Genomic DNA, 57,671 nt, shown 5'->3' with positions numbered 1-57,671 from the left:
TAATTGGTTTCTTGTCTTCTTTTTCTGCAGGTCTTCTTATGATGGCTATTCAAGGAATGATGGGGTGGACAATTATTGTTGCTGGAGTCGTTCCTCATTTCTTTGTCGGAGGTGCCTCGGGTGTATATGGTAATGCGACAGGTGGTTTACGAGGTGCAATCTTAGGTGCGTTCACGCAGGGGATCTGTATTTCAATATTACCGATGCTGCTACTGCCAGTGCTTGGTGGTCTAGGGCTTGAAGCAACAACATTCTCTGATTTTGACTTTGGTGTAGTTGGACTAGTATTAGGGTGGGCTGTCTCATGAGTTTATATGATTTAATTGGTCCTGAAGGTATTGTTATTACCTCTGAATCAAATCTTTCAGTTGATTCTGCCATTGATTTAACATGTTCAACATTGATAAGTAACGATAAAGTTGAACCTCGCTATGTAGAAGCGATAAAACAACAACATAAAGCAATCGGTCCATATTACGTATTAGCTCCTAAAATCGCTATGCCTCATGCCAGACCTGAAGATGGAGTTAATGAGTCTGCTCTTCAGCTAACTGTATTCCAGAGTGGTGTTAACTTTGAATCAGAGGATAATGGCGATGTGTACCTTTCAATTACCTTAGCGGCAAAAGATTCTAATAGCCACATTAATACAATTATGGCCTTGTCTGAATTATTCCAGAATGAAGATGACATCAATGCTCTTATTAATGCCCATGAGAAAACTGATATTATTGAAGTTTTGAAACGTTATTAATTACTTAATATACTAAGAGTTAAATTCTTAATTGAAAAAATTTAGAGAGTATTTTTAGAGTGAGTTCTTATATCTATTTATGGATTAAATTACTCACTCTTTTTATATATAAATAATTTTTCGTTATACATATTTGTGTATGAAACCTCTAAAATATAAAATTCTAGTTTAAGATAACTATTAATTAACTGCTTAAATCATTGATTAAATTGTTATACCTACTTTACTACTAGATCTATTTCTCTACGTGATTCTTCTGTGAATTTTGAGAATGAATCTAATATCTTATCTCGAAAAAATTTAGCTATAAAATCCATCCTAATAAATAGATTTCCATTCGGTTTAGCTTTACAGAAGAGTGAATGTGATAAGAGTCACATAAAGTTTTTTAATGCTAATAAATAATACAAAAAAAATATTTAATATGTAATGATAATCATTCTTATTACCATTGGTGAGATTGTTAAGTGAAAAAGTTTGTTTACCTATTTTGTTTTTTTTCGTTATGTGTTGAAGCGAGGGAGTGTAATTCATTAGATCTCGATGAATCAAAAAGTATTAATGGCCGTTATAAGTACTGTTTTAAATCTGAAAATAACTTAAATAAGTTAGTAAATTTAAGTTCTGATGATATAAGTATTTTCTTTTTCGATGGTACATCTAGTGTTATTTACCCGTATGAGTTTATAAATGTCCCAAAAGAATTTTCATTTCAAGTTCAAAATAAAGTTCAAAAGTTTATAAATAAGTTTGAAGAAAATATATTTGTTTTTAGAGATCCTAAGCCAAAAAGAGTTAAAAGAGGTGCTCCTGCTAGTATATTACTGAGGTTGGGAGCTTCCGGTGCCACGGTTGGTGCTATTGGTGCAGTAGCAACTTCACCAAATAAATCACCAACAGCAAAGCAATTAACTTCTGGAGTTGTGGGGGGATTCGTTGGTGGAGTTGCAACACCAGCTTTGGGGAATGTTGCTGGGCCAAGTTTGGGTGTTGCGGCTGCCGGTGCTTGTATGGAGGCGTGTCACTTATAATATGGATTATTTGTTAGGGTTAATAACTTTACTACTTTATATTTTAACATTAAGAAGGCTTGGAGCTAATAATAAAGAAACTATTTTTTTTATCATTATCTATTCCTTACAATGGCTCTATGTGATAAATAATAGTGAAGCGATAAATATATCAATTCATCTTCTTTCGTTACCATTATTATATGTTATATTAAAAGATATAAAAGAGTATAGTCCGCAAAAAGCAGTTATAGGAGCATTTTCTGTAATTACATTTCTTTTATATTTAAAAGTTATTTAAAACTCCATTAAATGGATTTTACTGAAAAATTATGGGTCCTAGATTATATTACATGCAGTAACTCTTAAGTATTAAGTGACCGCCGGGTAGTCGGTCGCTTACTATTAAATTTATTAATACACAATTGAAAATCAGCAAATTATTAGACTGAAACTGTTTAAATTTTTTTCTCTATTATAGTGAGTAACACTGGAAAAAGGTGGGTAACAGTCTGCTTATTTCGTTACTACTATCCATGATCTTTATTTCTTATTAGAAAAGGAGCTCAATGATAAAACCTTCATCACAGCGGTTCATGCTGTTACTAGTGTCATTTTAGGTATACCCTAACGAAACCGATCTCCACAGCCTCTCAACCCTTACCGCTTCATTTGCGAAACCATCTATACTAAACTGATTTTAGAAACTAACTTAAATTAAACCAGTTTAGGGGAAACCATGCTGATCCGTGCTTACCTTCGTGCCTCAACCACCGAGCAAGATGCCCAACGGGCAAAAGAAGAACTGAGAGCTTTTGGCGCCAAGTTTGATAGTCGTATCGCTGGCTATTACATCGAAAACCAATCCGGCACCAAGTTAGAAAGACCGGAACTTAACAAGCTGATAGACGATAGTGAAGCTGGTGATGTGTTGCTGATTGAAAAGATGGATCGCCTTACTCGTTTACCTTGGCTTGAATGGAAAACCTTAAAAGCCCGCATTATGGAAAAAGGGTTGGTGATAGTGGTGGCTGATCAGCCTATGACGCATGCGGTGTTCAGCGCGGGTGAGCAAAACAGCATTACCTTGGCTTTAACCGAATTCATGTTGGATTTAGGCGCAGCGATGGCCCGTGATGATTACGAAACTCGCCATAAACGCCAAGCGCAAGGTATTGCGAAAGCAAAAGCGGAAGGAAAGTATCGCGGTCGCCGTGTGAATGAATCCCTGCATCAAGATATACGAGATCAGTTAAAACTTGGGCGCAGTTATTCAGAAATACAGCAGAAGTTAGGATGTAGCAGAGCGACAATAGCGAGGGTGGTGAAAGTGAGTTAGTTTCTGTGTGTTGGTAGTAATATTAGGGATTAATTGTTTGTAATTTAATTCTGTGGTGCAGAAAAATTCCGATTACGTTAAAAGACCGCCTTCTCAGGCATTTTTTATGTATTTGGTTATGGGTGAGATTAGATTTTTTAGGTTAAAAATCTATTGATTGTTATGTTATTAGTGTTTTTTATGTGTAAAAGGTACACATAAATTGGTGACCAAAATGCGACCATAAGTGGTCTAACAACTTAAAATTAGAGTAAACATCATACAATTATTTTTTTCATAAGGTACTGAAACTAATAATATATATTTTTAATTTTCTATTCTATGTAATTAAATTACGGGTGGGTTTAAGTCTTCCAAGCTGATGATTTGCGGGTTCGATTCCCGCTGCCTGCTCCAAACAATTCCTCCTTAGTTCAGTCGGTAGAACGGCGGACTGTTAATCCGTATGTCGCTGGTTCAAGTCCAGGAGGAGGAGCCAAATAAAAAAGCCCGCAAGCAATTGCGGGCTTTTTTACGTCTGTAAAAAATCACTTAAAAAATGCTCGGTGATCAAAACAGTGGGTATCACCTTCCTTCCAAAGTTTAATGTTCTCACAACTTTGAATGAGCCTATCGAACATTAAACACTTCGTTATATTTTTGATGCAGCCAGTAACAAGCAGAGAATTTGTAAAGTCACTTATACTTGTGATCTATGTAACATTGATGCGCTAAGAGTATAAGTGATGAAATAAATTTGAGTGGTGAGACTTTTAAACCGGACATTTGTCCTGAAATTCTGCTGTTCGTTCTCTTTATGATGAGCCTGTCAAAAACAAGAGGAAACCATTATGACAGCTCATATCGCAGGTACTGCAAAAGACTTTGCTTCAACTGTAATCATGCCTGGTGATCCATTACGTGCAAAATATATTGCTGAAACATATTTAGAAGATGCAAAGCTTGTTACCGATATTCGAAATATGTTGGGGTATACCGGTTATTACAAAGGTCAGCGTATTTCTGTAATGGGACATGGGATGGGTATTCCATCAATGGTTCTCTATGGTCATGAATTAATTAATGATTTTGGAGTAAAGCGTATTATTCGTATTGGCAGTATTGGCGCGACTCAAAAAGATGTACATATGCGTGATGTTATCTTAGCTCAAGCTGCGGGTACAGATTCACCGACTAATGCCAAACGCAGCAGCGGTTATCAGATGGCAACGTCAGCGACTTTTGAGCTGTTGCATAATGCTTATATGTCAGCGAAAGAAAAAGGAATTGATGTCAAAGTAGGGAATATCTTTACTGGAGATTTATATTACGATCCAGATGAGGACTTAATCTCAGCGTTAGAGCGCTTTGGTGTTTTAGGTGTGGATATGGAAGTTGCAGGCTTATATGGTTTAGCTCATCAATTTGGTATTGAATCATTAGCCATTCTGACGGTATCGGATCATTGTATTACGGGTGAGGAAACTACTGCAGAGGAGCGTCAACTTTCATTCAATAATATGATTGAAATTGCTTTAGAAACAGCCATTAAAGCTTAACGTTTCCGCGATTACTTATTGTGAGGGCTGAGTTTCAGCTCTCTATCTTTAAGAACATCCCTCTATACCCTCTTGGAGTGAATGATGAAAAATAAAATAACACTCACCGCGATAAGCTTTTTAGCCAATTTTATTATGGCTGGCTTTGCAACCCAGTTTGGTATGTTAGTCGAGCCAATAGCAAATACCTTTAATGCAAATGTAAACGAAGTTGCATCTATTTTTTCATTACTGAATGGCGGTGCGCTTGCAGGTACTATAGCGGCATTTTTCTTAATTGAAAAAGTCGGCATAAAGCGTATGACGATACTTTGCTACGGGGTCATTTCAGCTGCTGCATTAAGCTTATATATTGTGCCATCATTGTTTATTGTAATGGTATGCATGACGGTTATTGGCTTCTGTGGTGGTGTAGGGTTATGTATTGCTGGCACCATTGTTGTATCTGTCTGGAAAGATAAAATTCAGAGCACTATGCTGGTTGTTCAAGACGCTACATTTAATATTGCAGGGGTCGTGTTCCCACTTATTACGACTTATGCGCTTACTCATGCAATGAATTGGAGCATCAGTTATTTAAGTGTTGGTGTCGTTGCATTGGCGACTATGTTTGTTGCTTTGTTAACGAATTTTAAACCGTGCCATTGTGAAACGGAGTCAGAGCAAGACGTTAAGTCAGAATGGAACTTTGGCATTATTAGTGGTGGCATTGGTTTATTTCTAGGTATGTTAGCGTTATATACCTTCCTTACTTGGGCACCGATGTTTGTGAAGGAAAAGTTTGATATACCATTCGAGCAGGCTGGGCACATTATTACACAGTATTGGTCTGCAGCACTTGTTGGTGCATTAGTATCAACAGTTATTGTGTCTCGAATGAAAATTCAAACATTCTTACTCACAATTATCACTGCAGCCATGGTGATCACGAGCGTTATTGTAACGACAGACAATTTATCATGGTTGTCATACCTAACTTACGGTTACGGTTTTGTTTGTGCCGCGCTTTATAATTCATTTATTGCTTATGGTGTATCATTTGTTCGCAATGCAAGCAGCAAAAACGTGTCATATATCTTGATCAGCGGTAGTGCAGGTGCCATGTTTAGTCCTGCAATAAGTTCACTATTCCAAAGTGTTATTGGAACTCAATCGGTGATGTACGCGATTCCATTTATTTACGCTATCGTTGTGGTTATGCTGATAGTACTAAGAAAATTTAATGCTGTTGAACATTGTCGCGCATAATCTTTGGGATAAGAAAAAGGTCTGTTAACACAGACCTTTTTTGATTTGAACAGAATGTAAAAGATACTATTCTTCTATAAATACTTTTAGCCCTTCTAAATTCAGAATACGTAGGCCATTTTTTTCTTTAGCAATAAGTCCTTTACTCTCTAACTCTTTTATTGCTCGTCGATACACACGATCTGAAGTAGCAAAACGCTCGGCTTCTAAATAGTTCTTCTGAAAACCATCAACAGGGAGATCATTGAGGTATTGGTGATAGATATCGTATGCAACATTATAGGTAATAGGGTAGAGCAAGCGACGAGAGAGAATTTCAATTGTATCTTGGTAGTCAATAGCTATAGCACTGGCAAAATAAAGAGAAAGGCGGGGCTGCTCTAATAAGCATCTTTGCAGCTTTTGAGTATCAATGATTGCAACTTCAATGGGTTCTACCGCAATAATATTCATTTGGCAGCGATAGCCTGTGAAAAACTCCATTTCTCCGAAAATTTGCTGCTCACACTCTAAGGTACCAAGCAAGAACGTTTTGCCATTTCGGGCTGTAACGCCCATAGATACTCGACCAGAGTCTACTAAATAGAGATTTTCAACTATTTCGCCTTGAGTTAGAAGTTTTTCATTCTCATCAAAAATACGGCGGGCAGAGATACAATTAAGAATGGTTTGTTCGATTAATTGCTTATCTTGACTCCATTTTTCTTCAAAGCGTCCTTTTCCTAGAGTTTGAAGCTGCATTGATTTACCTTGAATCAGGGGCTAAACATGTTTTTATATTTAGCATTACTTGTCGTCACAAATAATATAGCTTAATTGATAATGAGTATAGGAGGTTATCTTGTCGGTGTAAGTTGTATATCCATAACAGTTTTAATGTTCCCTTTTAAAGATAATCTAGCATGGCTAATCCTTAAACTTTTGCCACGATAATAGAAGGGCAATAACCTGTAATCATGTTGCCATCCTTGAACACTGAATAAGCTATCAAGGATGGCATATAATAGTCGCTGATTTAAACTTTATTAAAAGTAAGTATTAGCAAATTAAACAATCGTCGATTGATTACGACCATTATGCTTTGATTGATATAACGCATCATCACTAACTTTATATGCTTCATTAAATGATAATGTGTCTGACACAGTACCACCAATTGAAATAGTGACAGCAATGTTATGGATAGGGGATACCTGCACAACATGTCGAATTTTTTCAGCTTTTAACTTTAATTGTTCTTTCGTCATTGACGTAAAGCTTAGGATAAATTCTTCTCCACCCCAACGGATAGCAATATCACTTTGACGTATGCATCGCCCCAATCTTTCTGCTAACTTACGTATCACTTCATCGCCTACTTCATGACCATAGGTATCATTAATTGACTTAAAGTGATCAATATCAATAATCAGTAAGCAGAAACCTTTTTGAGCATGTAGTTTTTTCTCATAGTAATCACGTCGATAGAAGTTTGTCATGAGATCTCGTTGTAATGAGAACCTTCTCGTTTTTATTTTTGCGGTTAACCAGTAAATAAAAAAAGTTAATGATAATGCAGGTATTAGTGAGTACTTTAAAATATGAAATAAGTTAACTCCGACATAAAAAGGGTCTTGGCTTGAGCAAGGTAAGAGTTTTTTAATGGAAAAGTCATACTTAGATGGATTCGAATAAAGTACAGTTTTATACTTATTATTATAAATTTTAAGTGCATCATTGAGTATATTGTTTTTAATATCAATAGCTAGTAACGCATCTAATTTACGATTGTTATAAATTGGATAGTATAATGTTCTGATTGCTTGGTTTGATCCATCTTCTACATATTTTTCTGTCATTTTCATATTACAACCATAAAAATAGCTATATGTTTCACCTAGGCCTTCTTTATCTATAATCCTTTTGATGACAGAATTTTTCTCATAGTTTTTATAAGATTCTAAATATTGTGTACGTGCGGGGTCAAAATACGCATGAGTTGCTGGATTATCAAAAACAGCGATTGTCCAAATATTATTATCTGTTAGTTGATCCAGTTGATCACGAAGAAGGTTTATCCCTTTAGATAAGTTTTTCACTTCAGATGTATGGTTTATAACTACGGAAACACCATTGAAATACTGTTGGCCTTTTGAGATAAGTCTAATATCTGTATTGTTGTAAAATGAACTAAAACGACGACTTACAGAATATACTGAATTTATTGTTTTGAAGTATTGCTTATAAAATTTCTCTAAATGATAGGCATTATAAGCAAAATATCCACTTGATATTATCGTGAAAAATAGCACGAATGGCTTAATAAAAGGAATTAACGTTTTGTTTTTATGTGTTATTTTATCGAACATTGCAATGTAAATACGGGGATGTGAAGGTTATATTTTCACATTCTAAATATATAAAGTAAATTTTATTTCTCATATCATTTAATGAATATATTTCATGAAAACGACAAATTAATTTTTCGTCGTCGTTGGTAAATATTAACAAGAGGTATTAAATGAGATTAATGTTTGTTGTCTGAAAGAGGATAAATATAAAAGGACTTGGTGCAAAAAATCAATATGAAATTAGAATTATAGTTCTCTATATTTAATTAAGCTATTCAATGACCTATTTTAAATTCAAATAGAAACACTTTATTCCTGAATAAGCAGCGACAGCGACTAGTGAAGTATCTCAACAATAGGATAGAGTCCGATCATTTACCTATTAAGATTATTTGCAACAACCTCTGGTGACTCAAAACATTCTTTACCTTGTGTACGGTGCTGTTGCGAACCTTACAAAAATGTAAAGTTCATGACAGATTGATGTATAGAACCTTATGTATTCTTTCAGCATCAAAACAAACATAAGGTTTTCAACATGTCTATTAAACGTATTTCTTTATTCCTTCTACCAGCAGCATTGTTATCAACATCAGCTTTAGCTGAAATGCCAACTCAAGGCTTTACACCGTCAATGGCAGTACAAACTCAACAACAAGGATTTACTGGACCAAGTTACGGCTTAAACACAGTGAAGGCTGTGCTTGATGCAGGTATGTTCAGTGATGATACGCCTGTGGCACTGACAGGAAATATTACCCGCTCTTTAGGTGGTGAGCATTACACATTTACTGATGGTACTGGCTCTGTCACGATTGAGATTGATCATGACAAATGGTTCGGCATCCAAGTTACACCGGAAACGAAAATAACGATCTCAGGCGAAATTGATAAAGAATTTAATCATACTGCTATTGATGTAGATTATATTCGACTTGCGAGTTAATGCGCTCTAAATATCACGATAATTTCACAGTTGTTGAAATAGTATAATCTCCTCATTGGTTACAGATAGATAAAATGAAAAAGTCAGTATTGCTTTCGTTAGCCTTCCTTAGTGGTAGTGCAGTGGCTACGCCTTATATGGGCTTGGAATATGGTGTAGCATCGGTAAAGCACGATTACCAAACACATTTTCTCGCTGATAATAAAACGGTTGTAGCAAGTGATTCTAGCTCTGTGTTCGGTGGTTTTATTGGTTATAAAACAGAAAACAATTATGGCCTTGAGCTTAGCTATAAACAGTTTGATTTAGACGGTGATAGTAATCAGTTACTTCTGTCTGATAAACCTGGATTTATTTTAGAGCGCGAGTGGGAGTCGGATTTATCGGTTAAACAAATTAGCCTAAAGCCTGTGATGTTTTACTCATTATCTGAAAACATACAGTTTAAAGGTGGTCTTGGTTTAACATATAGCCATTATAAATATACCTCATCATCTCATGATGAATACGAGCACGTATTAAATGATGACATTGAAATAAATCTACCTCGCTCTGGTGGCGAGAGTAAAAAAGACAGTGCGTTAGGTATTGTTGCAAGTGTTGGCGTTGATTATAACCTTTACCGAAATATTCACATTGGTGCGGTAATGGAATACTATGTAGATAACATCGCTAATGGTGGCAATATTACGGTAAATACATCGTATTTTTTCTGAGTATAAGCCTACCTCTAAATTGATTGCAGTGAGCGATGTTGTTAAAGCGCTCACCGTTTTTCTGCATTTATCTCTTTCATTTATTTTTATTGGTCAGCACTTTTATTTTAGTGAATCTGATTATATTACCGAGCGATTATTATGCGTATTTTGCTTGTTGAAGATGATATCAGTTTAAGCCGTTATGTTGAGAAAGGCCTCCAAGAAGCCGGACATAATATTTTATGTGTTGATGATGGGAAACATGCATTATCGATATGCCTCACTGAACAATTTGATATCGCGATTGTAGATCGGATGCTACCTAGCTTAGACGGACTTGCGCTTGTTAAGGCATTACGTGCGTCAAAAATAACTATGCCCGTATTATTTTTAACCTCGCTAGGGGGGATAGATGATCGCGTTGATGGATTAGAGGCAGGAGGCGATGATTATTTATCTAAGCCATTTGCCTTTTCTGAGTTATTGGCACGCTTGTCTGCGTTATCTCGTCGTTCACATCAGTTGTTAGAAAAAGCCACTAACGAACTGCACTATGCTGATGTTTCACTGAATTTATTTGATCATACCGCATATCGGCAAGGGCAAAACTTACAGTTACAGCAGAAAGAGTTTCGTATTCTGGAGCTTTTTCTTCGTCATCCGGGTCGCGTGATCACACGGACTATGTTGCTTGAACATGTATGGGGACTGTATTTTGAGCCTCAGACTAGTGTGGTAGAAACGCATATCAGTCGCTTGCGTAATAAATTAGAAAAACCGTTTGGCGATCAGTTGATCCATACCGTACGTGGAGCGGGATACAAATTAGAGTGCAAAAAATGAGAAGCGCAATGCTGCCGTTAATGATCGAACGCATAAAGACATTTTGCGCTTCGCATCCTTGGTTACGTCACTCTGCGATTCAACAAGGGGTGATGTTTGTTACCGTCTCTATAGTGAGCTTGCTACTGATATCAAGTATCACGATTTCGTATGTTGATTATCATTTAGATGAATTAAATGACGAGATCGAGCAGAACATTGAAGCCTTTATGTATGGCATGACAACCGAAATAGATAAAGAGCCCATTGATGAAGATGACGTTATCGATGTATTAGTCACAGGCTTCACCCTATCTGGGGTACTCGTTGTGCTTCTGAGTGGTGCAATCGTTGCTTACATGAGTAAACGTAACCAAGAAAAAATTGACCGTATAGAACAAGTGTTAAATATGGCATCAGAAGGCAATTTATCGGTAAGAACCTCGGTTTCTCGGCAAGATAATGACCTTGATCGTATCGGCTATTCGGTGGACGAAATGCTCTCTCACTTACAAAGTGTTGTGGTGGCAATGAGCGATATTTCTGCCAATATTGCTCATGAATTGAAAACACCCATCACACGTTTGCAGTATCATTTACTGACTCTTGATGAAATGCTGGTTCAACAAAATACGGTTGATAGTGATCATTTATCTGAACAGCTAGCATTAGCTGTCAAAGAATCCACTCGTTTGGCTGATATTTTTGATGCGCTATTGCGGATTTCACAAATAGAGTCTGGTCAGCGGCGTCAACGATTTGAAGCTGTAGATATTGCTGATGTAGTCAATACTATCGCGGATATCTATGTCGATGTCGCTGAAGACGCAGGCATGGTCTTACATGTTAATACACCAAAGTTACCGCTTGTTATTCAAGGCGATCGTGAATTGTTAATCCAGCAATTAGCTAATTTGGTGGAAAACGCATTGCGTTATTGCCCTAAAGGAAGTGAGCTTTCTCTGATTTGCCGGCAAGATAATGAAGGTGTGATGATCGCGATGAAAGATAATGGACCGGGTATTCCTGAGCTGGAAAAAGAGCGAGTGTTTGAACGATTATATCGTATCAATAAAGCACGTAATGATGGTGGTTTAGGCATAGGGTTATCTTTAGTTAAAGCGGTCGCTGAATTACATAAAGGTGACGTAAAACTTTATGACTGTCATCCCGGGCTTGGTGTTGATATTCATTACCCTAAAGAGTAGTTGTTTCTATTCTCTGTATGAAATTCATGAAAAGGCTGATAAATATCGGTCTTTTCTTTTTAATTATTTTATCGAGTAATAAAATTATATGCTAAATAAAAATAAGTTCAGATTCTTATTTTTCCGAATAATAACGCTAATGTGCCAGTTTAACTTTAAGTATCAGATGGTTGTAGCTGGCTGTCTTAGCTCTTAGTTAGAAGCATGATTAAAATCAATCATAAAGGGAAATGTATTTCATTAAGTGTTAAAACGTCCTTTCTTTATAATGTCTCTTTCCTCATTATTAATTAAACTCTTATGAAAATATCATCGTTGATATTAGTAATGACAGAAGCTCGCCAAAGAAAATTTCAATAAAAGCGTATTGCAATGAAAAAAGACACTACCAAGTGCGGTGATTATTTCATTAGAACAATATGAATCTGCTGGATTAACTCAATCTTTAACTCAACTTATTAATAACAGCAGCAACCAAATTTTGATTGATAAGTGTAAATTATTACTTAACTACATAGCCTCTGGTGCAACAATTCGAATGAATTACTATAGCAAATAAAAAGACCGCCTAGATGGGCAATCTTTTAATATCAAGTAAATAAACGGCTTATGGATAATATAGTAATCCACTAACGTTTTTGCACATATTGTTTATCACTAAGTATAAACAGCCGTATTTTATGTATCATAGTAATAAATTTAAACCTGTTTAAATTTGTATTTACCATTATTCAGTTATTGATGATCTGCATCACCAGGTACGTTAGGCTCTTGATAGTCTCCCCTAATATCGGCAGACACTATTTTAGCGCTCCACTTATTGTCAATCTTCTTTGCTATAATAGCGAATTGAGCATGTGTGGTACCGAATGAATTGTACTCTAGGGGGATATCCATACCGTCTATATGAAGTGTTCCTCTGATATACCTTAGCAGGCAATCTCCTCTGTCATAAGGGTACTCCTCCTGCTTTAGCGACTGAGGACCTAGATTATCAATATAATTAGGCCTACATACAACTTGATAAAAAGTAAGTTCATCAATAGTACCCCGTGTACTGTTTAAAACTATATATTCTGGATAGGCGAAGGATGGAGCTGAAAATAGTAAAAAAGGAAGTATAGCTAAAAGAAGTTTTTTCATCACGTAGTATCCTTAACATCGATTATAGAATAAGTGACACGCGCTATGTATTTGTAAAAAGTATATCTTTCAAGTGATCTGGTAGCTTATAAGTACATATATAAAGCCGCCAAAGAGCGGCTTTTGATTTTCTATTTGTTGTTATTTAGTTATTGAGGATTACCCTTACACCGAGGGAGTATCATCATATTGAGGGTTATCATCATATTGAGGGTTATCATCATATTGAGGATTACCATCATATTGAGGGGTATCATCACTATTGCTATAGTTACCCAAAATATCGGCGGATACTATTTTTGCTGTTACCTTATTATCAACACGCTTCGATACAATAACGAATTGGCCATATGACGTACCTGATGAATGATATTCCAATGGTATATCTTCGCCATCAATATGAAGTGTTCCTTGGATACTCTTAAGCAGGCAAGCTCCCCTGCCATCAGAATCAGGCGTTATTGACCAGGGGGTTAGATTATTAATATAGTGCTCACTACAAAAAAGTTCGCTCATTTGTTTAAAGATAAGGTAGTCAACAGTACCTGAAGTACTGTTTAAAACCGTATATTTTGTATAGGCGAAAGATGGAGCTGAAAATAGTAAAAAAGGAAGTATAGCTAAAAGGAGTTTTTTCATCACGTAGTATCCTTAATATCAATTCTAGAATAAGTGACACGCGCCATGTATGCGCAAAAGATATATTATGTGATCGGTAAATAAGTGACCGCTCAAAATGACTCATTGTTGCGAATGTGAGACAGCCAATATTAGGTTTTTGAACCAATCTATGCTTTTTGTTGGTATTTTTTAATTCCAACAATGCCCGCATTGAACACGCACAATACCTTATAAATACTGTGTTTAAGCAAGGTTGCACATTATGAGAAACTTGTACTACAAAGGGGATGGAGGATGTCACGTATCATTAATAAATTTGTTAGCTTATATATTCCTGTTTTCGCAATTCAATTAAACGCTTATAGAAATAAAATACGGAGTTTAAGTCTTTTATCGCAGCTTCAGCGTTGATGTCTGTATAATTTTTAACAATTTCTAACCAAGCTATTCCATTGGTAAATCCAGCATGCTTTTGATTACTCTATTCCATTGAAAAAATTGAGTTATCTCGTGATTTTTACGCCCAAATAGTCGTTATATCTTTATGGTGTATGCCTTGATATATAACGTGTGCCTTGCATCATCTACTTCGCTTTCTGCCATTTTCTCTTCTTTGTTTGCTTTTAGCTTATGCCTACTAGTTTAACCACACCTTACCTTTGCTGAAAAGCAACTGTCTGCTACTGTCTGCTGCTGATAAATAAGCCGCAGATACCGGCAACCAACATCTCATTTAAATTATTACTTTTTCGTAATAGTGGTTAACTTTTCATTTTATTGTTTATTTTCGGTAAGTGAGCTGTTGTTAGCATCAGCATCAGCATCAACAACAACACCAACCATAAAGATTCGATGTCGATAACACTCACTTCGCTCTTCACACTGTAAAAATTCCGGCTTATGGCGCAAAACGCCCTAAACGATGCGTGTTCTTTAACTAACCCACGCAAAGCGAGCCTAGAAGAGATCGTAGAGATCTTCAAAGCACGCAAGTAATTAACAATGCTTATAAAAAAGGCCACTGTTTATTCAGTGGCCTTTTTTTATTCGGGGTGAGCAGTCGCTGCGTCAGTCTTGTTAGCTGAAAGCGTCACATAGCGTTGTTGCAACTCTGCCAATAACTCCAGAGTGTCAAACTCATCTAAAGAAGGGCGATCACCAGCAAAGAACATGATGCTTTTATTAAACATCTTTGATAATTCTAAAAGTGTATCTAAGCGTGGTTGAGTTCGACCATTCTCTAAGTCTAAGTAGGTTTGTCTTGCTATTTTGAGGTGTTTTGCGGCATCGACTTGTGTCATGCCATGCTCTTCACGGGCTTGCTTAAGCCGGTGGTAAAAGGCTTGGGGGTTATTCATTATTTTATTCTTTGATTCTTCTACATGTCGGACGGCAAGATTGTATAGATAAACGACAAGTTGAAAAATAGGAGAAAGTAATTTTTATGTCAGTAAAAGTGAATGGGGAAGGGGGCAATAATCAGACAATAAAAGCTTCGTGTTTAATCGACTGATCATGCTTTTTCGTTGTAATTATTTATAGTTATTTGATTTTGACTCGTTTTTGAGGAGTCGTGTAGCCTAGCCTAGCGTTAACTCAATACTTTCGTGAAGACGATTTAAGAAAACGTAACGATTTGTATTAGCGTTAGTGGTTTTCTGTAATTTAACGCTTTATTCTTTATCTTTATTCCTTTCTTCAAAAAATGTTCTAAAGTCGAATTTAGTACAATTTCCATTATCATTACTCATTAGTGCAGGGTTACTAACGAGAACACAATGCTTTTCATTGCTTACTGAGTCTTTTTCACTATGGCTACTACAACCCACTAATACGAATATTAATGCGGTTAGCGTTATTACTTTTTTCAATTAAGACTCCTTACTTAATATTGCTTATTATAATAGAAATACGATTAACTTTATGATTATATAGAACTTAAATTCAAAATAATACCTGTAAAGAATATTTTGTTTGTAATGTAACATGGTATTTATAAATAATGACATATAAAGGCTATTTCCAATTTATAAAGCGTTTTAAACATCTATCACTATTTAATTTTCTATCATGTATCGCCGCTCTATTGATTCATTTATTAACTTTTAATTAAGGCGTTATCTAGACAAGTTAGCGCTCTCGTCTAGATAATCTCTCTGATCCTTTATTCTGCTTGAATCCTACCTGCTATACCTTTTTTTGAATGCATTTTTTTTGCAATATCTCCGACATGTTTTTTTTATAAAAGCGACACAAAAAATTGCCACGCTATGAGCATTATTTAACTAGGGCTCAATAGCATGGATAACATTATTGAAGTCAAAGCTCTGACAAAAACGTTTGGAAATAAAAAAGCTTTAGATGCGATCGGTTTCAGTATTCAGCATCAAGAAATGACGGCGCTCCTAGGCCCTTCGGGATCAGGTAAATCGACATTAATGCGCCATTTAAGTGGCTTAGTTTATGGCGATAAAGATCACAATAGTGAGATCCGTGTTTTAGGTGAAGTGGTCCAAGCGAATGGTCGTGCAACAGTAGATATTCGACAAAGACGCGCCCAAGCGGGGTATATTTTTCAACAATTCAATCTTGTTAATCGTCTCACTGTTCTAACTAATGTATTAATTGGTGCCATGAGTCATACACCGTTGTGGCGTACTTTAAGTGGTCGATTCAGTGTTGAGCAAAAACAGCAAGCGTTAGCTGCTTTAGAGCGAGTTGGGATGAGTGATTTTGCTCATCAACGTGTTTCGACTCTTTCTGGTGGTCAGCAACAACGTGTAGCAATCGCTCGTGCCTTGATGCAAAAAGCGAAGATCATTTTCGCAGATGAGCCCATCGCTTCATTAGATCCAGAGTCTTCTCGTATTGTGATGGAATTACTGACAGACATTAACCAGCGGGAAGGTATTCCTGTGGTTGTTACTTTGCACCAAGTCGAACATGCCCTTAAATATTGTAAACATGTCATCGCATTAAAAGAAGGCAAAGTCTTTTATCAAGGTGAAAGCGCAAGCATCAGCCAACAAGAGCTTGAACAGCTCTATAGCTATCAACCCAAAGTCAATATTGATGAGAGTGAACCTCTACCACTAGCGTCAATAGAAAACCATTCCACCCCTTTACTACGTTAACACACAAAGGATATTGAAGATGTTACGAGCACTAAAGACGATGGTTTGTAGTCTTGGACTACTTACAGCTGCAACAGCAATCCCCGTTTCTGCTGAAGAGAAACTGGAATCGCTTAATTTCGGTATTATTTCGACTGAATCACAGCAAAATCTCAAAACAGTGTGGGACCCGTTCCTAAAAGATATGAGTGATAAGCTGGGCATGGAAGTGAAAGCCTATTTTGCGCCAGATTATGCGGGCATTATTCAAGGTATGCGTTTCGATAAAGTTGATGTCGCTTGGTTTGGTAATAAATCAGCGATGGAAGCGGTTGACCGAGCAGGGGGAGAGGTTTTCGCGCAAACGGTAGACTCCGAAGGTAATCCTGGTTACTGGAGTTTATTGATCACCCATAAAGACAGCCTAATTAACAGTGTTGAAGATATGATTTCCCAGCGTTCGAAGCTCGCGTTTGGTAATGGCGATCCAAATTCAACATCAGGTTTTCTTGTACCGTCATACTATGTCTTTGCAAAGAATAACATTCAACCGTCAGAGTTTAAGCGCACGTTGAATTCTAGTCATGAAGTGAATCTCTTTGCTGTTGCAAATCAGCAAGTGGATGTTGCGACAAATAATACGGAAAGTATGCGCCGTTTCGAGCTTACCAATCCAGAAAAGTTTGCCAATATTAAAGTGATTTGGCAGTCACCACTGATTCCATCCGATCCTATTGTGTGGCGTAAAAACCTCCCTGATTCAGCAAAAAATGAAATTTACAGTTTTTTCATGGAGTACGGTACCTCTGGTGATGAGAAAGAGCTAGCCGTTCTAAAAGAACTCGGTTGGGCTCCTTTTAAACCATCGAGTGATTTACAGCTGCTACCAATTCGCCAGCTAGCGCTCTTTAAACAGCTTAATAGCTTAAATAAACAAACAAATTTAACCAAAGAACAAGCGTCAAAATTAGAATCAGCAAAGAGTAAGCTTGCTGTTCTAAACCGCCAAATGAGTGCTCTTGAAGCAATGGAATAGCGTCGCATGGGCTGGAGGCGCGATTTTCCAGCCCTTTGCTGCCACACAATATTTAATGGATAGATGCAATGAGCAGTTCAACTCAAAATATCTCAATGGGTCCCACTTCTCAATGGAAGCGCTTTGCAATCATGTTACTGGTTGCGTTTGTTCTTGCTTGGTCTTGGCAAGGTGCAGAAATGAATCCAGTTCAATTAATAAAAGATTCTGGAAACATGATTGAGCTGGGGGCTGACTTTTTCCCACCAGACTTTACTTACTGGAAACTTTACCTCGAAGAGACCTTGATAACGATACAAATTGCATTGTGGGGGACGATATTAGCCGTCGTTATTTCTATCCCATTTGGATTGATGTGTTCAGAAAATATAGCCCCTTGGTGGATATATCAGCCAATGCGTCGCTTGATGGATTCTGCTCGAGCAATCAATGAAATGGTATTTGCAATGCTATTTGTCGTTGCTGTTGGGTTAGGACCTTTTGCTGGCGTACTTGCATTGTTTGTACATACCACAGGGGTACTTGCAAAACTCTTTTCTGAGGCTGTCGAAGCGATTGATATTGGCCCAGTAGAAGGCGTTCGTGCGACAGGAGCCAATAAAATTGAAGAGATTTTATATGGCGTTCTTCCTCAAGTATTACCGCTTTGGATCTCTTTTACTTTATATCGGCTTGAGTCGAACGTTCGTTCGGCCACTGTGGTTGGCATGGTGGGGGCTGGTGGTATTGGGGTTCTGTTATGGGAAGCGATAAGAGGTTTTCAGTTCCAACAGACCGCTTGCATTATGTTGATCGTCATTGTCACTGTGAGTTTGATTGATTTTGCCTCACAACATATTCGTAAAATGTTTATTTAATATTTTTCATAACTTGTCTAGATAAGTCATTCGTGATGCTGAGAGATAGACGATGAGAGTGTATTTGAATATTGCGAAACACTTAGAAGAGGATGTTCGCCGCTACTTTCAAGCTGGTGACTATTTACCATCGGAATCAGTACTTGCGAAACGGTTTAATGTAAATCGTCATACCGTGCGTCGAGCGATAGATGAGCTGGTGTTTAATGGGATTATCGAACGTCAACAAGGGCGAGGCAATATGGTTGTTAGCCAACCATTCGAGTACCCATTACATGCTGGGGCGCATTTTACTGATAATTTGTTGGAGCAGGGCAGTTTACCCACGAGTCGAGTGATCGAACGAGGTTTAACTCGCGCAAACGACAAGGTGGCTGCTCTCTTTGGTGTATTACCTGAATCACCGATTATTAAACTCACCACATTAAGAAAAATTGATGGTGTACCTGCAAGTGTGATTGACCACTACCTCTCAGATGTGAACTGGTGGCCTGCTGTAAAACATTTTGAAGTGGGATCGCTTCATCACTATTTGAGAGACAAACTAGATGTTCAACTGACGAGACGTTCGACGCGGTTGAGAGCTGTTATGCCCACCAAAACGGATTGTCGTCTACTACAACTTCCTAGCAAAACGCCAGTTATGGCATTTAAAACCACCAATGTCTTAAAGGGCACTGATCGGATCGTGGAGTTTTCATCTTCACATACCCGATCGGATTTGGTTGAAATTGTTTTGGAGCACTAAATGGAAACGGAACAAAGAACGCAACGACAAAAGTGGATGGCTGTGTTAGCTCGATGCGATCATCGTGCCTTAGCTAACGGTTGGCAACAACTTGGCTTAGAGCCGAGTTATCACTTTGTTCGAGAACCTGAGATTGGTCTTGCCCAAGTTCGCGCAAGAATGGGTTCAACAGGGAGCCAGTTTAATATCGGTGACGTTACGATGACGCGAACAGTGATCCAACTTGATAGTGGAGAGCTAGGGTATAGCTACATTACAGGTCGTGATAAATATCACTCAGAGATAGCCGCTGTGATTGATGCCCTAATGCAAACATCGATGCAAAGCGATCTACATCATCGGCTCATTAACCCGTTAAATGCCGACATTGCGAAGCAAGAACAGTCTCGGGCTAAACAGGTTTCCGCAAGCAAGGTGGACTTTTTCACCATGGTTAGAGGAGAAGATGAATGAGCCAGCTAGTAAAAGGATTTGATTGTCCAGTTCATGACGCTCAGCAAACCTTTCGTTTATTAATGGACGCAATGGCTAAACCTGGTCTCGTGGTTGAATTACCAAGTGATGTTCGCTTTGGTGGTGTTAGTAAAGCCGCAACACAGTTAATGCTTACTCTGGTGGATAACTCGACGCAAGTATTTATGTCTTCGCACTATTTAAATGATCCGTCTTTCATTGAGAATGTCCGTTTTCATTGTGCTGCTTCTTTAACACAAATAAGAGAGCACGCCGATTTCGGGTTGTTAGCAGGTAACGAAATAACAACGTTAAACGGTTTTTCTAAAGGCGAAGAGAATTATCCAGACAGAAGTGCCTCCCTCATTATAGAAGTGGACTCGTTACAATCAGGTGTTGAGCTGTCACTGACAGGCCCCGGCATTCAAGAAAAGACCACAGCTTATATCAATGGATTATCAAGCGAATTACTTGTAGCGGTATTGAATGGGCGAGGAGTATTTCCGCATGGCGTGGATCTTTTTTTCACAAGTGGTCGCCAAGTTATGGCGCTACCTAGAACAACGCAAGTTCGATTAAATAATAAAGAGGATGCGCTATGTACGTTGCTGTAAAAGGTGGAGAAAAAGCCATTGCCGCCGCGCATCGGCTTCAAGATCAAAAACGTCGCGGTCCAACCTCTCAACAATCTCTTGAGGTTACTCAGATAGCTGAACAGCTAGCTGGCGCAACAGACAGGGTGATGACAGAAGGCAGTGTTTACGATAAGGAGTTGGCAGCCCTTGCCATTAAACAGGCCGGAGGTGATTTAATTGAGGCGATATTTTTACTTCGATCTTATCGAACAACACTACCAAGATTTGCTGTTACTGAGCCGTTACAAACGGAAAGTATGCGTATTGAGCGTCGAATTTCAGCGGCTTATAAAGATCTTCCAGGGGGGCAGATACTGGGGCCTACTTACGATTATACCCACCGTTTACTTGATTTCACGCTACTGGCAGAAGGTGGTGAACAGGCTCATATATGTAGCGAAAGTGATGATAGAGAACAACTACTGAATAACACTGAAACACCAGAGTTAAGCCCACAAGTCCTGCAGATTTTAGAGAAACTAGAGCTGGCAGTACAAGAGTCAGATAACGGGGAATTACCTGAAGATATAACCGTAACCCCACCTGCTTATCCTGCTAATCGAAGTGCAAGATTACAACAATTATCACGATGCGATGAAGGGTTCTTACTTGCGCTGGGGTATTCGACCCAACGCGGTTATGGACGCAATCATCCTTTCGCAGGTGAGATCCGTTCAGGCCAAGTGACATTAGAAATTATTCCTGAAGAATTAGGCTTTACTATCGAAATTGGCGATATCGAATTGACAGAATGTCAAATGATAAACGCATTTACAGGGAGTAAGACTGACAAAGCCAAATTTACCCGAGGGTATGGAATTAGCTTTGGCTTTTCAGAACGCAAAGCGATGTCGATGGCACTGGTTGATCGTTCACTACAACATAAAGAGTACGATGAAGAGCCACAAGGTCCTGCTCAGGACGAAGAATTTGTTCTGTCACATGGCGATAATGTTGAAGCCTCCGGTTTTGTTAGCCATTTGAAACTTCCTCACTATGTTGATTTTCAATCTGAGCTTGAATTGATTCGAAAGTTACAAAAAGAGTATGACGAACAACATAGTGAAATCATCAAAGAGGGCCTTCATGATGTTTGATTCAAGCCAAACCGGTGGCTACAACTATGGCTACTTAGATGAGCAGACGAAAAGGATGATACGTCGAGCACTGCTAAAAGCGATTGCGATCCCGGGTTATCAAGTGCCGTTTGGTGGCCGAGAAATGCCGATGCCTTATGGATGGGGTACGGGAGGTATTCAAATCACAGCGGCGATAATCGGACAGCAAGATGTGCTTAAAGTGATTGATCAGGGCGCTGACGATACGACCAATGCTGTTTCTATTCGCCAGTTTTTTAAAAAGGTGGCAGCGGTTAAAACGACCGAAAAAACCAGTGATGCGAGCTTAATTCAAACACGTCATCGCATTCCTGAGAAACCGTTGAATGAAGGGCAGATATTGATATATCAAGTTCCGATTCCTGAGCCATTACGTTTTATCGAGCCACGTGAAACAGAAACACGGAAAATGCATGAACTGGAAGAATATGGTGTGATGCATGTAAAACTGTATGAAGACATTGCACGATATGGCCATATTTCAACGTCTTACGCTTACCCTGTTGAAGTGAATGGTCGATATATTACTGATCCTTCTCCTATCCCCAAATTCGATAACCCTAAAATGCATCAAATGCCAGCTCTACAACTGTTTGGGGCTGGCCGAGAAAAACGGATTTATGCCATTCCGCCTTATACCGATGTGAATAGCCTCGATTTTGATGATTACCCTTTTGAAATTCAGCAGTGGGATGAACCATGCAGTATTTGTGGCTCGACGGATAGCTTCTTAGACGAAGTCGTAACCGACGATCAAGGAGGGAGAATGTTTGTCTGTTCTGATACGGATTATTGCCGTGAACAACAAGAGCTGCAAAAGAGTAAGGAGACGACATTGTGTCTTTAATGGATGTTGAAAATAGTCGGAATGAGGCGGTTGTTAATCAAACCTGTGAGGAATTACAACCTCTGCTTAAAGTGACGCAGCTGACGAAATTGTATCAAGCTGAGAAAGGCTGCCAAGAGATCGATTTTGAACTTTGGCCAGGTGAAGTACTGGGGATCGTTGGGGAATCTGGCTCGGGGAAAAGTACCTTACTCCGCGTTTTATCCGGTCGTGAAGTACCTGATAGTGGCGATGTTCAGTATCAAATTGACACCAATCATAGTGTTAGCTTGTTTGGTTTGTCTGAAAGTGAACGTCGTCGTTTGTTGCGCACAGAGTGGGGAGTGGTACATCAGCATCCTATGGACGGTCTTCGTTCTAGAGTGTCTGCTGGTGGCAATATTGGCGAACGTTTAATGGCTGTTGGTAACAGACATTACGGGGATATTAGAGCACAAGCGATTGATTGGCTTGGGCAAGTTGAAATCCCCTTAGACCGAATTGATGATATGCCTATTACGTTCTCTGGCGGTATGCAACAACGGTTACAAATAGCACGAAATTTAGTGACTCATCCAAAGTTGGTATTTATGGATGAACCAACAGGTGGACTAGATGTATCGGTACAAGCTCGACTCCTTGATTTAATTAGAAATTTAGTTGTTGACTTAGGGTTGTCTGTCGTCATTGTAACGCATGATCTTGCCGTTGCTCGTTTGCTTGCTCATCGATTAATCGTGATGAAAGAAAGCCGCATTGTTGAAACTGGATTAACAGATCAAGTATTAGATGATCCACAGCATCCTTACACGCAATTACTCGTTTCATCGGTATTACAAGGATAAGAAGTATGATGAATACTCACAATGACAAAGTAATGCTTCGAGTTGAAAACATCAGCAAAACGTTCGTATTACACAATCAAAGTAGCTCGCGAATATCTGTTCTTGATAACAGCAGTTTTCAGGTGGAAAGCGGTGAATGTGTGGTGTTACTTGGGCATTCAGGCTCGGGTAAAAGTACGCTTCTTAAAGCGCTCTACGCCAATTATTTAGTCGATGATGGGCACATTCTTGTTCGTAAAAATCGAAATAATAATGACTGGGTAGATCTCGCCAATACGACACCTAAATCGATTCTTGAGGTAAGAAAGCATACCGTAGGTTGGGTGAGTCAATTTTTACGGGTTATTCCTCGCATCAGTGCATTAGATGTGGTCAGCCAGCCTTTGATTGATTTAGGTGTCGATAAAGATGAGGCGCGTGAAAAAGCACAAGTCCTTCTTCGTCGGTTAAATGTACCTGAAGCACTTTGGCACCTTGCCCCAGCGACGTTTTCTGGTGGAGAGCAGCAACGCGTTAATATCGCTCGAGGGTTTATTGTTGAATCGCCTATTCTATTACTTGATGAACCTACCGCGTCATTGGACGAGAAAAACTGCCAAGTTGTCGTCGATCTCATTTCAGAAGCTAAGCATCGAGGTGCCGCGATTGTTGGTATTTTTCACGATGACTCAGTTCGTAAACGCGTAGCGGATAAGATTTATGATATGTCCACGACACAATTGAGTGAAATTGATCATTAGAAAGGAAGTCATGATGATTATTACCAATGTACAACTGGTATTAGAAAATGAAGTTATTAATGGTTCGATTGAAATCAAGGATGGTTTGATTCGATCAATGTCGGACTCAAGTAGCCAGCGACCAGAAGCAATTAATGCAAATCAAAGTTTCTTAATGCCGGGCCTTATTGAGCTTCATACCGATAATTTAGAAAAATACTTTACCCCAAGACCGAAAGTAAATTGGCCTGCATTGTCAGCAATGGCAGCGCATGATGCTCAGCTAATTGGCTCTGGTATTACGACTGTTTTAGATGCAATTGCGGTTGGTGATGTACGTGATGGAGGACACCGACAGGAAAATCTCGACAAAATGATTGATACCATTATTGAAAGTGGAAAGTTGGGGTTAAATAGGGCCGAGCATTTTGTGCATATACGATGTGAGTTACCGCACTCAGCGACAGTGGAATTGGCAGAAAAATATCTCGACTTAGAGCAGATCCACATGGTGTCGTTGATGGATCATTCTCCCGGCCAACGTCAGTTTGTCAATATCAACAAATACAATGAATACTACCAAGGTAAATACAACCTAAGTGATCAACAAATGGCAGAGTTTGAGCAATACCAGCGAGCTCAGTCTTTACAGTGGTCAGGTGCTAATCGAAAAGCGATAGCCAAATTGTGTCGTGAAAAACACATACCTTTAGCGAGTCATGATGATGCAACGTCAGTACACGTTGAAGAATCACATTCACTAGGAATGGTATTAGCTGAGTTTCCTACGACGGTTGAAGCCGCTCAACGATCTCATGAGCTTGGATTAAAAGTGATGATGGGAGCACCAAACGTTGTACGTGGTGGCTCGCATTCAGGAAATATTGCTGCACATGAATTAGCAACGCTGGGTGTATTGGATGTGCTGTCGTCTGATTATTTTCCTAGCAGTTTGCTTGATGCTGTTTTTAAGTTAACAAGCGATGAACGTAACACGCTTGATTTAGCATCAGCGACGCGCCTAGCAACGGCTCATCCAGCGGCTGCACTCAACTTGACGGATAGAGGGTCTGTAAAAGAAGGGTTGAGAGCTGACTTAATGCTTGTGGGTCGTAAAGCCAATCAAGCCGTGATTCAACAAGTATGGCGACAAGGCAATCGCGTTTTCTAAAGGAGAAACAGTGTTGGCTAGGTTATTCTATGTCTTAGGTGCATCGGGGGCGGGCAAAGATTCTCTTATCAATGCGGTTCGAGAAAGTTTAAGTGAGCGATTGATGATCGCACATCGATATATTACTCGACCTGCATTTATGGGGAACGAAAATCATATCGCGCTATTAGACACCGAATTTGATTTACGCATTCATCGTGGGTTATTTGTCATGCACTGGCAGGCGAACGGCTGTCGATATGGCGTTGGCAATGAAGTGGATGATTGGCTCAATAAGGGATTGGATGTCATGGTTAATGGCTCCAGAGCTTATTTAGAAACCGCCAAGGCGCGCTTTGGTGAACAACTTCAAGTGGTGTGGATTTCAGTCAGCCCTGAAGTCCTAGAGCAACGGTTACAGCTTCGAGGGCGAGAAAGTGAAGAAGAGATAACGCAACGTTTGGAGCGCGCAGTGGCTTATGACGCTGTAAGACCACCATGTGCAATTGTCGTTGATAATAGTGGCTCTCTAAAAAGCAGTATAGAGCAGTTTCTTGCTCAGATGAAATATGCCGTGTACGAGTCTCAATCAAAAAACGTAGTGGGTTAATTATGTTATCACTGACATTACTCGGTACAGGTGCCGCTGGTGGTGTTCCCCTATATGGTTGTCATTGTTCTGCATGTGAGGCTGCAACCTATGATCATCATCTCGAAAGAAAACCCTGTTCGGCGATGATAGAGTGGGGAGATGAGCAGAATAAAAAGCGTTTGCTCATTGATGCAGGTATCATGGATCTTCATAAGCGTTTTTCAGTTGGCTCATATATTGGCTTTTTGCTTACTCATTTTCATGTAGATCATGTGCAAGGCTTGTTCCATTTACGTTGGAGTAATGGCGCATTAATTCCTGTCTGGTGCCCTAATGATCCTTTAGGTTGCGCTGATCTACTGAAACATTCTGGCTGTTTAGATTTTCGTTCGTATCTTCATCATGGAGTACCTTTTAATGTCGAAGGATTGAAAATCACACCACTCTCGATGCAACACTCCAAACCTACGTTTGGGTATTTGTTTGAGTTTGATGGAAATACCGTCGCTTACTTAACAGATACCGACGGTTTACCTCTTGAGACTGAGCAGTATTTATTGTCAGTAAATAAACTTGATGCATTAGTGCTAGATTGCTCTTTTCCACCGGCATTAGAACGAGGTAATCATAGCGATATTGATACAGCCTTTGATGTTTATGAACGCCTACTACCAAAGCAATTTATCATTACCCATATAGGACATGAATTAGATTGTTGGCTGCAAGATAACCAAGTCCCTAGCTCGTTAGTTATTGGTTGTGATGGGTACAAAGTGGATTTTATTTAAGTTATTGATTAATTTAATATAGCATGGCTTTTATTATTGATTTTTGTTTCATGATTATCTAGTCAGACTATTGCTCAATATAGTGAAGAGTTCGAACAATATATTAAGATGGAAGAGAAATAAGGGGAGACTCTTTTGACCGTGAATGTCATGCATACAGAATTTGCGAAAAAGAGATAAGCGACTCAAGAGCTACAAAATGATGATTAAGCCTGCTTTTGCTGGATGTTTATCTCACTATGACATTGTTGCTGTTAGGAAAAAGTGGCCCCTTAAGAGCCACTTCAATTTTTATCTTATTTTTGTAGCGCTGCGATTGCTGCGTCGTAGTTAGGCTCATCAGTAATCTCTGCTACAAGTTCAGAATGGATCACAAGACCTTCCTCGTTTAGTACAACAACGGCACGAGTAGCTAAATCACGAAGTGCGCCTTCAGCTAGTTTAACGCCGTATGCTTCTGCAAATTCTGGGCTACGGAATAGAGAAGCAGTTTGAACGTTCTCAATACCTTCTGCTTCACAGAAACGACCTGTAGCGAAAGGCAAGTCAGCAGAGATACATAGTACAACTGTATTTTCTGTGTTTGCTGCTTTTTGATTAAATGCTTTCACACCAAGTGCACAAACCGGTGTATCGATGCTTGGGAAGATATTTAAAACAACTTTTTTACCTTTTACTGAATCAAGTGTGATGTCAGACAGATCAGCGCCGCAAAGCGTAAATGCTGGTGCTTGAGTACCTACAGCAGGGAATGTACCTGCAACTTGAACAGGTGAGCCTTGGAATGTTACTTGAGTCATTTTTTACTTTCCTTTTATATAGCACGTAAATGACGTGCAACTTTTTATTCACACACTATATACACAAAGGAATAAATTAATAGTGATTAATAGCATATTTAACTAAGGTCATACCACTGGCTTATTTATTTTTCTTTTCAGATACTTTTACATTATGGGTAAGAACGATTATTTAATCGCCTAACTCAAAAATAAAACGTGATGGTAACTTAATTGCTTTGTTGTAAGTACATAAGAAGTCGCTCTTTGTTGAAATTGTGATAACAGCATAAGTTTGAGCGAGTTTGTTAAAGTTGTTGCGACTTTTACAGATAACGTAACTGAATGGTTATATCTTGTATTGCGAGATGACATATTCAGTTCGAGCTATCAATGATGAGATTTACAAATTTTGTTGATAGAGATTCACAACTTGCGTTGAGACAATAATAATGAAAAAAATAATCCTATTAGCCGTTTGTGCCATGTTTGGCATTGCCGTTATGGCGAGTATGGCGTCGACCTACTTTATATCTAGCCAAAAGATAGACAATATCATCCTCGATAAATCTCAAGTACAGGCGGAATTCTTAGCCAAAAATGCAGGGTATATTCTAAAAAACTCCGCCACCCCTAAAAAAGATCTTCAAGCATTAGTTGATGATTTGAAACAGCGATCTGATGTTAGCTATGCGATTGTTATTGATAGTAATGTTACAGCCGTTGCACATAGCGATAAGCAAAAGCTAAACAAAAAGTATGATGATGCGTATACCGTAGACGGCGCGACAAAAGGTGTAGAACAATATTCAAAATGGTATGCCGACGTACAAAAGGTATGGGTGTTCGACATTATGGCGCCAATCTATGTGAATGGTCAGCTTTACGGCACATTTGATATTGGCATTCCCATTACCGAAGTAAGCCAAGCAACCAATGGCATTATCACTTACCAGCTAGGTTCGATGATTGTGATCTTCGTACTTTGTTTAATTGTGCTATCTCTACTGCTCAATAAATTAATGCGCCCACTATCGGTACTTAAAGATGCATTGCATGATATCTCGCAAGGTGATGGTGATTTAACGGTGCGCTTACCAATAAAAGGTAATGACGAAGTTGCCCAGATCTCGTCAGCATTTAATGTATTTGTTGAAAAAGTACATGGCATTATTTCCCAAGTGGTGAATTCTGGCGAGGAATTAAATGGTTCTGCCATTGCACTACGTGAACAGTCACAGCAAGCACTCGCGAGAGGACAAGAGCAAAATGAACAAACCTTGCTCGTTGTGACATCAATGAATGAAATGATTGCCACGGTTAATGAAATTGCGTCCAACGCCGCTAACGCCGCAGATGCAGCAAGTATGGCAACAAATGAAACCCAAGAAGGATATAAAACGCTACAACGAACAACAACGGCCATCTCTAACCTAGAAAATGAGATGAACAGTACTTCAAATATTATTGTTAGCTTGGCGGATAATACGCAATCTATAGGTACGATTCTTGAAGTAATACGTGGGATTTCAGAGCAAACCAATTTACTGGCATTGAATGCCGCGATTGAAGCAGCAAGAGCAGGTGATGCTGGTCGAGGGTTTGCTGTTGTTGCTGATGAAGTACGTAATCTTGCAACGAAAACAGCCCAATCAACAGATGAAATCGATGCCATGATCCACCAGTTACAAACAGAAGCCCAGAGCGCGGTAGGTTCAATGAGTAACAGTAAGGCACTGATTAACGAAGGGGCAACCGAAACAGAGCATGCGCGACAAGCACTTGAATCTATTTCACAGCAAGTAACCACTATTTTAGATATGAATACTCAAGTGGCGACAGCAACTGAGCAGCAATCAACAGTGGCGAATGAGATAAACTTGAATATGGATACGGTGAGTCACTTAGTTAAACTTGGTTTGACCGCCAGTGAACAATTAGAGGCATCCAGCCAGCAGCTTGCTGACTTATCGCAAACGCTTGATAAGCATGTAGGGACATTCAAAATATAATAATGATATTCGGAAAAAGGCGACGTTAAGTCGCCTTTTTTATATTTATTAATTAGTAGATTAATACCTTAAAGATATTTTCTATTTGAATGATTAATAGCTTTAAAAAAAGGTCATTGTGACCATTTACTTATTAAAACATATCTATATATTCAGAATTTTTTTAACTAATTGAATCTAAATAAAAAAATAATGAGATGACTGGCTAATGTTACATTAATGTAAAGCTTTTATTACATATGTTAAGAGTTTAATTTTGCTTGCATGCTTGTAAGGTATTTGAATTACAGACACTCTTGATGTGCAAATTATTGCTTTTGAATATCTATATTTAGGCTTCCTATAAAGTCGTTGGGAAGTAATAATTTAATTAACATCAGGAACCAAACATGAACTTACAACGTCAGACAAGCTGCAAAATAGCAGCGCTTCTTGGTACATCTGTTGGTTTTTCGGTACATGCCGCAGAAATGGTAAAGATTAATGATAATAAAGTGCTTTCTCAGAGTCTAAAAGTACAATCTACGAGTATTACTCCGTTAGAAACGGGCTTTGCTGAAATAAATAAAGTTGTTTTACCAAATGGGAAAACTAAAGTCCGGTATCAACAGACCTACTTAGGTGTGCCTGTCTTTAATACTTCTGTTGTGGCCACTCTTTCTAACAATAAACCATCGGGTGTTTACGGTTTGATGGCGAAAGGGATCAACCGTGATTTACCAAGTATTACGCCTAGATTAAATGAAGAAGAAGCAATTTTAGCTGCTATTACTTCGCATCAGTCCGTTGCTAATAACAATCATAATATTGAAAACAAAAACGCAAAGTTAATGGTAAAACTTGATGATAACCAAACGGCAAAGATTGTTTATCTCGTTGATTTCTTTATCGCCTCCGAACATCCTGAGCGTCCGTTTTATATTGTTGATGCAATAAATGGGGGGATTTTAGAGCACTGGGATGGATTGAATCACACTAAAGCCTCAGGAATGGGCCCTGGCGGTAATATAAAAACTTCTGAATACATTTATGGTCTTGATTTTGACGGTCTCCCTATCAACAAAGAAGGAACAATATGTACGTTAGAAAATGCTGCAGTTAAAACCGTTAATTTAAATAATGCGACAGAAGGCAATATCGCTTATCAATACAATTGTATTGATAATGATAACTTCAATGATTTTAGATACGTAAACGGTGCTTTTTCACCGCTTAACGATGCACATTATTTTGGTAATGTCGTTTTTAATATGTATCAAGATTGGATGAATACATCACCATTAAATTTCCAATTAACAATGCGTGTTCATTATGGCTCCGAGTATGAGAATGCATTTTGGAATGGATCTTCAATGACATTTGGAGATGGTAAAGATCGCTTTTATCCACTTGTTGATATTAACGTAAGTGCCCATGAAGTTAGTCATGGTTTTACAGAGCAAAACTCAGGGCTTGTTTACAAAGATATGTCTGGTGGCATCAACGAGGCTTTTTCTGATATTGCTGGTGAAGCCGCTGAATATTATCTTCGCGGAAAAGTAGATTGGATTGTAGGTAGTGATATCTTCAAGTCGGAAGGAGGGTTACGGTATTTTGATCAACCATCGAAAGATGGTCGCTCTATCGATCATGCATCTCAATACTATGATGGTATGAATGTACATTTCTCAAGTGGTGTGTTTAACCGTGCCTTTTATTTACTTGCCAACAAACCTAATTGGGGGGTTCGTAAAGGGTTTGAAATATTTACATTAGCAAACCAACTGTATTGGACGGCAAACAGTACCTTTGAGGAAGGTGCATGTGGTGTTGTCAAAGCAGCTGAAGATTTTGGTTATACCGTTAAAGATGTTGTGAACGCATTTAATTCGGTGGGAGTCGATGCTAGCTGCGGTTCACCTATTCCAAATGGCAATGTTCTTATTAAGTGGAAGCCAATTAAAGATTTAAGTGGAAGCGAAAACTCTAAAACCTATTATGTCTTTAATGTTGATAAAGCTTCGACTGTTATGGTTTCGTTGGCTGGTGGAAAGGGAGATGCCGATCTATATGTAAGGGCTAATAGAAAGCCGACAACCTCAACCTTTGACTGTCGCTCTAACCGATCAGGGAATGAAGAGATTTGCCACTTGTATGCCCAACCGGGTGTAACATATTACGTCTTGCTTCATGGTTACACTCGCTATACCAAACTGACGCTTCGTTTAGATTAATAAGATCAACCTCATTTTAACATGTAAGAAAGTCACAATGAGCCAGCTTATCTGCTGGCTTATTTTCCTATCTAGTATCCGTTAATAAATAACAGATAATGGCATAAGTGAGTTTTTAATTATGACAAGAATGATAATGATAGCCAGCTTGATGGCAGTAACCCCAGCGTTTGCAGATAATATTCCAGTTACACCTGAAATGATGAGCGTCAGCTATATTGCGAATGTTCAAAATAGACAAACTTATACTTATGTAAAATGCTGGTATCGGCCAGCACAAAATCATGATGATCCCGCAACAGCATGGGAGTGGGCGCGTGATGAGAAAGGTGGTTACTTTACTATTGATGGTTATTGGTGGTCTGCGGGAAGGTTGAAAAATATGTTTTACACCAATATATCTCAGTCAGAAATTAAACATAGATGCAAAGAAACATTAGGCGTAAATCATGATACTGCTGATTTTCTTTTTTATGCTTCTGATAATCGGTATTCGTATAACCATGATATTTGGACAAATGATGACGTTAATAAACATGTAATTAATCGTATTATTGCTTTTGGTGATAGCCTATCTGACACGGGAAATATTTATAATGCTTCTCAATGGGTATTTCCAAATCGAAATTCTTGGTTCTTAGGACATTTTTCTAATGGTTATGTGTGGACAGAGTACCTAGCTAATGGAAAAGACATCTCTCTTTATAATTGGGCGGTGGGTGGCGCAGCTGGAACTAACCAGTATTTGCTCCTAACTGGTATTTATGCTCAGGTCACGTCTTACTTAACCTATATGAAAATGGCAAAAAACTATTATCCTGAAAATAGTTTGATCACACTTGAATTTGGTCTTAATGATTTTATGAATTATGGTCGTGAGGTGGCAGATGTAAAAGCAGACTTGAGTAGTGCACTGATTCGTTTGACCGAATCGGGCGTTAAAAACATTTTATTATTTACTTTGCCTGATGCGACAAAGGCACCGCAATTTAAATATGCATCCCCAAATGAAATTAATACTGTTAGAGCTAAAATCTTAGCCTTTAATATATTTATTACAGAGCAATCTCGTATTTACAAAGAAAAAGGGCTAAATGTTGTTCTTTTTGATGCATATAATACTTTTGAGAAGCTCATCGCCCAACCTCAATTGTATGGTTTTGAAAATGCCAACGATGCTTGTTTAAATATTAGTCGCAGTTCAGCGAAAGATTATCTTTATCGTCATAATTTAACCAATGATTGTGCTTATCATGGCTCTGATAAATATGTCTTTTGGGGAGTCACTCATCCAACAACTGCAATTCATAAATATATTGCCAATCAGATTCTTGAAACGAAGCTAGAGAGCTTTAATTTTCCAAACGACTAAAATCAAAATCTGATTATTTTACGCGTGAAGTATTGCTAAGTAAGACACTGGCAACTTAAGCTGCATAATGATAATTATTGCAGCTTAATCCAAAAGGTTCATAATTAGAAATTATTTCTTTTGTCTATTTTTTTATGCGTTTTTATTCCATAAAAGCATTCCCTTGTCACATTTATTGGGCTTCATTGTTGCGTGTTAGTTAATTTACGTTAAGTATGCTTGCAAGTAAAAATTGGCTTTAATATAAAGGTTATGATGAAAATAAATAAAAAAAAGAAATATTTTAAGATCTGGATTGGTTTTTTTACGGCGACAATCAGTTTTAGCAGCTTTGCTGATAATACTTATATTGATGACTATTATATTGAAGCGAAAGGGATGGAAGGAAAAGCACTTAAAAATATGCTTTCGATTATCGCTTCACGAGGTCAAAAACAGTTAACTTACAATGAAGTTTGGTCTGCGCTTAAAGACACTAATGAAGATCCAAATAATCCGGATAATGTGATTCTTTTTTATAGTGGTCGTTCACAATCAAAAGACTTTACTGCGTCAGGAAACAATAACAAAGACGCATGGAATCGCGAGCATTTGTGGCCTAAATCATTAGGCTTTAAGCGAAAGAATCAGTGGGGATATACCGACATCCATCACTTACAACCTACCGATGTGCAGATTAATTCTATCCGCTCCAATAAAGCTTTTGATTTTGGTGGTAAACCATTAACAAAATCGCCATTTAATAAAACAGATAATGACAGCTTTGAACCTCGTGATGCGGTGAAAGGTGACGTTGCTCGGGCTATTTTCTACATGGCAGTGCGTTATGAAGGACTGGATGCGAATATGCCTGATCTTTTTATTGCGGACGATACCTCTACTCAATCTGGTGAGCCAAAGGTTGGTCAATTATGTTCATTACTGCAATGGCATAATGCAGATCCTGTTGATGAATGGGAAAGGCTTCGTCATGAAAAAGCAGTAATCTGGCAGGGTAATCGAAACCCTTTTATCGATAACCCTCAATGGGTTAACGCCATTTACGCCAGTCGATGTTCATTTTAATCATCATTTTTCAAAGAGTATAAATCGCACTCATTTGTAGAGTGAGCTGTAATGAGTAATAGTTCACTAGTGAGTGCTTTTGCCCTTTTCGTTACCTCTCATCTAAGAAGTCGCTTACTTCTATTATAAAAATAACTATGAAAATATTATCAGTAATAGTTTTACTTTGCTTAGCTACTTGCGCTCAGGCATCACTCTATTTTGGCCCACCTGATGGTGAAAATATAATTGATGTTGCTGATCAAGGAGGCTATTTATTTAAAGTTGAAAAAGGAATTTATATTCAAACAGACTCGGAAGAATTTCTTCTCGGTATTTCGACGCTATTTGAAAATTTAAAGCATACCCGAACAGGGAAAGCGATCATCAAACAAGTTTCGCATTATCAACCACTTTCCTTACCTCAAGGAGATCGAGCATTAGCATTTAAATCACTTGGACAAAATGCAGCGACAATGGAGAAGATACATGTAGTAATTAGGCCATCTCAGAGCGGAAAGCAGTTTGTTACTGAACCATTGATCACGTCATCGCGTTTTATGGGGCATCAATCAAATGGTCTTGGGGTTCCTGCTGCAATTTACTTTGACATTGAAAACACAGTAATGCTCCCAGGCCTTGATGTTGCGATTGATCCTACTATTGCACTTGGTCATGAACTGATCCATGCCCGTGATTATTTAACCGGTGGTTTGCCTGTTGGAACACAACCGGTTCGTCATCGCGCTCCCATTGCTGGTATGAATCACCAAGGTGAGGCGTTCACAGAAGGGGAGGTGATTGAGTTTAACTTAATGCGACGTGAAATCGAGGCAACAGGGCTTGCATATCAAAAAGGGAATTTGAGTTTAAAAACACTTACGACAACACGAGAAGCTGCCATTGATAGAAGGCAAAGCATCATGAGTGTGTGGGAACAAGCGATTAAAAACCATCGTGTCTCTAAAGCTGAATACGGCCGTGTTAAAACTAATATTCAACTCTTAAAATCAGAGATGCCAGTCTCTGAATACCATTTATCAATGGAGTTAGGTGCTCATGCTCGTGATATGTATTGGCCCGGTTCAATGATCAATTACACTTCAACACCTACAAATATTACGCTGAAACAAGCAAGGCAAAGTTCAGCGGCATTGAGTCGTTCAGGATTGAATACCGTAATCATTAGTGATGTGCTCAGTCGCTCTCCTCAATCACCGATGGTGATAAGCACGAGCCTTATAGAAATAAAAAACGGTTTTCCAAAATTAGATAAGGTGTTGCGAAGCGCTTTAGAGTTGGCAGCTAAATCAGAGCAACATGTTGTCTTACTGAAGGGGGATGAATTTTCTTCCTTATCAGAATTTGAGCAGCGGTTAACCATAACAACTTTAGAAAAAGCGCTAGTGAGTATAAGAAAAAATCAATATGCGTTAACTGTTATTGAAATGAATGTTACTGGGCTCATTGGTACAGGACAAGAAATAGTGGCCAAGGCTAATCAAATTATTCTTCTTTCTACGCACCATGATCTTTCTTCGTTGGCGTTATCTGAATACATATCTGCTAGAGGAAAAAGGCTGGTCGTTAACCGTATTTCTCGCTCAATACTTCCCTCTGAAAGTTTGCTTTATCCAAATCGCTTACGTTGGTCGGCGCTTGCAGAACAAGACAATGTGACACTTGTGGCTAACTCCGCATTACCTAAATCAAAAAAATGTTGGAGCCTGTAATGAAGATGAAATGCCTAACAATATTTTGGTGTCTCTGTATTTGCTTTAATGTACAGGCATCAAATATGTGCAAGTTAGGGGAAAATACCCTAGAAGAAGAGCATGATTGGCTTTCAAGATTAGATAGAGAGTTTAAAAGTGAACTTAATGATGTTAAAGAAATTGCGGCATTAAATAAAATACCAAGTTTAATTCTTCCTATCAGAGAGCAAACATTTGTACCTGAGCATTGGGAAGGGCTTTGGGAGGCTGTGAATAATAAAGAAGATCTGCCTTTAAGTGCCAAAAGAATGTCTCAATTAGAGAATGTCTTTGAGCGTCAAGCATTATGGCAGGCCGCAAAAAATGGGGGACGTGCATTATCTGCGGTGTTTGATATTGTCTTATTTGCGCCTTGGATTGAGAAATTAACCCGTACTATGTGGGATGATTCTGCCAGCGATCTACATCGACTGAGTGTAACCGCAGAGCCTATCCCATTTATTGGTTTTGCTATTGGTTATTATGATTACCTTTCAACGTTAGATAGTCCTGAAAAGCGCTTTAATCAATGGCTAGAGAATGGTCGCTATAGCTATGGTCAAGATTCTATTTTATTAAGGATAAACACGGCTTCAGCGCAAGCTATTGAGCAACAACATCAGCAATTAAAGCTGCATGTTAATGAGTTAGTGGAGAGGCTCGCTTCGATACAATTACTTCATTACGATGCAACCTACAGTGCCAAAGTATTAGAATTGCAGACAGTACTGAACAGAACAATGTCTGCTATTGATATAGACCACGTAAACATCATGTTTGAGCAATACAATCGCCCTTCTCACGTGGTTAACAAGTTTGGTGATCTCGCTTGTATTAATGAAAAGCAGTCGTTGAAATCTGAAGTAGAACGCTTGGGGATCTCGTCTGTCGAAACTCGCCATGCGCTAAGGAAATGTAGCTACCAAATGTTAATGGGCAATGTTGGAAGCCTATATGGTATTGGTAAATATCGACACATAGAACAAATTCGTGAAACGATTTTTGATCACAAGCAGAAAATTGTCGACAATGCGCTGGCACATATAGTTCAGTGGCGTAGCAAACTGCTTGAACTCAAAAATAGCAGTATTGAGAAGCTCATTGATGATAGTTTGAATAATGAAAATATTGGCCTCTATCGGCAATATCTTTACCAGCATGCGCGCCGTATTGCGATTAATAATTTTGCGTTATCAATCTTACAAAGAGAAGCCACTGAAGAAGAGCAGCAAACAGGACGTTTTCTTGTTGGTGCAGGTGATCTTATCTGCGGGCTTTACACTTGCCAGTATTATGACGGTAAAGAAGTCTTCTTTGACGAGTCTTCCGATCCTTTACTAAAACAGCTATCTGAGCCATTGTTCACTAAGGATATGCATCATTATATCTCGGAGCGAATCAGTCATGGTTGGACAAATGATGAACTTGATGAGCCTTACCTTAATCTCTGGATACAGTGGCAAAAAAGGCAAGATATAGGGTTTTCAGCACTGCCATACAAAGGTAATCCCTCATTGGTTGTGATTAGACGTGATATGCCTGACTTGGTTGAGATTTTAGAGCAGATCCCTGTGCATTTATCGGCACAGCAGGCGAAGCCTCATTTATTTAGACTTATTCAATCGCGCATGTTTAAAGAGGATATCCAAGTTGCTTGGGCGAAACTAGGCGATTTTATTTTTCGATTTCAATATGAGCAGCGTCAGCATCAATCGATTAACTTTTTACCTTTACAGTGGCAACAGGCTGTGTGGCCTTCTCAACCTCATGGCGTCTTATTTAACGCGTTTTTGGATAAATCCTACTTATATTATTCTAACCAATTATGGGCTCAAGCTTTGCCATATTGGCATAAGCGACATACTTCGTTTAACTGGACGCTTTACCAAGGAGAGACACATAGCTACTACTTAACTCAGTCAGTACCTGAAGAGGTCTACTTAGGGGATCAATACTGGATAGAAATCAATGAATCTCTTAGCCATGTTTTATCATCGCCAGAGATCCGTTGGCGACCATTTGAACATATGTTGTTGTTAGATATATGGTCTCAAATCACTGAAATTGAATCATTAATAGCGACTTCAAATGGATGATTTACATATTCTTGATAAGCTGATTGAAATATTCTAAACAAAGAAGTGATATAAAAAGGAAGTCTAGTGTTATTCGATGAAGAGAGAATAGCACTACTTCTTCTGCAATCTAGATACCGGATAAAGGTTGCCTTTAGAATAATGCCTAAACATTATTAAAACCTTAGCAAAATTAGAATATTACTGAAATTTCAATCGTGAATATCAATAACTTACAGTATGATTAATTCACCTTGTTTTCAGAGCTATCATCATGTCTAAAACCATTGATTTTTATCACCAAAATGCACAAAGCCTGAGTGAACAATATCAGTCGTTAACCTTTGAGCAAGTACATAAAAATTGGCAAGCGCATTGGCCTACCAGTTCATCGAAAGATGCCTTAAAAGTGCATGATATTGGTGCTGGGGCTGGGCGTGATGACGATAAATTAGGTCGAAATAGCGTGCAATGGCAAACCGTGGTGATATAGTTGCCTGATGATGGTACGGGTGATCTGATCAAGATTAGGCAAATCATTGTTAATGATGCTAAGTCTGCCTACGTACAAGCTTGCGTTACTTTGTACTCTTTTACATATTGCTGACGCACACCCCGGTGCAGTTCTCAGCCGTGAAGATAATAAAGTTCGATTGCCATTGGGCTTAGTGGCACTTTATTGGATACGACAATTTAAACGCTTAATCAATATTGATAGCTTTGGTATTCAACAAAGTAGTGATAGTAAAAAAGTTTAGGCTTTGTAAAAGAGCAAGGCTGGAAAAAACTGACACACCTTAGTGCAGATGATTTATCTATTGGAGCGATGTTTACGGGTGATGAAGCTAAAGCACTCCAAACAGCGATCCGAGATAGTTTGAAAACAATTCAAGATGGCCCTGTAACCTTTATTTATCAGGGTGATAAAAAAAAGACGTTATTCCAGATGGAACGTGAAAAAGTACGTACAGCAGATTGCTTTGTACTTGAACTAGAAGCGTTAGCTGAATTTGGCTATTTCGTGTTAGATGAAAGTTTGTGGGAATGTCTGCGGTTATACAGTAGCTGGATAGAGCCATTAGTCGTGAATCAATGGATAGCGGAAATGTATTGTTATAAATTAAATAAAGTGGCTCAATGCTCAAGGTATACGAATTGGATTATCATAGTTAAACATCAAAGTAAATGAAGCTTTGTGGCTTGGCAAAGAAATTAAATATCTTTAAAAGTAAAGAAACGAAGTTTTATATAAAAAGGTCGCTAATTTAAGCAACCTTTTTTTATTGTGTTTTAATTCATGTATTACTTTTTAGTGATTAAGTAGCGGGGTGAAGTTCCTCCATCATGTCCTTAAATTCAGCATAAGTAGTGGTTGCTTTTGCTGCCCATAACTTTTGTGAAACCGTTTTTAAAGCAGGCTCAACGCGATCTTGAATATCGCTTGGTTCGTAATAGGTTCCTGCAGCAAAGGCATCGTTCCAAACACTGATCATACCGCCTTTGATATGAGGGTTATTGACATCAAAGTGCGCGACATCTTTTCCAGTGAAGACATTCGGTGTCCAATGGTTATAGAGCCATCGGGTATTGAGATAATCTTGATAATATCCAGCAAAAGGAACCATATATAGTATATCGTCTTGGCTGTTAATAATGTCGTAACCATCATCAATGGCTTGTTTAGGATCGTAGTAACCTGGGTACCATAAATCGACTAATAGATCTCTTTTAACTCCTTTTGCCCCACCATAGCTCGCTTGGCTACCCCACATTCGTACTTCTTTTTTTCCAAGTTTATGAAGGAACTTATCAAAGTGATTTACAAAACTTTTTATATCTTCTGGATTTCCATGTCGGTATTCATCTGTACCGATGTGCACATCGGTAAAGATCGGTGCATATTCTTGCCAAAGGTCTTCCAGTAACTGGATACTTTCTGGGTTGGCGAGATCTAAATGATCAGGGCTGACACCTTCACCTTTTAACCTAAGAGATGGATATGCTTGCGTGAATGCCAAAGAGTGAGCAGGGGCATCAATTTCACTAATAATTTTCACACCATAAGACTGAGCAAATTGGATCAGTTCTATATATTCTTTTTTTGTATAGTGTTGTTGTGAGGTAATGTCAGGATGGGAAGTGCTTTCTAATCGAAATCCTGACTCTGCATTTAACCAGTTATCTTCATCAATTTTAATAACGTTATCATTTAAATGAAGTTGTAATTCATTCATCTTAAAATATGAAAGCTGTTTGATTATATTTTTTAAGAAATCGGTGGGAAGGTACATTCTACCAACATCCAGTAATAAACCGCGATGCTCCCATTTAGGATTATCTGTAACAGATGCATGTTGAATATGACTATGGGCGGGATCTAATTGAAGTAATTGAAGTAATGAGCGTGTGCCCCATAAAACACCATTATCATGTAAAGCCTTAATAGTTAGGTGATCAGCAATATCGAGTTGATATCCTTCATTGCTGAGTGATGTTTCTTGTTTTGAAATGGTTAAAAAGATATCACCTTTGTTTGGTTTTTCAGAAATAACAACATTTAGTGATTTGCTAAACAAGTCAAGTATATCTTTTTGTAAAACCTCACTTGTTGATAATAATTTTTTTGCGTATTTAACATCAACAACAATATTAGACTTATGGGTTAACTTAAATACGCCTTTATGACATTGCCATGTTGAGAAACTAGGTATAACTTTTGGTGACTCTATCTTATTACATTTATTATTGGTTAATGATGAGCTAGATATATCTGCTGCAAGTAGTGGATTAGTATATATTCCTAATGACATAAAAAGTGAAAGTGAAAGTATCTTTTTTCTAAGATGCATTATTATTAGTCCTTTTGTGATTTTCTTATTAAAGACTAATGGATAAAGAATATATTAATTTGAATAAGGATCACAATGACATATATCATAAGATTAATTGTGATAATTTTGAACCAATATCAAACTCAGTTTAATATCATAAATAAAAATTATATTTAATGTTTTTTATTGGATTAGATAACTGTGGTGGAATGGGAGTCACTCTTTTTTTATATGTTTTTTGATTTAAAACAATAAAATTATTTATAATTTTTATCTGTTAATACTCGTTAATATTAATAATGTAATAATACATAAAATACAGATAAGAAAGTTATCCAAAGTAGATGGCTGTATTTTAGGTGTATGTTTAATATAGGCGAAAAGTATGTCAATTTATATCGTTTGTAGCAAAGAAATACTTTTAGTTTTAGCTTGTCCATAATGAGCGATAGCAGACTGTGTATATATTAAACCGTGGGAAAATAAAACTATAAGTTATCGGTTGTTGCTTGGTATGAAATCTATTACTAACTTAAGACGTAGAAAAATTTTAGAATATATTCAGAGTAATCAAAGAGGAGAAGTCAGCTACTTTGCACAACAGTACAAGGTATCTGAAGTGACGATTCGTAATGACCTTAATAGATTAGAAAGAAAAGGTTGTTTGACACGTTGCTATGGTGGGGCAAGATTAAATCGTCAATTTGTTTTTGAGCGCCCGTTTGGTGAAAAAAAACAAATGCAATGTAAAATCAAAGCTAAGCTAGGTGAATATGCGGCTTCACTTATCAATAACGGTGATAAAATTATTCTTGATTCCGGCTCTACGCTTGAGCAAGTTGCTCTAAATTTAGATGATAAAAACGATTTAGTCGTTATGACGAACGGTATAAATATCGCCTATCACCTTGCAAATAAAAACAATTTATCCGTGATGCTTACCGGTGGATTTATGCGATCTAACTCTTATTCCATTTGTGGTTCGATGGGAGAAGAGTTATTGTCTGAATATCACTTTAATACATTCTTCCTAGGGGTCGATGGCTTTGATAAATCTCTTGGTATAACAACACCTCATCAAGCTGAAGCTAATATAAACCGAAAAATGCTTGAAGCTGCTCAAAATGTTATTGCTGTAACTGATTCGTCGAAGTTTAACCGACAGAGCTTTTGTATGATAGCACATCCAAAGCAATTGAATATGCTAATTACAGATAGTGGAATCCCGCAGGATTATTATAACGAGCTTACTACCCAAGGTATTGATGTTCGGATTGTTGATTAACTCATATTAGTCATTATAGGGAGCTCATATTGCTCCCTTATTTTAATAACAAAAATTAAAAATGTGATGTTAAACCGTGCGTAAATCGAAAGTATAACGAGTATTTATTTTTAAAGAACTTTCATTTCTTTAAAATACTTACTGATTTCAGTGCATTTTTATAATGTAGATCTATGAAGAAGGCTTTCACTTTTGATTGAATAGATACTTTTTATTGATAAATTTAAAAGCTTACAATTGTGATCTTAATTTCATTTTTATTTTAAACTAATTGATTAAATAGATGTATGTACAAATACATAATTTATCTATTTTATTAATTGTGGCTGTGTTTAATTGAAACTAATCATCTTAAAAATACATATGGTTTTATAAAAATATAATTAGGGTAATATAATGAATAATAGAAAATTTATTTTATCTACTATAACAATGGCATTATTATTAAGTAGTCAAATGAGTTATGCCGAAGACTTCACGCTTCATAGTGATAATTTAAATGTTGTAGTATCTGGAGACAAGGCGAATTTTACGGATGTAAAAATAGAAAACTTACAAACAAAAGATACGATTACTACTGACAACCTATTTTATCTTCAAATTAGTGACAATAATATATTAAATTCAAGCGATTTTACTGTTGATCAAATCACTCAAAAGAGTGATCAGATTACTATATCAATGTCGAGTAAGAACTTTGAAGTCACGAATATACTCGCTCTTCACGAAGGTAAATATTTAACATATGACTTTAGTATAAAAGCTAAGTCTACACCTCAAAAAATTGATTCTATTACGCTGTTGCCTTTTCACACTCAAGCGCCATTTGTTGATGGTGCTATTGAGAGTTCACCAATAATCAGTGATCATTTCGTTATTACGCCTCAGAATCCATTAGTGACAACAAGAGCTTATGAAGGGGGGGTGACGCAAAATCTCGTTACTAAACTACCAATTAGGACGGATGTTTCATTACAAAGCCGAACTTATATCAGTACTTTTGAACAAGGACAATTGAGAAGAAACTTTAACGAGTTTCTTAATTTAACGCGAAAGCGTCCATATGCTCAGTATCTGCATTATAACTCATGGTTAGATATAGGCTTTTTCACGCATTATAATGAAGCTGACGCTCTTGATCGTATTGAAAAATTTGGTCATGAACTAATTGAAAAGCGCCATGTCGCTATGAGTGGTTTTTTGTTGGATGACGGCTGGGATGATCGCTCAGGATTATGGAACTTTAGTCAAAACTTTCCTCATGGCTTTACAAAAATTAAAGATAAGGCACATAAGTATAATGCTGAATTAGGTGTTTGGTTATCACCATGGGGAGGATATAACACCCCACTTCAAGAGCGTGTTTCTCATGCAAAAGAAAATAAGCTAGAAACCATTAATGGTAAGTTTGCTTTATCTGGCCCTAATTATTACGAGAACTTCCACAATAAAATTATTGATTTAATTTCCAAACAAAATGTCAGTATGTTTAAGTTAGATGGCACTGGAAATGCGAGTAATGTTATAGAAGGGAGTAAGTTTACTAGTGATTTTGATGCTGCCATTCATTTAATAAATGATATGTCGGAAGCCAATAAAGACTTATTCATTAATTTAACCACAGGTACCAATGCTTCCCCATCGTGGTTGTTCTATGCTGATTCTATCTGGCGCCAAGGTGATGATATTAACTTTTATGGGGAGGGAAGCGATGTTCAAAAATGGATTACCTATCGTGATGCCGAAACTTACCGCTCTATTGTTAAGAAAGGTCCATTATTTCCACTTAATTCGTTGATGCTACATGGTATTGTGTATGCGAAAAATGCCAAACATCTTGATAAGCAATCAGCACAAGACTTTAATGATCAAGTTTGGAGTTACTTTGCGACAGGGACGCAGCTTCAAGAGTTATATATAACCCCAGACTTATTGACGAAAAATAACTGGGATGTATTAGCAACAGCTGCTAATTGGGCAAAAAACAATACAGATGTCTTATTTGACAGCCACTGGGTTGGCAACGATCCAACAAGCCTTGATGTTTATGGCTGGGCGGCTTGGTCAAAAGATAAGTCGATAGTGACGTTGAGAAACCCATCTAATCATAGTCAATCTTATTACTTAGATCTTAAGCATGACCTAGAGTTACCTAATGGTGTAAGTGATCAATTTAAGTTAACAACAGCTTATGGTGAAAATAAGTCAATTCCGTTAACTTACTCTCATCCTGTTGTTGTGACACTAAAACCGTTACAGACAATTGTATTAGAAGCGACGCCAAGTTAAATGTTAAGTCTATAAAAAGTCTAAGGGTCATTCATTGTGAATGGCCTTTTTATTTTTAAAGATAGATAACTCGATGAGTATGAGAAGCGGGTTATAGTTAATCTATAATGTTAGAATCGAACTTTTACTTTTGTTTGTAGCACGATATTTATGTGTTGTGATTTTTACCGCAATATTAATCGTGCCATTCCATCTTATTTATGATTTTTTTGCTTTTAAGTTTTCTTATTAGCATCAAAATCACAAATACACTTATTTGATTGATATATTTTCTGTGAATGTGTTTTTATATTCCGCAATGGCATTGCTTGGTGTGGTAAAGAGAATGTTGCCACAATAGTACTGTGATTTAAGTATGAATAGGTGCTTTCAGAGAATATTATTCTGGTGCCTAGATTTATTAATTTTTAATAATGTGCACTTGTATGTGATGCTTATATTAGTAGGGAAACTAAATGAAAAACACCGAGATCGATATGATCGGTATATACATGAAGGAAATATCTAGTAAACCACTTCTCACTAAAATGGATGAAATTCATTACAGTCGAAAATACTTGCGTGGCGATAATCAAGCCAAAGAAAAGTTAATCGAATCGAATTTAAGATTAGTAGTGAGTATTGCCAAAAAGTATCGTGCAGCACACTTATTATTAGGCGATATGATTGATGAAGGTAACTTGGGATTAATCACTGCAGTAGAAAAGTTCGATCCAGAAAAAGGATTTCGCTTTTCAACTTATGCTACATGGTGGATTAAACAAAACATTGAACGTGCTATTCATAATCAAAATAGAACCATTCGCTTACCCGTACATGTGTCTAAAGAAATTAATGGGTTGCTTCGTACACACCGAGATTTAATGAAAAAACAAAACCATGAACCAACGCATGAAGATATAGCTCAACAACTCAACAAAGAAACTCATGACATCTCAACATTGTTTTCTTATGAACAAAAGATCGTTTCATTAGATCAAACCATTGGGGATGATGAAAGTACAGGTACCATCGCGAGCCTCGTGGTTGATGAACAAATACCGTCACCTTCTCATATTGTAGAAGAAAACAGTATGGTCAATTTAGCCGAGGACATATTAAACAAAATAAAGCCAAGAGAGCGAGAGATTCTGTGTCGTCGGTTTGGAGTGATGGGGTATGAACCTCAAACATTACAAGAAGTTGCACTTGCGCTTGGAATAACCCGAGAGCGAGTAAGACAGTTACAGGCGAAATCTTTGGAACGGTTAAAAATGAACTTGACGTATGATAACTACGATTTCGATATGTTATTTTCCGCTACCGCATAGAATGAATATTGCGATGTTCTCTCTATATACTGACGCGCTTTATTCATCTAGTCGTGGCAGTAAATATACGTTGGCAGTTATGTAATATTTTCGTTATACCTTGTGCTGAAGTAAACAACGGACATGTATTTGTACAGTTACAATAAAAGGAAAACCATCCGTATCCGTTGCAAAGTTGTAATTATTTACCATACCGATAAGGGTATATTGGTTATTTAGCGGCGGGGAGTAAGCATGGATGACCAATGGTTACCTGATGGTTGCCGTTGGTTAATCTCAATGATTGGTATTGTCGATATTATTGTTCTTTACTGTTTTTCTCGGCTGTTTCCATTAATTTCATCGAGTCTTTGTAATCGCTAAATTTTGTTGGCTCTGTTAATTTCAAATCTTTTTTCATTGATGTACTGAAAGCACCGTCTTTTAGGATAACGGATAGTATGCTGTAGGCGGGAATAGTGACTTTGTTCGTACCATCAAGATCTTGAAGAAAAGCACCAGATTTCGTGTAAGCGATAAATTGTTGGGGATAGTCTTCAGTGCTGCCATGCGGTAGGCGAAGGTTAATAGTAATCATGGGTTGTCCTTAAATTTTATACGTTATTTGGGATATGAATAAACGTAGAGGTTGGCTGATTGAGCAAGGTAATGTTTAAGAGATAAATTTCGCACTAGCTGTTGAAATGTCTTTCATCTGGCGACATACCAAGATTTAATGTCTGGTAGCATTTGTGTAGATTTAAAAACATACCTTCCTGTTCTATCTCTTTTGTCATTAGCTCTCGTAAGCTTTCTAACGTGTGGTTATCTTGTACTTCTATCGTGTAAACATCTTTTTCACCCATGCGCTGTTTGGCCTTTTTTGAAGGTTCATTAGCTATTTCTACTTTGTGAATTTTGACACCAAGCTTTGACAAAAAGGCTGGGATAGTCGCAGTACCGCAAATACATTCAGATCGAAAAGTCATTAGTTTCATGGTGTCGGCACTCAAAAGTAAAAGTCAGTCTAATGTTGAAACGCTGTAAGAGAGTGGATAGGAAGCTTACTGCTTTGAAAGGTAGTAACAATAAAGGATAGTTAATTTTTATTATGATCCTGATTTTATACAGCGTTCTGCGCTTGCAAAAAGGTTATTACATATCGTCTGTTGTTTATTATGTTCAGTTGTTCCTACTATTAAGGAATCCAGCACTTCTTTGGCTTTATGGTAGTCTTCAACGATAAGAGCAAATCGATCTTCAAAAGCATTTTTTCTTATTTTTTTTCCAGGTTTCTTTCCAGATTTACGCATCATAATCTCGCTATATTAGAGGTGTAGTGCAAAGACAATCATCTAACTCAGTAATGAAGAAAAGATATTGCAGAATAGATGTGATGAATTAAATGGAAGAGAAACAGAGAAGCTTTTTAATAGAATATTTAATTAATCGTTGTTTTGCATCGGCTATTGTACAGGTTATTTAAATAATAGATATAAAAATAAATTTAATTAATAAATGTCATTAAAATCATTGGGTTGAGTTTTATTTTTGGTTTTTGATAAAATAAACGTATACAGCCTATCGATTTAGTGTTCTACTGTAATGGCTCTGTTGTTCAGAGTTATTAATGAAACATCAAGTAAAAGTAAAACCCTCAGAATATCTTCGTTATTGTTGCCATCCTCTGTGTTTCCCTTAGCTTCTTCGTCACATCGATAATTCAGACTCTTAGTACTTCGCATTTGCGATATTTTATGAATTTATTTAAGGGACACATTATGTCTAATAAGAATACTGGTTTAGTTAAATGGTTTAACGAAGATAAAGGTTTTGGTTTTATTACCCAAGACAATGGCGGTGCAGATGTATTTGTACATTTTCAAGCTATCGTTTCTGAAGGCTTTAAGACATTGATGGATGGTCAAAAGGTTTCTTTTGATGTCGAACAAGGTCAAGAGGGTCTTCAAGCTTCAAATGTCGTTGCTTTATAAGGCTTTCTAAAGGGTAGCATTTTATTGCCGCCCATTATCGAACACTAAAAATATTGCTTTTATCATTATTCTATTTGTTTCTATTATTTCTCTATGAAGTTTAGATAATACTTAAATAATAATTATAGTAATAACTTAAAATAAATAGGAAATATAAATGTCAGTATATAATATTATGTACATTAATGATTTAGATAAAATAATCAAATCTGAAACTGTTTTTATGAAATGTTTAAGAGGTGCGAAAGTATCATCATCTTCTTTTGCTCCATTTTTTACTGTCAAAATTGAATTGAGAGATATTGTCGGTAAATTATTAGCGACTAAAGAAAATAATGCTTGGGTTAATAATGATAAATAGACAAAAAACAACTAAAAAAGAGCTGAAAAAAGCACATCATTTAGGTGTGGTTAGAAGAAGAATTGAAGATATACATGATCGCATGGTTTGGAGCAAATTGTGGGATAGCCCTTAAAGGCCGCTAGAAATAGTGGTCTTTTTATTTATCAGTTATATTCTTAAATTCTCTGTTGATCCTCATCCTTTTACTTCACTTCACTTCACTTCACTTCGCATAGCCTCAAATTCATACTAAGAAAGCACGAGATACGTGATCTTCTAAACATCAGTTTAGTAGTACTGTGGCTATTATCGGTACTTCGACGTGCCAGTTAATAGTTGGGAAATTTTCTTCTACTCATTAGTCATCACTTCAGCAGAAATAACAATATTCAATTAATTGGTAAACGTTATTGCCTTTTACTATCGCACTGAGAATCATTTTTAAAATATAACTAGGTGTGCTTTATAGTGATACCGTATCTACCAGAAATAATGGTATTATTTTTGCTAAATTTAATTGAATGGTGATTTCTTATCAAAATAAGTCGCATTTTGATAATTTAAAAACCATTTTCAAATTAAATAAACAATGTGTTTTAATATGTTTTATTTCGTCTTTCTTTATTTTTTGAAAGTGTCTCATAAATAAGAAAATATGAAATTTAACTCAATTTCTTGTCTATCTTAAATAAGATATATTATTATTTTATCTTAAAAGGCTTTAAATTTTTTTACTCAGTTGTTGGATGATAAATAAGTTGGTCTTTATAGTGATCAAATTAAAAAATTATTCGTACTTCACTTAATAGAGTGTATTAGTGTTTGAAATTTTTATTTCAAATATCCCTAAACCGATAAACACTTTTATCAAAATTTAAGGAAATGGTTATGCTAAATCCTAGTGACTTTGTAGGAGTCAGCTTTTGGCTGATGTCAGCAGCCATGATGGCTGCCACGTTCTTTTTTTGGGTTGAGCGAGATAGGGTTGTTGGTAAGTGGAAAACATCCCTCTCGGTCGCGGCAATGGTAACGGGTATTGCTTGCCTTCACTACTTCTATATGCGAGGAGTGTGGGTTGAAACAGGGCAAAGCCCAACCGTATTTAGATATGTAGATTGGCTCCTCACTGTACCGCTTCAAATCATCGAATTCTTCCTCATTCTTGTCGTCATTGCCGTTGTTCCTACCTCTTTATTCTGGCGTTTACTCATTGCAAGTATTGTTATGCTTGTCGGTGGTTATCTTGGCGAGGTGGGTACCTTAAGCCCAATGGTTGGCTTTGTTATAGGTATGATTGGTTGGCTCTACATTATCTATGAAATTTTCATTGGCGAGGCGAGTACTATCAATGCAAATAGTGGGAATGAAGCCAGTCAAAGCGCTTTCAAAGCATTACGGCTTATCGTCACTATTGGTTGGTCAATTTATCCTATTGGTTATCTCGTTGGTTACTTTGGAGATGGCGGAAACGTTGCAATGCTCAATCTCATTTACAACCTTGCTGACTTTGTTAACAAGATTGCATTTGGTGTTGTTATTTGGGCGGCAGCAACAAGAGATGCAGACAACGCAAGAGCTTAATTCATCTTCATTTTAGTAAGAGGGCATTTGTCCTCTTACTATGGAGGATACTATGTATAAGATCTCGAAAACTGATGAAGACTTAAAAGTCGTTATACCTGATAATTTCTCACAACAAATCAATCAGTTGATGTTTGAATTATGCAAGCATTCTGGCCCAGTAACACTTTCATACTTACGTTATCATCAGCAATCTGATGGAAGCCAGCGTCGCGCGAAAATTTGTTATATTACTGCGGTTTCTTTAGGTTTAAATGCGAATACGGCAAAACTTTTAGCGGTTACCGTTGAGCTATTACACAATGCTTCTTTAATCCATGATGATGTACAAGACAAAGACCAACAAAGGCGAGGTCAAGATGCGTTGTGGGTTAAAGCTTCTGTGGAAGAAGCAATCTGTTTAGGTGATACCCTCATTGTTGCGGCCTATCATGCGCTGTCTAAAATAAACACACCTGCAAACAGTCATCTTCAAGCGACGGTGTGTCGTCGTGTCATGGAAACCATTAGAGGGCAGATGGAGGATCTATCACCTCAACTGCCATTAACCGAACAATCATATACGCTTATTGCGACCAATAAAGCAGCGCCATTGCTCAGTCTATCTGTTGAATTACCGGCTCTATTAGCTGGAGAACCGTCTTTGGCCAAAGCCTTATCTAATGCTGCAAGTTCCTTCGCACTTGCCTATCAATTCTATGATGATCTTTGTGATCAATCACAAGATGCTACAAATCAAGAACCCAATATCGTCAACATACGCATTCACGAATTAGCTGGAAGTCTTAACGCAAGCGATGAAGATATTGGAACCGCTAAGGATGATATTAAAAGAAAAATATTAATACTCTTAGATCAAGCTACCTCTTCATTGGCTCCATTACCTATAGAAGCCACCGTTATCTTGCAGCAAACGATCAAGGAATTAAAAACACGTATAGAGGGATAACTTATGAAAGTTGTCGTAATGGGAGCGGGATTTGGAGGCATCGCCTCTGCGTTAAGGGCAAGAGCACTGGGCTTTGATGTTGTTTTAGTCGAAAAAAATCAACAGATTGGTGGTAGAGCTCAAGTCTTTAACGTCGATGGTTATCGTCATGATGCAGGCCCCACTGTGATTACTGCTCCTTTCTTGTTTGATGAATTATTTGCACTATTTAATCGTGAACGTGCTGACTATATCGAATTCACACCATTAAAAGTATGGTACCGATTTGTCTTTGATGATCTCAGTACATTCGATTACGGTGGTAGTCAACATGATATTGAAACCGCAATCGGCAATATTGATCCGAGTGACGTTCAGCATTATAGAAGTTTATTGCAAGAGTCTAAGTCGATTTACCATGTTGGTTTTGAACGGTTAGCGGATAAACCATTTCATCGAATGGCTGACATGATGAAACTGCTACCCACGATGATCAAATTAAAAAGTTACCGTTCAGTATGGCAGCTCGTTAGTAGCCATATGCAAAATGAAAAACTGAGACAGGCATTTTCTATCCAGCCTCTACTGGTTGGAGGTAATCCTTTTGATACGACCAGTATCTATAATTTAATACATTTTTTAGAAAGAAAGTTCGGCATTCATTTCGCAATGGGGGGAACGGGTGCACTGGTAAAAGCGTTAGAAAAGTTAATGATTGAGCAAGATATTGAAATCATTACCAGTAACTCTGTTGAGCTGATCGAAACTAAAGATAACTATGTTAAGAGTGTTACCTTACAAGACGGTACTAATCTACCTTGTGATCATTTGATATCGAATATCGATCCTGCTTACCTTTATGGAAAATTATTAAAAAAAGAAAGCAGCATAGTAGCTACGGCAAGAACAAAATTGGCTCGTAAATCGATGGGCTTGTTTGTCTTGTTTTTTGGCACTGATAAACAATATTCAGCTGTAGAGCATCATACGATTTTACTTGGTAAACGTTTTAAAGGGTTATTAGACGATATTTTTAAACATAAAGTGCTCACTGACGATTTTTCTCTTTATCTTCACCGTCCTACTGCAACCGATCCTTCTTTTGCTCCACAAGGGCATGACAGTTTTTATGCTCTCGTACCTGTACCAAATTTAGATGGCGGTCAAAATTGGAAAGAAGATGGTGAGAAATTAAAAAAGCGGGTCATTAAACGTCTATCTCAAACTGTCTTACTAGATTTAGAGAGCCATATTCAGTCGGTTTTTTACATGACACCTGAGGATTTCAAAGATGATTATTTAAGTCCTTCAGGTGCTGGTTTTTCAATTTCACCGCACTTTTATCAATCGGCGTGGTTTCGATACCATAATAATGGTGAAGGCTTAAATAACTTGTCTTTAGCTGGTGCGGGAACACACCCTGGAGCTGGATTACCAGGAGTATTAAGTTCAGCCAAAGTCGTCGAATCGTTGTTAAAGCAAAAGTATGGCAAGGTGGGGGGAAGTCAATGACGGATTTTTCCCAATCTACTATCGTCTCACAGTTGTCAGTTGCCTTTTTGCAAGGTGGTCATAAAGTGACGGCAAAGCATGGTAAGACATTCTATTTTGCTTCGTTATTTATGGGAAAACGCCATGCGGAGCGAAGCTATTGCTTATACCAATTCTGCCGATACCTCGATGATTTAGCTGATAATCAAGGGAACTCCTCTTCTAAACTAAACCAGTTTCGACAACGCCTTATTGAAAATAAAACTGAACGCGATACGGTCTTTCTCACAGAATCATTTGAGCTTCCTATTAATCCCATTTTGGATTTGATTGACGGCTTCTTGTTTGATCAAAACGAACCTGCTATTGATTCGAAAAGAGAATTACTGACGTATTGTTACCGAGTTGCAGGCACCGTTGGCATTATGATGTGTCACGCTTTAGAGGTCGATGATAGAGCTGCTTTTAAATATGCTATCGATCTTGGCATCGCGATGCAGTTAACGAATATCGCTAGAGATGTTTTTGAAGATGCGCAGCTAGGGAGGAGATATGTTCCCTCTACTTGGTTACATGGTATGGCTCCCTTAGAAATCGAGCAGGCGCCTTCACACCATTGCGACATTTTTCATGCAAGGAAAAAGCTCTTATCGTTAGCAGAGCAATACTACAGCAGTGGTATGTCGGGTTTATCTTATTTGCCTAAACAATCAAGGCTATCCATTTATATTGCCGCCAAATGTTACCAAGCGATTGGGTTTCAAATAGAAAGAGAGCCTGATTTTACTGTAAGAGCAACGGTCTCTATGGCTAAAAAGTGCTCGTTGACGGCGAAGTGTATACTTCACTTTATATTGAGTAATGGAACCAGACGTTGGCATCGTCCTCATGATAAAGGTTTGCACACCAATATCGTCAATGTTTTAGGACTCTAGACTCAGGGAGAGTGAACAAAATGAAAGTCAATGTTGCAATACTTGGTGCAGGTTGTGCGGGCTTGGCGCTTGCTCGTTGCTTAAAGGAACAAGGATTTTCTGGGTCGTTACTATTACTGGAATCAAGACAATGCTACGAAAATGACAGAACATGGTGTTATTGGGCTAAACCAGATAGCCAATGGCATAAAATGGCTCAATATCGTTGGCAACAATGTCTGTTTTCATCGTTAAATGATGCACAACATATTCATTATTATGACTCGACTTCATATTGTTGTCTCCCTGCTGAAAACTACTACGACTTTTGCTTACAGCAATTGGATTCGGCAAATGTATCGTTAAAAATGGAAGTTGAAGTTGCCTCTGTTTCGCCAACTCGCTCCCAATCTTGGTTGGTGGAGACAACAGCTGGTAATTTAGAAGCTGATATCGTTATTGATACTCGCCCAAGACCTTGTGAAGCAATACTTTATCAGTCATTTTTAGGTTATGAGGTGACGTTATCCCGTCCTATATTCGCGCCTGATACTGTAAGGCTAATGTGTAATATGCATGGCGATAATCAATGCATGCGTTTTTATTACATTCTTCCTTTTTCTCCTTGGCACATATTAATTGAGCCCACGGTTTTTCATCGCTACCCTCTAAATCCCGATTTGTTGAAAGATGACCTTCAATCAGCGCTCCGAGCAGAAGACATTGAAATTGAATCGATTATCCGTCGTGAATCAGCCATTTTACCCATGGGGCAGACACATTTAGAAGGATCTGTATTGGTTAAAGGGGGGATTGCTGGTGGTGCATTAAGAGCCAGTTCTGGCTATGGTTTTTTGCGAATCCAAGCATGGGCATTGGCTTGTGCACAATCCATTATTACTAAACAAAAAGCGTTTTCACATCAGCAGCATCACCTGCAGGCTAGAATGGATCACTTGTTTTTAAACGTCATTAAGCATAATCCTGTGGATGGGCCAGACTACTTTATTCGAATGGCAAGCCAGTTAAACGGTGACCAATTTTCTGCATTTATGAGTGATGAAGCTGGTATGAAAGAATGGATGCAAGTGATCAGTGCTTTACCAAAATGGCCGTTTATTAAAGAGGTCATGGCTGGTGGTTAAAGCGGATTGGAACAGTGCGATAAAGCAGAAGCCTGTATGCTTTTTGCTGTGTGCGCTTCCACTGGTTTTACTTGTTGAGCATTGGGCGATGTTTTGGCCTGTAATGTTAATTGTTTTGTTCATCGGCCTGCCACATGGTTTGCTTGATCCTTGGATTGCTTTAAAAAGCGTGTCATTAAAAAAGACGTCGACATGGCTGTTTTTGCTTGGCTATTTAGTCTTGTCTATCGTGGTCTATTTAGGGTGGGTTATCTCACCCTTACTTTCTTTTGTTCTGTTTTTGTTGGTATCGGCATACCATTTTGGCGCCGATTGGGGAGAGCAACCAACGAGATCAAGGTTTCAATGTATTGGTTTGGGGGGCATCATCATAGCTCTGCCAGTCATTTTCCATCCTGCAGAAACTATGAGACTTTTTTTATTACTGACAGGGTATGACTTCTCTGACGTAATGTGGTTATTTGTGGTGTGGTGTGTCGTCGGTACTACTTTTCTGTTGCGTCGACCTAATAAAGCCAATCTTGTCGAAGGCCTACTGTTAGTAATTATTAGTGCTGTAGCATCGCCGTTTATTTATTTCGCTTGTTACTTTTGCCTACTTCATAGCTATCGTCATTATGCTGAATATTTGCCACGTATTGTCACCAGACAAGATTTTTCTATCCGATTTGTATCTTTGTTATTAATAATGACTTATCTATTCTTCATTGGTTTGTTTCTCTCCTTGGAGTCAATTGGTCCCGTTGAAGATAAATCATTACAAACATTGTTTTGGGGGCTTGCTTCGCTAACTGTTCCCCACATGTTTGTTATCGCACTTTCAAAAGGTAAAAAGAGCTGATGAATCGTCATGCTATTGATTATTTCTCTTCGAGCTTAAAAAGCTTACCGCTGTCTGTCGAAAAATAGAGATAACCATCAGGGCTAATTGTGATATCTCTGATACGTTCACCGAGTTCTCCCATTAATCGAGAAGATTCAGTTAGCTTACCGTCTTTAATTGTTACCACATTAATGTGAGCCAATTTAAGCGCGCCTGCTAGGATTTTTCCTTTTAAGGAAGGGTAATGACTTCCCCTGTAGATCACCATGTTGCTTGGTGCTATTGAAGGGATATAGACCAGTTTCGGATCTTTCATTTTAGGCAATGACGTTGCTTCACCCACTGCGATTGGGCCCCAATATTCTTTGCCATGAGATACCTTTGCCCAGCCGTAGTTAGCCCCTTTTTTAATCAAATTAATTTCATCACCACCACGAGGCCCATGCTCAATTGACCAGAGCTGTTTTGTTGATTTGTCATAAAACAGGCCTTGAGGATTCCTGTGTCCGTAACTCCAGATTTCAGGTTTTCCTTTATTTTTTTTAAAGGGGTTATCTGTTGGAATAGAGCCATCGAGGTTCAAGCGAATAATAGAACCAGCATGAGTTTGAAGATCTTGTCCATTGTCACGTACACCACGATCACCAATTGAGAAGTAAACCTTATCATCAACAAATGCAATACGGCTACCAAAGTGACGACCAGTGCTGGTTATGGCATCGGCAACGAAAACATCTTTCCAGCCTTCTAGTTTATTATTTTGTAATTTAGCTGTGGCTAGTGCGACGGTGGTGCCTTTTGGCGTCGATTTACTATAGGTAAAGAAGAGTATTGGGTGCTTTACATCTGAATTAGGCGCAAGCGCAACATCCAATAAACCACCTTGACCTTGACTATCAACGTCTGGAACTTTGAAGAGTATCTGTTTATTACCAGAGGTAATATCGAGTAATGAAACAGTGCCATTTTTTTCATTTACGATAGCTTGTTTTTCATTAACAAATTCCACTCCCCAAGGGATTTGAAAGTTATTCGCAATTTCTATTGCGTTGTACTGGATTGAATATGCAGATAGAGAGATACATGCAAGTAATATGACAGCTATTGCTTTCATGGCTCATTCCTTTGATATGTCTTTTCTAATTAAAATTTAGCATTCAATATCGCTATTCCCAATTCCCAATTCGGATAAGCCATTATTTTTAATAATGATAATTCGCTGTAGTTAGCGTTACTAGCCAGTTAAAATCATGGTATTACACCGAGCTTACTGACGCCCATAATACCATTAAAGACTAGTGGTATTATGGGGTGTAATATGACTAGTAATCATCGTTAGAATATATCATCGAGAAAAAAGACTATTAATAAGGTTTATTAACCAAGTTAATAACATCATAAAATAAGATGAAAGTGGGTTTGATGAAGATTCATTATTTGGATTAGATGTCGTTGTTTCACTGTTGTCGGTATCAGACGATTCATTGAACTCTCCAGTCGTATCAGGTTGTTCATCATTTGGAGTAACAGATTCACTATTATTTTCAGGCTCAATAGGTCGATTGAAGATCACTGATACAACAACACCGGGTCTATCACTGAATAAATAATTATATTCTTGACCCAATAAGGTAACGACCTCCCCGTTATCAATCATTGTCCCACAGCGTAGAATATCGAGCGGATCATTTTCTCCGTCAAGTAAGCTACACAAATCGTGTTTCCAGTTTTCGTTCTCGTAGTAATAAAGTGCGTTTGAATAAACTCGACCATCAACAGAAACTTCTAGATTGACCGATTCATAGGATGAAATGTCATACTGTTCTGGGGTGAATGAATTAACTTGTGTCCAAGTAGTCGCCTCAGTTAAATTATTAATCTTTTCACAATCACCGCATCCTAATTCAAAATTAATTCCCTGTTTCAGTGCTTTAATCGCATTGAACTTTCCATCAGAGAAATCATTTAAATGAGTTTTAGAGATGACTTGAGATAACATAATAGCAGCATCATTTCTTTCTACTACTCGTGGCGAGTAACTTTCAAAGCCCAATAATGTTGCGGCATCAGATGCTGTAATTCTAAAATCAGGTAATGTAAACAAAGTATATTCATCATACATACCTTTTTTTAAATAATAAGTTACCTCACCCGTGTTAGAAATATGTATTCCTGCAGTTATCCATCCCGATAATGGTTGATAGCTATTTAGAAACCTCACATCAAAGGGACTTCCTTTAGGTATTCGGACATGAAGTCTATCCTGATAAATCCAAAGACCCGGATAATGATCTTTTAGTTGATTATTATTTAAGCTCTTCACTGTTAGTCTAAATGATGTAACTCGAGAAGCCTCGCCTAAATAGACTTGTCCATAAAAGTAAGGATTGTCTTCCTTTACCCAAGGTTTACCATAAAAGAAAAAATCATCTTGTCCATCACTATCAGTAACAGCATATAGATTGCTTTCTGCCGCTTTAGGATGTAAGGCATACCACGCTTCATTCCGATTTTTACTTGCAAACACTAACGCATGTTGCTCAGTGTTCGGAACTATTTGAGAAACAATATATTCAGGAGCACCTCTCTGAGTGCCTGATAAACCAAAACCTTGACCAGCCCAGCCCTTAGAATATGAAAAAGAATCACCTATAAAATCTGTTGAGTAATCAACCTCTTTAATTTGCGTTCCGGCAGGATCGTTTTTAAAAGAATCGTATGATTGAGAATAAGATAAAGAAGAAAGGGCGAGTATTGGAATTGCAATGATAGAACCACGTAAACTAAAAAGCATAATATCTCCAGCCTTAAGATAGAAAAATTAAATGCACCAAAAATAAGACCGTAGATTTGAAAATATAATTTCAAAAATTATTAAAATTAATTATTAATCTGAAAATTGAAAAGTATATTGTCATAAAATAAAGACATTAATGTAAGTGTATTAATATTATGATTAATGCATATAATAT

Annotated in this window: 55 protein-coding genes, 1 tRNA gene and 2 pseudogenes (1 of these 58 running past the window's edge); 43 read left to right on the top strand and 15 right to left on the bottom strand. The window is 37.7% G+C overall.

Translation table 11 applies throughout. The annotated features are described in order from the left end of the window. The 7 genes from ulaA to tsgA all read left to right on the top strand — a co-directional run. Positions 1-308, top strand: the end of a protein-coding gene (ulaA, locus tag CTN01_RS20050; protein ID WP_045083586.1) for a PTS ascorbate transporter subunit IIC. The gene continues 949 nt to the left of window position 1, outside the view; the window shows 308 of its 1,257 coding nt (coding positions 950-1,257); the start codon falls outside the window, past its left edge; it ends in the stop codon at positions 306-308. Next, the gene (locus CTN01_RS20045; RefSeq protein WP_045149222.1) at positions 305-754 is read left to right on the top strand and encodes a PTS sugar transporter subunit IIA; all 450 of its coding nucleotides are present in this window, start codon (positions 305-307) and stop codon (positions 752-754) included. Before ulaA ends, CTN01_RS20045 begins: the two co-directional genes overlap by 4 nt. Before the next feature lie 467 nt (positions 755-1,221). Continuing rightward, the gene (locus CTN01_RS20040; protein ID WP_045149225.1) at positions 1,222-1,785 is read left to right on the top strand and encodes a hypothetical protein; all 564 of its coding nucleotides are present in this window, start codon (positions 1,222-1,224) and stop codon (positions 1,783-1,785) included. A gap of 718 nt (positions 1,786-2,503) precedes the next feature. Beyond that, positions 2,504-3,103, top strand: a complete 600-nt coding sequence (locus CTN01_RS20030) for a recombinase family protein (RefSeq protein WP_045083591.1) — start codon at positions 2,504-2,506, stop codon at positions 3,101-3,103. Between the two features lie 402 nt (positions 3,104-3,505). Further along, a tRNA-Asn gene (locus CTN01_RS20025) sits at positions 3,506-3,581 on the top strand. Positions 3,582-3,930: 349 nt separating this feature from the next. Beyond that, entirely contained in the window at positions 3,931-4,641 is a 711-nt protein-coding gene (gene deoD / locus CTN01_RS20020; RefSeq protein ID WP_373455569.1) for a purine-nucleoside phosphorylase, read from the top strand. Between the two features lie 84 nt (positions 4,642-4,725). Further along, a complete protein-coding gene (gene tsgA / locus CTN01_RS20015; protein WP_045149231.1) occupies positions 4,726-5,889 on the top strand; it encodes an MFS transporter TsgA in 1,164 nt (387 codons plus the stop codon). A gap of 66 nt (positions 5,890-5,955) precedes the next feature. Here tsgA and CTN01_RS20010 read toward each other — a convergent pair whose 3' ends face one another. Continuing rightward, entirely contained in the window at positions 5,956-6,630 is a 675-nt protein-coding gene (locus tag CTN01_RS20010) for a Crp/Fnr family transcriptional regulator (protein ID WP_005363725.1), read from the bottom strand. Positions 6,631-6,935: 305 nt separating this feature from the next. Further along, positions 6,936-8,237 (bottom strand): GGDEF domain-containing protein, encoded by a 1,302-nt coding sequence (locus CTN01_RS20005; RefSeq protein ID WP_052666649.1) that lies wholly within the window; start codon positions 8,235-8,237, stop codon positions 6,936-6,938. Positions 8,238-8,757: 520 nt separating this feature from the next. On the opposite strand from CTN01_RS20005, the gene CTN01_RS20000 reads away from it, so the two are divergent. From CTN01_RS20000 to CTN01_RS19985, 4 genes are all read left to right on the top strand, one after another. Continuing rightward, positions 8,758-9,165 carry a NirD/YgiW/YdeI family stress tolerance protein gene (locus CTN01_RS20000; protein ID WP_052666651.1) on the top strand — a complete coding sequence of 136 codons (408 nt, stop codon included), beginning with the start codon at positions 8,758-8,760 and terminating at the stop codon, positions 9,163-9,165. A gap of 74 nt (positions 9,166-9,239) precedes the next feature. Further along, positions 9,240-9,881: an AcfA family outer membrane beta-barrel protein gene (locus CTN01_RS19995; protein ID WP_045149232.1), complete on the top strand. Its 642-nt coding sequence runs from the start codon at positions 9,240-9,242 to the stop codon at positions 9,879-9,881. Between the two features lie 141 nt (positions 9,882-10,022). Next, positions 10,023-10,706: a response regulator transcription factor gene (locus CTN01_RS19990; protein ID WP_045149233.1), complete on the top strand. Its 684-nt coding sequence runs from the start codon at positions 10,023-10,025 to the stop codon at positions 10,704-10,706. Next, positions 10,703-11,893: a sensor histidine kinase gene (locus CTN01_RS19985; RefSeq protein WP_052666653.1), complete on the top strand. Its 1,191-nt coding sequence runs from the start codon at positions 10,703-10,705 to the stop codon at positions 11,891-11,893. The genes CTN01_RS19990 and CTN01_RS19985 overlap by 4 nt, the downstream gene beginning before the upstream one ends. 735 nt (positions 11,894-12,628) lie before the next feature. Here CTN01_RS19985 and CTN01_RS19980 read toward each other — a convergent pair. From CTN01_RS19980 to CTN01_RS23140, 4 genes and pseudogenes are all read right to left on the bottom strand, one after another. Beyond that, positions 12,629-13,036, bottom strand: a complete 408-nt coding sequence (locus CTN01_RS19980) for a hypothetical protein (protein WP_045149234.1) — start codon at positions 13,034-13,036, stop codon at positions 12,629-12,631. Between the two features lie 165 nt (positions 13,037-13,201). Then, positions 13,202-13,675, bottom strand: a complete 474-nt coding sequence (locus tag CTN01_RS19975) for a hypothetical protein (protein ID WP_045149235.1) — start codon at positions 13,673-13,675, stop codon at positions 13,202-13,204. Between the two features lie 316 nt (positions 13,676-13,991). Continuing rightward, positions 13,992-14,186 (bottom strand): annotated as a pseudogene (locus CTN01_RS23210) (alpha-amylase family glycosyl hydrolase); the annotation flags it as partial. Between the two features lie 245 nt (positions 14,187-14,431). Then, the gene (locus CTN01_RS23140; protein ID WP_279615360.1) at positions 14,432-14,566 is read right to left on the bottom strand and encodes a hypothetical protein; all 135 of its coding nucleotides are present in this window, start codon (positions 14,564-14,566) and stop codon (positions 14,432-14,434) included. Here CTN01_RS23140 and CTN01_RS23290 point away from each other — a divergent pair. Next, the gene (locus tag CTN01_RS23290) at positions 14,558-14,653 is read left to right on the top strand and encodes a hypothetical protein (protein ID WP_444860412.1); all 96 of its coding nucleotides are present in this window, start codon (positions 14,558-14,560) and stop codon (positions 14,651-14,653) included. The two genes, CTN01_RS23140 and CTN01_RS23290, sit on opposite strands and share 9 nt — an antisense overlap. A gap of 47 nt (positions 14,654-14,700) precedes the next feature. On the opposite strand, the gene CTN01_RS19970 is transcribed toward CTN01_RS23290, so the two are convergent. Further along, positions 14,701-15,015 carry a helix-turn-helix transcriptional regulator gene (locus tag CTN01_RS19970; RefSeq protein WP_052666655.1) on the bottom strand — a complete coding sequence of 105 codons (315 nt, stop codon included), beginning with the start codon at positions 15,013-15,015 and terminating at the stop codon, positions 14,701-14,703. A gap of 315 nt (positions 15,016-15,330) precedes the next feature. Continuing rightward, positions 15,331-15,528, bottom strand: coding sequence for a hypothetical protein (locus CTN01_RS19965; RefSeq protein WP_045083626.1), 198 nt, complete (start codon positions 15,526-15,528; stop codon positions 15,331-15,333). A 429-nt stretch (positions 15,529-15,957) separates the two neighbouring features. On the opposite strand from CTN01_RS19965, the gene phnC reads away from it, so the two are divergent. The 13 genes from phnC (at position 15,958) to phnP (ending at position 26,537) form a co-directional block, all read left to right on the top strand. Beyond that, positions 15,958-16,791: a phosphonate ABC transporter ATP-binding protein gene (gene phnC, locus CTN01_RS19960; RefSeq protein WP_045149237.1), complete on the top strand. Its 834-nt coding sequence runs from the start codon at positions 15,958-15,960 to the stop codon at positions 16,789-16,791. Positions 16,792-16,810: 19 nt separating this feature from the next. Beyond that, entirely contained in the window at positions 16,811-17,806 is a 996-nt protein-coding gene (gene phnD, locus CTN01_RS19955) for a phosphonate ABC transporter substrate-binding protein (RefSeq protein ID WP_045149238.1), read from the top strand. A gap of 68 nt (positions 17,807-17,874) precedes the next feature. Continuing rightward, entirely contained in the window at positions 17,875-18,663 is a 789-nt protein-coding gene (phnE, locus tag CTN01_RS19950) for a phosphonate ABC transporter, permease protein PhnE (RefSeq protein WP_005363781.1), read from the top strand. A 52-nt stretch (positions 18,664-18,715) separates the two neighbouring features. Continuing rightward, positions 18,716-19,411: a phosphonate metabolism transcriptional regulator PhnF gene (gene phnF / locus CTN01_RS19945; RefSeq protein ID WP_045149239.1), complete on the top strand. Its 696-nt coding sequence runs from the start codon at positions 18,716-18,718 to the stop codon at positions 19,409-19,411. Further along, complete coding sequence (gene phnG / locus CTN01_RS19940) at positions 19,412-19,864, top strand: phosphonate C-P lyase system protein PhnG (RefSeq protein ID WP_005363790.1); 453 nt, start codon at positions 19,412-19,414, stop codon at positions 19,862-19,864. Beyond that, positions 19,861-20,478, top strand: a complete 618-nt coding sequence (gene phnH / locus CTN01_RS19935; RefSeq protein ID WP_045149242.1) for a phosphonate C-P lyase system protein PhnH — start codon at positions 19,861-19,863, stop codon at positions 20,476-20,478. Before phnG ends, phnH begins: the two co-directional genes overlap by 4 nt. After that, entirely contained in the window at positions 20,463-21,596 is a 1,134-nt protein-coding gene (locus CTN01_RS19930) for a carbon-phosphorus lyase complex subunit (RefSeq protein ID WP_045149243.1), read from the top strand. The genes phnH and CTN01_RS19930 overlap by 16 nt, the downstream gene beginning before the upstream one ends. Further along, positions 21,586-22,464, top strand: coding sequence for an alpha-D-ribose 1-methylphosphonate 5-phosphate C-P-lyase PhnJ (locus CTN01_RS19925; RefSeq protein ID WP_208598942.1), 879 nt, complete (start codon positions 21,586-21,588; stop codon positions 22,462-22,464). Before CTN01_RS19930 ends, CTN01_RS19925 begins: the two co-directional genes overlap by 11 nt. Continuing rightward, positions 22,464-23,288: a phosphonate C-P lyase system protein PhnK gene (gene phnK, locus CTN01_RS19920; RefSeq protein ID WP_045149244.1), complete on the top strand. Its 825-nt coding sequence runs from the start codon at positions 22,464-22,466 to the stop codon at positions 23,286-23,288. The genes CTN01_RS19925 and phnK overlap by 1 nt, the downstream gene beginning before the upstream one ends. A gap of 5 nt (positions 23,289-23,293) precedes the next feature. Then, positions 23,294-24,028 (top strand): phosphonate C-P lyase system protein PhnL, encoded by a 735-nt coding sequence (phnL, locus tag CTN01_RS19915; RefSeq protein WP_080896211.1) that lies wholly within the window; start codon positions 23,294-23,296, stop codon positions 24,026-24,028. A gap of 13 nt (positions 24,029-24,041) precedes the next feature. Next, on the top strand, positions 24,042-25,178 hold the full coding sequence (gene phnM / locus CTN01_RS19910; protein ID WP_045149245.1) for an alpha-D-ribose 1-methylphosphonate 5-triphosphate diphosphatase: 1,137 nt from the start codon (positions 24,042-24,044) through the stop codon (positions 25,176-25,178). A 13-nt stretch (positions 25,179-25,191) separates the two neighbouring features. Beyond that, positions 25,192-25,767, top strand: a complete 576-nt coding sequence (gene phnN / locus CTN01_RS19905; protein WP_045149323.1) for a ribose 1,5-bisphosphokinase — start codon at positions 25,192-25,194, stop codon at positions 25,765-25,767. A gap of 2 nt (positions 25,768-25,769) precedes the next feature. Further along, positions 25,770-26,537 carry a phosphonate metabolism protein PhnP gene (phnP, locus tag CTN01_RS19900; protein WP_045149246.1) on the top strand — a complete coding sequence of 256 codons (768 nt, stop codon included), beginning with the start codon at positions 25,770-25,772 and terminating at the stop codon, positions 26,535-26,537. Between the two features lie 296 nt (positions 26,538-26,833). On the opposite strand, the gene tpx is transcribed toward phnP, so the two are convergent. Beyond that, positions 26,834-27,337: a thiol peroxidase gene (tpx, locus tag CTN01_RS19895; RefSeq protein WP_045149247.1), complete on the bottom strand. Its 504-nt coding sequence runs from the start codon at positions 27,335-27,337 to the stop codon at positions 26,834-26,836. A 464-nt stretch (positions 27,338-27,801) separates the two neighbouring features. Between tpx and CTN01_RS19890 the strand changes: the two genes are divergently transcribed. The 7 genes and pseudogenes from CTN01_RS19890 to CTN01_RS19860 form a co-directional block, all read left to right on the top strand. After that, positions 27,802-29,328, top strand: a complete 1,527-nt coding sequence (locus tag CTN01_RS19890) for a methyl-accepting chemotaxis protein (RefSeq protein WP_211317085.1) — start codon at positions 27,802-27,804, stop codon at positions 29,326-29,328. Between the two features lie 389 nt (positions 29,329-29,717). Beyond that, a complete protein-coding gene (locus CTN01_RS19885; RefSeq protein ID WP_045149248.1) occupies positions 29,718-31,541 on the top strand; it encodes a M4 family metallopeptidase in 1,824 nt (607 codons plus the stop codon). 121 nt (positions 31,542-31,662) lie between these two features. After that, a complete protein-coding gene (locus CTN01_RS19880) occupies positions 31,663-32,913 on the top strand; it encodes an SGNH/GDSL hydrolase family protein (protein ID WP_045149249.1) in 1,251 nt (416 codons plus the stop codon). A gap of 255 nt (positions 32,914-33,168) precedes the next feature. Then, the gene (locus CTN01_RS19875; RefSeq protein ID WP_045149250.1) at positions 33,169-33,978 is read left to right on the top strand and encodes an endonuclease I family protein; all 810 of its coding nucleotides are present in this window, start codon (positions 33,169-33,171) and stop codon (positions 33,976-33,978) included. A 137-nt stretch (positions 33,979-34,115) separates the two neighbouring features. After that, positions 34,116-35,690 (top strand): hypothetical protein, encoded by a 1,575-nt coding sequence (locus CTN01_RS19870; protein WP_045149251.1) that lies wholly within the window; start codon positions 34,116-34,118, stop codon positions 35,688-35,690. Beyond that, a complete protein-coding gene (locus CTN01_RS19865; RefSeq protein WP_045149252.1) occupies positions 35,690-37,807 on the top strand; it encodes a hypothetical protein in 2,118 nt (705 codons plus the stop codon). The genes CTN01_RS19870 and CTN01_RS19865 overlap by 1 nt, the downstream gene beginning before the upstream one ends. 253 nt (positions 37,808-38,060) lie before the next feature. After that, a pseudogene (locus tag CTN01_RS19860) lies at positions 38,061-38,915 on the top strand (hypothetical protein); the annotation flags it as partial. Positions 38,916-39,102: 187 nt separating this feature from the next. Here the strand turns inward: CTN01_RS19860 and CTN01_RS19855 are convergent. Next, positions 39,103-40,635 carry a beta-N-acetylhexosaminidase gene (locus CTN01_RS19855; RefSeq protein WP_107342204.1) on the bottom strand — a complete coding sequence of 511 codons (1,533 nt, stop codon included), beginning with the start codon at positions 40,633-40,635 and terminating at the stop codon, positions 39,103-39,105. A gap of 496 nt (positions 40,636-41,131) precedes the next feature. Between CTN01_RS19855 and agaR the strand changes: the two genes are divergently transcribed. The 3 genes from agaR (at position 41,132) to CTN01_RS19840 (ending at position 45,501) form a co-directional block, all read left to right on the top strand. After that, positions 41,132-41,902, top strand: a complete 771-nt coding sequence (gene agaR / locus CTN01_RS19850) for a transcriptional repressor AgaR (RefSeq protein ID WP_045149256.1) — start codon at positions 41,132-41,134, stop codon at positions 41,900-41,902. 396 nt (positions 41,903-42,298) lie between these two features. Continuing rightward, positions 42,299-44,191, top strand: coding sequence for an alpha-galactosidase (locus CTN01_RS19845; RefSeq protein ID WP_045149257.1), 1,893 nt, complete (start codon positions 42,299-42,301; stop codon positions 44,189-44,191). A gap of 455 nt (positions 44,192-44,646) precedes the next feature. Further along, positions 44,647-45,501: a sigma-70 family RNA polymerase sigma factor gene (locus CTN01_RS19840; RefSeq protein WP_045083635.1), complete on the top strand. Its 855-nt coding sequence runs from the start codon at positions 44,647-44,649 to the stop codon at positions 45,499-45,501. A gap of 298 nt (positions 45,502-45,799) precedes the next feature. On the opposite strand, the gene CTN01_RS19835 is transcribed toward CTN01_RS19840, so the two are convergent. The 3 genes from CTN01_RS19835 to CTN01_RS19825 form a co-directional block, all read right to left on the bottom strand. After that, entirely contained in the window at positions 45,800-46,078 is a 279-nt protein-coding gene (locus CTN01_RS19835) for a hypothetical protein (RefSeq protein WP_045149258.1), read from the bottom strand. Positions 46,079-46,172: 94 nt separating this feature from the next. Next, positions 46,173-46,478, bottom strand: a complete 306-nt coding sequence (locus tag CTN01_RS19830; RefSeq protein WP_005363821.1) for a hypothetical protein — start codon at positions 46,476-46,478, stop codon at positions 46,173-46,175. A 111-nt stretch (positions 46,479-46,589) separates the two neighbouring features. Then, positions 46,590-46,796: a hypothetical protein gene (locus tag CTN01_RS19825; protein ID WP_373455423.1), complete on the bottom strand. Its 207-nt coding sequence runs from the start codon at positions 46,794-46,796 to the stop codon at positions 46,590-46,592. A 465-nt stretch (positions 46,797-47,261) separates the two neighbouring features. Here CTN01_RS19825 and cspE point away from each other — a divergent pair, with 465 nt between their 5' ends. The 8 genes from cspE to CTN01_RS19785 all read left to right on the top strand — a co-directional run bounded on the left by cspE (position 47,262) and on the right by CTN01_RS19785 (position 54,717). Continuing rightward, positions 47,262-47,474 carry a transcription antiterminator/RNA stability regulator CspE gene (cspE, locus tag CTN01_RS19820; RefSeq protein ID WP_045149259.1) on the top strand — a complete coding sequence of 71 codons (213 nt, stop codon included), beginning with the start codon at positions 47,262-47,264 and terminating at the stop codon, positions 47,472-47,474. 157 nt (positions 47,475-47,631) lie between these two features. Then, the gene (locus tag CTN01_RS19815; protein WP_005363826.1) at positions 47,632-47,835 is read left to right on the top strand and encodes a hypothetical protein; all 204 of its coding nucleotides are present in this window, start codon (positions 47,632-47,634) and stop codon (positions 47,833-47,835) included. Between the two features lie 870 nt (positions 47,836-48,705). Next, positions 48,706-49,398 carry a bacteriorhodopsin-like gene (locus tag CTN01_RS19810; protein ID WP_045127923.1) on the top strand — a complete coding sequence of 231 codons (693 nt, stop codon included), beginning with the start codon at positions 48,706-48,708 and terminating at the stop codon, positions 49,396-49,398. Positions 49,399-49,450: 52 nt separating this feature from the next. Then, the gene (locus tag CTN01_RS19805) at positions 49,451-50,347 is read left to right on the top strand and encodes a polyprenyl synthetase family protein (protein ID WP_045149260.1); all 897 of its coding nucleotides are present in this window, start codon (positions 49,451-49,453) and stop codon (positions 50,345-50,347) included. Positions 50,348-50,350: 3 nt separating this feature from the next. Further along, the gene (crtI, locus tag CTN01_RS19800; protein ID WP_045149261.1) at positions 50,351-51,838 is read left to right on the top strand and encodes a phytoene desaturase family protein; all 1,488 of its coding nucleotides are present in this window, start codon (positions 50,351-50,353) and stop codon (positions 51,836-51,838) included. Then, positions 51,835-52,752, top strand: coding sequence for a phytoene/squalene synthase family protein (locus tag CTN01_RS19795; protein WP_052666664.1), 918 nt, complete (start codon positions 51,835-51,837; stop codon positions 52,750-52,752). Before crtI ends, CTN01_RS19795 begins: the two co-directional genes overlap by 4 nt. Before the next feature lie 20 nt (positions 52,753-52,772). Continuing rightward, positions 52,773-53,876, top strand: a complete 1,104-nt coding sequence (locus tag CTN01_RS19790) for a lycopene cyclase family protein (RefSeq protein ID WP_045083641.1) — start codon at positions 52,773-52,775, stop codon at positions 53,874-53,876. Then, positions 53,869-54,717: a Brp/Blh family beta-carotene 15,15'-dioxygenase gene (locus CTN01_RS19785; RefSeq protein ID WP_107188363.1), complete on the top strand. Its 849-nt coding sequence runs from the start codon at positions 53,869-53,871 to the stop codon at positions 54,715-54,717. Before CTN01_RS19790 ends, CTN01_RS19785 begins: the two co-directional genes overlap by 8 nt. 19 nt (positions 54,718-54,736) lie before the next feature. On the opposite strand, the gene CTN01_RS19780 is transcribed toward CTN01_RS19785, so the two are convergent. Together CTN01_RS19780 and CTN01_RS19775 are read right to left on the bottom strand one after the other, a co-directional pair. After that, complete coding sequence (locus CTN01_RS19780) at positions 54,737-55,813, bottom strand: PQQ-dependent sugar dehydrogenase (RefSeq protein ID WP_045149262.1); 1,077 nt, start codon at positions 55,811-55,813, stop codon at positions 54,737-54,739. 231 nt (positions 55,814-56,044) lie between these two features. Then, positions 56,045-57,493 (bottom strand): hypothetical protein, encoded by a 1,449-nt coding sequence (locus CTN01_RS19775; protein WP_045149263.1) that lies wholly within the window; start codon positions 57,491-57,493, stop codon positions 56,045-56,047. Positions 57,494-57,671 lie beyond the last annotated feature (178 nt).

This window comes from Photobacterium angustum, assembly GCF_003026365.1.
GTDB lineage: Bacteria > Pseudomonadota > Gammaproteobacteria > Enterobacterales > Vibrionaceae > Photobacterium > Photobacterium angustum.
This window is presented reverse-complemented; position numbering and strand designations above follow the sequence as displayed.

Bases quoted from the DNA above. Each gene is read 5' to 3' on its own strand.
- CTN01_RS20045 (WP_045149222.1), top strand. From the start codon at position 305: ATGAGTTTATATGATTTAATTGGTCCTGAAGGTATTGTTATTACCTCT.
- CTN01_RS20030 (WP_045083591.1), top strand. From the start codon at position 2,504: ATGCTGATCCGTGCTTACCTTCGTGCCTCAACCACCGAGCAAGATGCC.
- tsgA (WP_045149231.1), top strand. From the start codon at position 4,726: ATGAAAAATAAAATAACACTCACCGCGATAAGCTTTTTAGCCAATTTT.
- CTN01_RS20010 (WP_005363725.1), bottom strand. From the start codon at position 6,630: ATGCAGCTTCAAACTCTAGGAAAAGGACGCTTTGAAGAAAAATGGAGT.
- CTN01_RS20005 (WP_052666649.1), bottom strand. From the start codon at position 8,237: ATGTTCGATAAAATAACACATAAAAACAAAACGTTAATTCCTTTTATT.
- CTN01_RS20000 (WP_052666651.1), top strand. From the start codon at position 8,758: ATGTCTATTAAACGTATTTCTTTATTCCTTCTACCAGCAGCATTGTTA.
- CTN01_RS19995 (WP_045149232.1), top strand. From the start codon at position 9,240: ATGAAAAAGTCAGTATTGCTTTCGTTAGCCTTCCTTAGTGGTAGTGCA.
- CTN01_RS19990 (WP_045149233.1), top strand. From the start codon at position 10,023: ATGCGTATTTTGCTTGTTGAAGATGATATCAGTTTAAGCCGTTATGTT.
- CTN01_RS19985 (WP_052666653.1), top strand. From the start codon at position 10,703: ATGAGAAGCGCAATGCTGCCGTTAATGATCGAACGCATAAAGACATTT.
- CTN01_RS19980 (WP_045149234.1), bottom strand. From the start codon at position 13,036: ATGAAAAAACTTCTTTTAGCTATACTTCCTTTTTTACTATTTTCAGCT.
- CTN01_RS19975 (WP_045149235.1), bottom strand. From the start codon at position 13,675: ATGAAAAAACTCCTTTTAGCTATACTTCCTTTTTTACTATTTTCAGCT.
- CTN01_RS23290 (WP_444860412.1), top strand. From the start codon at position 14,558: ATGGCGCAAAACGCCCTAAACGATGCGTGTTCTTTAACTAACCCACGC.
- CTN01_RS19970 (WP_052666655.1), bottom strand. From the start codon at position 15,015: ATGAATAACCCCCAAGCCTTTTACCACCGGCTTAAGCAAGCCCGTGAA.
- phnC (WP_045149237.1), top strand. From the start codon at position 15,958: ATGGATAACATTATTGAAGTCAAAGCTCTGACAAAAACGTTTGGAAAT.
- phnD (WP_045149238.1), top strand. From the start codon at position 16,811: ATGTTACGAGCACTAAAGACGATGGTTTGTAGTCTTGGACTACTTACA.
- phnE (WP_005363781.1), top strand. From the start codon at position 17,875: ATGAGCAGTTCAACTCAAAATATCTCAATGGGTCCCACTTCTCAATGG.
- phnF (WP_045149239.1), top strand. From the start codon at position 18,716: ATGAGAGTGTATTTGAATATTGCGAAACACTTAGAAGAGGATGTTCGC.
- phnG (WP_005363790.1), top strand. From the start codon at position 19,412: ATGGAAACGGAACAAAGAACGCAACGACAAAAGTGGATGGCTGTGTTA.
- phnH (WP_045149242.1), top strand. From the start codon at position 19,861: ATGAGCCAGCTAGTAAAAGGATTTGATTGTCCAGTTCATGACGCTCAG.
- CTN01_RS19930 (WP_045149243.1), top strand. From the start codon at position 20,463: ATGTACGTTGCTGTAAAAGGTGGAGAAAAAGCCATTGCCGCCGCGCAT.
- CTN01_RS19925 (WP_208598942.1), top strand. From the start codon at position 21,586: ATGATGTTTGATTCAAGCCAAACCGGTGGCTACAACTATGGCTACTTA.
- phnK (WP_045149244.1), top strand. From the start codon at position 22,464: ATGGATGTTGAAAATAGTCGGAATGAGGCGGTTGTTAATCAAACCTGT.
- phnL (WP_080896211.1), top strand. From the start codon at position 23,294: ATGATGAATACTCACAATGACAAAGTAATGCTTCGAGTTGAAAACATC.
- phnM (WP_045149245.1), top strand. From the start codon at position 24,042: ATGATTATTACCAATGTACAACTGGTATTAGAAAATGAAGTTATTAAT.
- phnP (WP_045149246.1), top strand. From the start codon at position 25,770: ATGTTATCACTGACATTACTCGGTACAGGTGCCGCTGGTGGTGTTCCC.
- tpx (WP_045149247.1), bottom strand. From the start codon at position 27,337: ATGACTCAAGTAACATTCCAAGGCTCACCTGTTCAAGTTGCAGGTACA.
- CTN01_RS19890 (WP_211317085.1), top strand. From the start codon at position 27,802: ATGTTTGGCATTGCCGTTATGGCGAGTATGGCGTCGACCTACTTTATA.
- CTN01_RS19885 (WP_045149248.1), top strand. From the start codon at position 29,718: ATGAACTTACAACGTCAGACAAGCTGCAAAATAGCAGCGCTTCTTGGT.
- CTN01_RS19880 (WP_045149249.1), top strand. From the start codon at position 31,663: ATGACAAGAATGATAATGATAGCCAGCTTGATGGCAGTAACCCCAGCG.
- CTN01_RS19875 (WP_045149250.1), top strand. From the start codon at position 33,169: ATGAAAATAAATAAAAAAAAGAAATATTTTAAGATCTGGATTGGTTTT.
- CTN01_RS19870 (WP_045149251.1), top strand. From the start codon at position 34,116: ATGAAAATATTATCAGTAATAGTTTTACTTTGCTTAGCTACTTGCGCT.
- CTN01_RS19865 (WP_045149252.1), top strand. From the start codon at position 35,690: ATGAAGATGAAATGCCTAACAATATTTTGGTGTCTCTGTATTTGCTTT.
- CTN01_RS19855 (WP_107342204.1), bottom strand. From the start codon at position 40,635: ATGCATCTTAGAAAAAAGATACTTTCACTTTCACTTTTTATGTCATTA.
- agaR (WP_045149256.1), top strand. From the start codon at position 41,132: ATGAAATCTATTACTAACTTAAGACGTAGAAAAATTTTAGAATATATT.
- CTN01_RS19845 (WP_045149257.1), top strand. From the start codon at position 42,299: ATGAATAATAGAAAATTTATTTTATCTACTATAACAATGGCATTATTA.
- CTN01_RS19840 (WP_045083635.1), top strand. From the start codon at position 44,647: ATGAAAAACACCGAGATCGATATGATCGGTATATACATGAAGGAAATA.
- CTN01_RS19835 (WP_045149258.1), bottom strand. From the start codon at position 46,078: ATGATTACTATTAACCTTCGCCTACCGCATGGCAGCACTGAAGACTAT.
- CTN01_RS19830 (WP_005363821.1), bottom strand. From the start codon at position 46,478: ATGAAACTAATGACTTTTCGATCTGAATGTATTTGCGGTACTGCGACT.
- CTN01_RS19825 (WP_373455423.1), bottom strand. From the start codon at position 46,796: ATGATGCGTAAATCTGGAAAGAAACCTGGAAAAAAAATAAGAAAAAAT.
- cspE (WP_045149259.1), top strand. From the start codon at position 47,262: ATGTCTAATAAGAATACTGGTTTAGTTAAATGGTTTAACGAAGATAAA.
- CTN01_RS19815 (WP_005363826.1), top strand. From the start codon at position 47,632: ATGTCAGTATATAATATTATGTACATTAATGATTTAGATAAAATAATC.
- CTN01_RS19810 (WP_045127923.1), top strand. From the start codon at position 48,706: ATGCTAAATCCTAGTGACTTTGTAGGAGTCAGCTTTTGGCTGATGTCA.
- CTN01_RS19805 (WP_045149260.1), top strand. From the start codon at position 49,451: ATGTATAAGATCTCGAAAACTGATGAAGACTTAAAAGTCGTTATACCT.
- crtI (WP_045149261.1), top strand. From the start codon at position 50,351: ATGAAAGTTGTCGTAATGGGAGCGGGATTTGGAGGCATCGCCTCTGCG.
- CTN01_RS19795 (WP_052666664.1), top strand. From the start codon at position 51,835: ATGACGGATTTTTCCCAATCTACTATCGTCTCACAGTTGTCAGTTGCC.
- CTN01_RS19790 (WP_045083641.1), top strand. From the start codon at position 52,773: ATGAAAGTCAATGTTGCAATACTTGGTGCAGGTTGTGCGGGCTTGGCG.
- CTN01_RS19780 (WP_045149262.1), bottom strand. From the start codon at position 55,813: ATGAAAGCAATAGCTGTCATATTACTTGCATGTATCTCTCTATCTGCA.
- CTN01_RS19775 (WP_045149263.1), bottom strand. From the start codon at position 57,493: ATGCTTTTTAGTTTACGTGGTTCTATCATTGCAATTCCAATACTCGCC.